Origin of the sequence: Rhizobium sp. Nf11,1 (assembly GCF_050587665.1) — a bacterium.
GTDB lineage: Bacteria > Pseudomonadota > Alphaproteobacteria > Rhizobiales > Rhizobiaceae > Rhizobium.
In genome coordinates this window covers 1-56,634 of sequence record NZ_JBOBHU010000015.1, presented here as the reverse complement: position 1 = coordinate 56,634, position 56,634 = coordinate 1, and the positions used below count along the sequence as shown (strand labels likewise).

General features: G+C 61.4%; 52 protein-coding genes and 1 pseudogene (1 of these 53 only partly in view). 24 read left to right on the top strand and 29 right to left on the bottom strand.

The features are described from left to right. Window positions 1-203, bottom strand: partial view of an FxsA family protein gene (locus tag ACQ7C1_RS21445; RefSeq protein ID WP_430959703.1) — the 5' end (the start) only. Its footprint begins 304 nt before the window's first position; 203 of the gene's 507 nt are visible here — the first part of the coding sequence; it begins with the start codon at window positions 201-203; the stop codon falls past the left edge of the window. A gap of 132 nt (window positions 204-335) precedes the next feature. Here ACQ7C1_RS21445 and ACQ7C1_RS21440 point away from each other — a divergent pair, with 132 nt between their 5' ends. The 5 genes from ACQ7C1_RS21440 to gyrB all read left to right on the top strand — a co-directional run bounded on the left by ACQ7C1_RS21440 (window position 336) and on the right by gyrB (window position 5,668). Continuing rightward, the gene (locus ACQ7C1_RS21440) at window positions 336-1,040 is read left to right on the top strand and encodes a Tim44/TimA family putative adaptor protein (RefSeq protein WP_430959702.1); all 705 of its coding nucleotides are present in this window, start codon (window positions 336-338) and stop codon (window positions 1,038-1,040) included. After that, window positions 1,033-2,154 (top strand): murein transglycosylase A, encoded by a 1,122-nt coding sequence (gene mltA / locus ACQ7C1_RS21435; protein WP_430959701.1) that lies wholly within the window; start codon window positions 1,033-1,035, stop codon window positions 2,152-2,154. Before ACQ7C1_RS21440 ends, mltA begins: the two co-directional genes overlap by 8 nt. Beyond that, window positions 2,154-2,723: a Smr/MutS family protein gene (locus ACQ7C1_RS21430; RefSeq protein ID WP_430959700.1), complete on the top strand. Its 570-nt coding sequence runs from the start codon at window positions 2,154-2,156 to the stop codon at window positions 2,721-2,723. Before mltA ends, ACQ7C1_RS21430 begins: the two co-directional genes overlap by 1 nt. Next, window positions 2,720-3,097, top strand: coding sequence for a helix-turn-helix domain-containing protein (locus ACQ7C1_RS21425; RefSeq protein WP_221114434.1), 378 nt, complete (start codon window positions 2,720-2,722; stop codon window positions 3,095-3,097). Before ACQ7C1_RS21430 ends, ACQ7C1_RS21425 begins: the two co-directional genes overlap by 4 nt. A gap of 135 nt (window positions 3,098-3,232) precedes the next feature. Beyond that, entirely contained in the window at window positions 3,233-5,668 is a 2,436-nt protein-coding gene (gene gyrB / locus ACQ7C1_RS21420; RefSeq protein WP_221114433.1) for a DNA topoisomerase (ATP-hydrolyzing) subunit B, read from the top strand. Between the two features lie 64 nt (window positions 5,669-5,732). Here the strand turns inward: gyrB and ACQ7C1_RS21415 are convergent, their stop codons facing one another. Both ACQ7C1_RS21415 and ACQ7C1_RS21410 read right to left on the bottom strand, forming a co-directional pair. Continuing rightward, entirely contained in the window at window positions 5,733-6,332 is a 600-nt protein-coding gene (locus ACQ7C1_RS21415; protein WP_430959699.1) for a nitroreductase family protein, read from the bottom strand. A gap of 36 nt (window positions 6,333-6,368) precedes the next feature. Next, window positions 6,369-6,653, bottom strand: a complete 285-nt coding sequence (locus ACQ7C1_RS21410) for a DUF2218 domain-containing protein (protein WP_430959748.1) — start codon at window positions 6,651-6,653, stop codon at window positions 6,369-6,371. A 134-nt stretch (window positions 6,654-6,787) separates the two neighbouring features. Here ACQ7C1_RS21410 and ACQ7C1_RS21405 point away from each other — a divergent pair. From ACQ7C1_RS21405 to ACQ7C1_RS21360, 10 genes and pseudogenes are all read left to right on the top strand, one after another. Next, a pseudogene (locus ACQ7C1_RS21405) lies at window positions 6,788-7,145 on the top strand (glutathione S-transferase family protein); the annotation flags it as partial. Between the two features lie 95 nt (window positions 7,146-7,240). Next, window positions 7,241-8,083 carry a fumarylacetoacetate hydrolase family protein gene (locus tag ACQ7C1_RS21400; RefSeq protein WP_221114431.1) on the top strand — a complete coding sequence of 281 codons (843 nt, stop codon included), beginning with the start codon at window positions 7,241-7,243 and terminating at the stop codon, window positions 8,081-8,083. A 204-nt stretch (window positions 8,084-8,287) separates the two neighbouring features. Further along, the gene (locus ACQ7C1_RS21395; RefSeq protein WP_285193296.1) at window positions 8,288-9,565 is read left to right on the top strand and encodes a polyhydroxyalkanoate depolymerase; all 1,278 of its coding nucleotides are present in this window, start codon (window positions 8,288-8,290) and stop codon (window positions 9,563-9,565) included. A 144-nt stretch (window positions 9,566-9,709) separates the two neighbouring features. Beyond that, window positions 9,710-10,144: a DUF2852 domain-containing protein gene (locus ACQ7C1_RS21390; protein WP_430959698.1), complete on the top strand. Its 435-nt coding sequence runs from the start codon at window positions 9,710-9,712 to the stop codon at window positions 10,142-10,144. Window positions 10,145-10,352: 208 nt separating this feature from the next. After that, entirely contained in the window at window positions 10,353-11,111 is a 759-nt protein-coding gene (locus ACQ7C1_RS21385) for a M48 family metallopeptidase (protein ID WP_085776434.1), read from the top strand. Between the two features lie 75 nt (window positions 11,112-11,186). Beyond that, complete coding sequence (locus ACQ7C1_RS21380; RefSeq protein ID WP_221114430.1) at window positions 11,187-11,855, top strand: phosphoribosylanthranilate isomerase; 669 nt, start codon at window positions 11,187-11,189, stop codon at window positions 11,853-11,855. Between the two features lie 2 nt (window positions 11,856-11,857). Further along, on the top strand, window positions 11,858-13,078 hold the full coding sequence (trpB, locus tag ACQ7C1_RS21375; protein ID WP_097601320.1) for a tryptophan synthase subunit beta: 1,221 nt from the start codon (window positions 11,858-11,860) through the stop codon (window positions 13,076-13,078). A gap of 3 nt (window positions 13,079-13,081) precedes the next feature. After that, window positions 13,082-13,921, top strand: a complete 840-nt coding sequence (trpA, locus tag ACQ7C1_RS21370; protein ID WP_085776437.1) for a tryptophan synthase subunit alpha — start codon at window positions 13,082-13,084, stop codon at window positions 13,919-13,921. Window positions 13,922-13,960: 39 nt separating this feature from the next. Continuing rightward, window positions 13,961-14,866 (top strand): acetyl-CoA carboxylase, carboxyltransferase subunit beta, encoded by a 906-nt coding sequence (gene accD / locus ACQ7C1_RS21365; protein WP_183705815.1) that lies wholly within the window; start codon window positions 13,961-13,963, stop codon window positions 14,864-14,866. Between the two features lie 85 nt (window positions 14,867-14,951). Next, on the top strand, window positions 14,952-16,247 hold the full coding sequence (locus tag ACQ7C1_RS21360) for a bifunctional folylpolyglutamate synthase/dihydrofolate synthase (RefSeq protein ID WP_430959697.1): 1,296 nt from the start codon (window positions 14,952-14,954) through the stop codon (window positions 16,245-16,247). Between the two features lie 62 nt (window positions 16,248-16,309). Here ACQ7C1_RS21360 and trxA read toward each other — a convergent pair whose 3' ends face one another. From trxA to ACQ7C1_RS21300, 12 genes are all read right to left on the bottom strand, one after another. Beyond that, window positions 16,310-16,630, bottom strand: a complete 321-nt coding sequence (gene trxA / locus ACQ7C1_RS21355) for a thioredoxin (RefSeq protein WP_004672616.1) — start codon at window positions 16,628-16,630, stop codon at window positions 16,310-16,312. Window positions 16,631-16,705: 75 nt separating this feature from the next. Next, window positions 16,706-20,257, bottom strand: coding sequence for a double-strand break repair helicase AddA (gene addA / locus ACQ7C1_RS21350; RefSeq protein WP_430959696.1), 3,552 nt, complete (start codon window positions 20,255-20,257; stop codon window positions 16,706-16,708). Beyond that, a complete protein-coding gene (addB, locus tag ACQ7C1_RS21345; protein ID WP_430959695.1) occupies window positions 20,250-23,441 on the bottom strand; it encodes a double-strand break repair protein AddB in 3,192 nt (1,063 codons plus the stop codon). Before addB ends, addA begins: the two co-directional genes overlap by 8 nt. A 4-nt stretch (window positions 23,442-23,445) precedes the next feature. Continuing rightward, a complete protein-coding gene (locus tag ACQ7C1_RS21340) occupies window positions 23,446-24,177 on the bottom strand; it encodes a nucleotidyltransferase family protein (protein WP_430959694.1) in 732 nt (243 codons plus the stop codon). Window positions 24,178-24,190: 13 nt separating this feature from the next. Next, window positions 24,191-25,705: a tRNA (adenosine(37)-N6)-threonylcarbamoyltransferase complex ATPase subunit type 1 TsaE gene (gene tsaE / locus ACQ7C1_RS21335; protein WP_430959693.1), complete on the bottom strand. Its 1,515-nt coding sequence runs from the start codon at window positions 25,703-25,705 to the stop codon at window positions 24,191-24,193. Beyond that, on the bottom strand, window positions 25,702-28,287 hold the full coding sequence (locus ACQ7C1_RS21330; protein ID WP_097601327.1) for a PAS domain-containing sensor histidine kinase: 2,586 nt from the start codon (window positions 28,285-28,287) through the stop codon (window positions 25,702-25,704). The genes tsaE and ACQ7C1_RS21330 overlap by 4 nt, the downstream gene beginning before the upstream one ends. 203 nt (window positions 28,288-28,490) lie before the next feature. Continuing rightward, complete coding sequence (ahcY, locus tag ACQ7C1_RS21325; protein WP_011423435.1) at window positions 28,491-29,891, bottom strand: adenosylhomocysteinase; 1,401 nt, start codon at window positions 29,889-29,891, stop codon at window positions 28,491-28,493. Window positions 29,892-30,035: 144 nt separating this feature from the next. After that, on the bottom strand, window positions 30,036-30,311 hold the full coding sequence (locus ACQ7C1_RS21320; RefSeq protein ID WP_011423436.1) for an HPr family phosphocarrier protein: 276 nt from the start codon (window positions 30,309-30,311) through the stop codon (window positions 30,036-30,038). Window positions 30,312-30,320: 9 nt separating this feature from the next. After that, window positions 30,321-30,722, bottom strand: a complete 402-nt coding sequence (locus ACQ7C1_RS21315; RefSeq protein ID WP_011423437.1) for a PTS sugar transporter subunit IIA — start codon at window positions 30,720-30,722, stop codon at window positions 30,321-30,323. A gap of 150 nt (window positions 30,723-30,872) precedes the next feature. After that, window positions 30,873-31,322: an HPr kinase/phosphorylase gene (locus tag ACQ7C1_RS21310; RefSeq protein ID WP_430959692.1), complete on the bottom strand. Its 450-nt coding sequence runs from the start codon at window positions 31,320-31,322 to the stop codon at window positions 30,873-30,875. Beyond that, a complete protein-coding gene (locus tag ACQ7C1_RS21305; protein WP_097601329.1) occupies window positions 31,319-33,109 on the bottom strand; it encodes a sensor histidine kinase in 1,791 nt (596 codons plus the stop codon). Before ACQ7C1_RS21305 ends, ACQ7C1_RS21310 begins: the two co-directional genes overlap by 4 nt. A 76-nt stretch (window positions 33,110-33,185) precedes the next feature. Then, window positions 33,186-33,923 carry a response regulator transcription factor gene (locus tag ACQ7C1_RS21300; protein ID WP_210282952.1) on the bottom strand — a complete coding sequence of 246 codons (738 nt, stop codon included), beginning with the start codon at window positions 33,921-33,923 and terminating at the stop codon, window positions 33,186-33,188. Between the two features lie 339 nt (window positions 33,924-34,262). Here ACQ7C1_RS21300 and ACQ7C1_RS21295 point away from each other — a divergent pair, with 339 nt between their 5' ends. The 3 genes from ACQ7C1_RS21295 (at window position 34,263) to ACQ7C1_RS21285 (ending at window position 37,097) form a co-directional block, all read left to right on the top strand. Next, window positions 34,263-35,873, top strand: a complete 1,611-nt coding sequence (locus ACQ7C1_RS21295; RefSeq protein WP_430959691.1) for a phosphoenolpyruvate carboxykinase — start codon at window positions 34,263-34,265, stop codon at window positions 35,871-35,873. A gap of 173 nt (window positions 35,874-36,046) precedes the next feature. Then, entirely contained in the window at window positions 36,047-36,484 is a 438-nt protein-coding gene (gene arfB / locus ACQ7C1_RS21290) for an alternative ribosome rescue aminoacyl-tRNA hydrolase ArfB (protein WP_430959690.1), read from the top strand. A gap of 1 nt (window position 36,485) precedes the next feature. Beyond that, window positions 36,486-37,097 carry an alpha-ketoglutarate-dependent dioxygenase AlkB family protein gene (locus ACQ7C1_RS21285; RefSeq protein WP_183705802.1) on the top strand — a complete coding sequence of 204 codons (612 nt, stop codon included), beginning with the start codon at window positions 36,486-36,488 and terminating at the stop codon, window positions 37,095-37,097. 10 nt (window positions 37,098-37,107) lie between these two features. Here ACQ7C1_RS21285 and coaA read toward each other — a convergent pair whose 3' ends face one another. The 9 genes from coaA to hisB are packed head-to-tail and all read right to left on the bottom strand — an operon-like array spanning window position 37,108 to window position 42,535. After that, complete coding sequence (coaA, locus tag ACQ7C1_RS21280; RefSeq protein WP_085776451.1) at window positions 37,108-38,103, bottom strand: type I pantothenate kinase; 996 nt, start codon at window positions 38,101-38,103, stop codon at window positions 37,108-37,110. Beyond that, window positions 38,100-38,423, bottom strand: coding sequence for a phosphoribosyl-ATP diphosphatase (locus ACQ7C1_RS21275; protein ID WP_128403852.1), 324 nt, complete (start codon window positions 38,421-38,423; stop codon window positions 38,100-38,102). The genes coaA and ACQ7C1_RS21275 overlap by 4 nt, the downstream gene beginning before the upstream one ends. A 16-nt stretch (window positions 38,424-38,439) precedes the next feature. Continuing rightward, window positions 38,440-39,228: an imidazole glycerol phosphate synthase subunit HisF gene (hisF, locus tag ACQ7C1_RS21270; protein ID WP_183705800.1), complete on the bottom strand. Its 789-nt coding sequence runs from the start codon at window positions 39,226-39,228 to the stop codon at window positions 38,440-38,442. Then, entirely contained in the window at window positions 39,228-39,974 is a 747-nt protein-coding gene (gene hisA / locus ACQ7C1_RS21265) for a 1-(5-phosphoribosyl)-5-[(5-phosphoribosylamino)methylideneamino]imidazole-4-carboxamide isomerase (protein ID WP_430959689.1), read from the bottom strand. The genes hisF and hisA overlap by 1 nt, the downstream gene beginning before the upstream one ends. 6 nt (window positions 39,975-39,980) lie before the next feature. Further along, window positions 39,981-40,538, bottom strand: coding sequence for a hypothetical protein (locus ACQ7C1_RS21260; protein WP_085776455.1), 558 nt, complete (start codon window positions 40,536-40,538; stop codon window positions 39,981-39,983). Next, a complete protein-coding gene (locus ACQ7C1_RS21255) occupies window positions 40,535-40,717 on the bottom strand; it encodes a hypothetical protein (RefSeq protein ID WP_183705795.1) in 183 nt (60 codons plus the stop codon). The genes ACQ7C1_RS21260 and ACQ7C1_RS21255 overlap by 4 nt, the downstream gene beginning before the upstream one ends. A 52-nt stretch (window positions 40,718-40,769) precedes the next feature. After that, window positions 40,770-41,420 carry an imidazole glycerol phosphate synthase subunit HisH gene (gene hisH, locus ACQ7C1_RS21250; RefSeq protein WP_097601337.1) on the bottom strand — a complete coding sequence of 217 codons (651 nt, stop codon included), beginning with the start codon at window positions 41,418-41,420 and terminating at the stop codon, window positions 40,770-40,772. Window positions 41,421-41,422: 2 nt separating this feature from the next. Continuing rightward, on the bottom strand, window positions 41,423-41,905 hold the full coding sequence (locus ACQ7C1_RS21245) for a DUF2628 domain-containing protein (protein ID WP_183705794.1): 483 nt from the start codon (window positions 41,903-41,905) through the stop codon (window positions 41,423-41,425). Window positions 41,906-41,926: 21 nt separating this feature from the next. Continuing rightward, the gene (gene hisB, locus ACQ7C1_RS21240) at window positions 41,927-42,535 is read right to left on the bottom strand and encodes an imidazoleglycerol-phosphate dehydratase HisB (protein ID WP_097601349.1); all 609 of its coding nucleotides are present in this window, start codon (window positions 42,533-42,535) and stop codon (window positions 41,927-41,929) included. A 177-nt stretch (window positions 42,536-42,712) separates the two neighbouring features. On the opposite strand from hisB, the gene hslV reads away from it, so the two are divergent. The 5 genes from hslV (at window position 42,713) to ACQ7C1_RS21215 (ending at window position 49,506) form a co-directional block, all read left to right on the top strand. After that, window positions 42,713-43,240, top strand: a complete 528-nt coding sequence (gene hslV, locus ACQ7C1_RS21235; protein WP_064800163.1) for an ATP-dependent protease subunit HslV — start codon at window positions 42,713-42,715, stop codon at window positions 43,238-43,240. A gap of 104 nt (window positions 43,241-43,344) precedes the next feature. Further along, window positions 43,345-44,652, top strand: a complete 1,308-nt coding sequence (hslU, locus tag ACQ7C1_RS21230; protein WP_064708200.1) for an ATP-dependent protease ATPase subunit HslU — start codon at window positions 43,345-43,347, stop codon at window positions 44,650-44,652. A gap of 188 nt (window positions 44,653-44,840) precedes the next feature. Then, complete coding sequence (locus ACQ7C1_RS21225; protein ID WP_430959687.1) at window positions 44,841-45,788, top strand: DUF1402 family protein; 948 nt, start codon at window positions 44,841-44,843, stop codon at window positions 45,786-45,788. A gap of 48 nt (window positions 45,789-45,836) precedes the next feature. Next, on the top strand, window positions 45,837-47,249 hold the full coding sequence (locus ACQ7C1_RS21220; RefSeq protein WP_430959686.1) for a cytochrome P450: 1,413 nt from the start codon (window positions 45,837-45,839) through the stop codon (window positions 47,247-47,249). Between the two features lie 85 nt (window positions 47,250-47,334). Continuing rightward, window positions 47,335-49,506, top strand: coding sequence for a malate synthase G (locus ACQ7C1_RS21215; RefSeq protein WP_430959685.1), 2,172 nt, complete (start codon window positions 47,335-47,337; stop codon window positions 49,504-49,506). Window positions 49,507-49,575: 69 nt separating this feature from the next. On the opposite strand, the gene ACQ7C1_RS21210 is transcribed toward ACQ7C1_RS21215, so the two are convergent. Continuing rightward, window positions 49,576-50,259, bottom strand: a complete 684-nt coding sequence (locus ACQ7C1_RS21210; RefSeq protein WP_011423457.1) for a L,D-transpeptidase — start codon at window positions 50,257-50,259, stop codon at window positions 49,576-49,578. A 179-nt stretch (window positions 50,260-50,438) separates the two neighbouring features. Here ACQ7C1_RS21210 and ACQ7C1_RS21205 point away from each other — a divergent pair, with 179 nt between their 5' ends. Next, on the top strand, window positions 50,439-50,933 hold the full coding sequence (locus tag ACQ7C1_RS21205; protein ID WP_011423458.1) for an MmcB family DNA repair protein: 495 nt from the start codon (window positions 50,439-50,441) through the stop codon (window positions 50,931-50,933). A gap of 12 nt (window positions 50,934-50,945) precedes the next feature. Here ACQ7C1_RS21205 and ACQ7C1_RS21200 read toward each other — a convergent pair whose 3' ends face one another. The 4 genes from ACQ7C1_RS21200 to ACQ7C1_RS21185 all read right to left on the bottom strand — a co-directional run bounded on the left by ACQ7C1_RS21200 (window position 50,946) and on the right by ACQ7C1_RS21185 (window position 56,352). Beyond that, on the bottom strand, window positions 50,946-51,524 hold the full coding sequence (locus ACQ7C1_RS21200) for an ActR/PrrA/RegA family redox response regulator transcription factor (RefSeq protein WP_097601342.1): 579 nt from the start codon (window positions 51,522-51,524) through the stop codon (window positions 50,946-50,948). Window positions 51,525-51,592: 68 nt separating this feature from the next. Further along, complete coding sequence (locus ACQ7C1_RS21195) at window positions 51,593-52,921, bottom strand: ActS/PrrB/RegB family redox-sensitive histidine kinase (protein WP_430959684.1); 1,329 nt, start codon at window positions 52,919-52,921, stop codon at window positions 51,593-51,595. Window positions 52,922-52,942: 21 nt separating this feature from the next. Further along, a complete protein-coding gene (gene hrpB / locus ACQ7C1_RS21190) occupies window positions 52,943-55,408 on the bottom strand; it encodes an ATP-dependent helicase HrpB (RefSeq protein ID WP_430959683.1) in 2,466 nt (821 codons plus the stop codon). Further along, the gene (locus ACQ7C1_RS21185) at window positions 55,405-56,352 is read right to left on the bottom strand and encodes an ornithine cyclodeaminase family protein (RefSeq protein WP_430959682.1); all 948 of its coding nucleotides are present in this window, start codon (window positions 56,350-56,352) and stop codon (window positions 55,405-55,407) included. Before ACQ7C1_RS21185 ends, hrpB begins: the two co-directional genes overlap by 4 nt. Window positions 56,353-56,634: the final 282 nt, after the last annotated feature.

Below are 56,634 nucleotides of genomic sequence, written 5' to 3'. Positions count from 1 at the left end.
ATCACGCCGTTCCGCCCTTCGCTCGACATCCGGCGCAGGATGCCGATCCCCTGCCGGCGCAGCAGGACCACGCCGAAGATGAAGCTCGCCATGACGAGCGCAAGCGTCAGCGCCAGGCCGATTGCGCGACCGACAATGACGAAGCCGGCAATTTCGCCAAGCGGCAGCAACAGAATGAAAGCCGGCAGAATTGAAAAACGCATGGTCGTCATGTCCCGGCTTTTGCCGGTCTCCTCGTGGCGCCGGCGAAGATGCCAGCCATCATTTGAATCATCTGTATAGGCGGACTATATGGGAGTACAAATCAGAGATGTTAACGGCGGTTGCGACAGGATATGAGTTCGAACGACTTCATCACATTATTCTTCCTGGTGGCGGCGGTGCTGATCTTCTTTCAGCTCCGCTCCGTGCTCGGGCGCCGCACAGGAAATGAGAAGCCGCCCCGCGATCTCTATAGGCCAAGGGATGCTGCTCCGGCTGAGGCTGCCGACGCCGGCAAGGTCGTGACGCTGCCGCGCCGTGATGCGACGGCCGAGGACGACGATCGCTTCTCTGCCATCGACGCCTTTGCCGCGCCGGGGACCCCGCTCAACGAATCGCTGCGCGCCCTGAATAAGGCCGATTCCTCCTTCAGCCCGAAGGAGTTTCTGAACGGCGCCCGCATGGCCTACGAAATGATCGTCATGGCCTATGCCGATGGCGACCGCAAAACCCTCAAGAACCTTTTGTCCCGTGAGGTTTATGACGGATTCGAGGCGGCGATTGCCGAGCGCGAAGCCCGCGGCGAAAAGGTCAAGTCCACCTTCGTCGGCATCGACAAGGCCGAAATCACCCATGCCGAGACGAAGGGCAGCGAAGCGCAGATCACCGTGCGCATTGTCAGCCAGCTGATCTCGGCGACTTACGACAAGGCTGACGTCCTGATTGAGGGCGACGCCGAAAACGTCGCCGAGGTCAACGACCTCTGGACCTTCGCCCGCGACACCCGCTCGCGTGATCCGAACTGGAAACTTGTGGCGACCGAATCGGAACATGAGTGATCAGGCATCGGACTTCGTCCTGCAGGCCATCAGCTTCGATAATTTGGAAGGCTGGAAGGATGATGATCCCTCCGGCCTTTTTGAAGTGATGCGGCGCTGCCGCCGGCAGATCACCGACGTAAAGCCCTACCGTACTGGCTCGCTCGGCCTGAGCGCCGAGGACCTGCTTCCACTTCTGATGGACGCTGAAAATTTTTCGCCGTCGTCGCCGGCAGCGGCGCGCGCCTATTTCGAGACGCGTTGCCGGCCATTTCTGATCCGCCGCAAGGACGGCAAGTCCGGTTTCGTCACCGCCTTTTACGAGCCGGAGGTCGAGGTATCGGATCGGCAAAACGAGCTCTTCCGTTTTCCCTTCTACAGCCGCCCGAACGATCTGATCGATCTCGATGACAGCAATCGCCCGGCCGAACTGGATGGATCCTATGTTTTCGGCCGCTTGCATGATGATGGCCGCATTGGCGTTTATCCGGATCGCCGCGAGATCGATCAAGGCTTTCTCGCCGGTCGCGGCCTGGAAATCGCCTGGGCGAAATCGAAGGTCGATGTCTTCTTCGTGCATGTGCAGGGTGCCGCGCGCCTGCGTTATCGAGACGGGCGTATCGGCCGCATCACTTACGCGGCAAAGGCAGGGCATCCCTTCTCGGCGATCGGCAAGCTCTTGATCGACCGCGGTGAGATCGACCGCGCCGAGATTTCCATGCAGTCGATCCGCGCCTGGCTGGCCCGCAATCCCGAGCGGGTGGACGAGGTGCTATGGCACAACCGATCCTATATTTTCTTCCGGGAAGCGGCGGTTGCCGATCCTGAAGCGGGTCCGATTGCCGCCGCCAAGGTGCCGCTTCTCGCCGGGCGCTCGCTCGCGGTCGACCGGCTGATCCATACCTTCGGTTTCCCCATTTTCATCCGCGCCGACAGCCTCACCCATCTTGATCGCGGCCGCCCGTTCCGTCGGCTGATGCTGGCGCTCGACACCGGCTCGGCGATCGTCGGGCCGGCGCGCGGCGATATCTTCACCGGTTCGGGGGACTTGGCCGGAGAGCGCGCCGGCACCGTCCGCAACGATGCCGATTTCGTCATCCTCATTCCCAAAGCCGCCGCCGGACGTTTCGACTGATGGCCAGGGATCGCAAGCTCAGCGCCGATGAGAGGATCCTGTGGGGCAAGGTGGCGCGCAGCACGCGGCCGATGCCCGGAAAAGCGAACGAGTTGACCGAGCTTGACGCCTTTCTGGCCGAAGCGGAAGCGGCGGCAGAACGGCAGACAGCCGAAAAGCAGACCTCCGTTGCGCCGACGGCAGCACGGCCGGCCCCACCGTCGACGCCGAGACAGCCGGCGAAGGTGCACCATCCGCTGGAAAGACCGGTGAAGCGCAAAATCGCCAAAGGCCGGCTGGCGCTCGAGGCGCGCATCGACCTGCATGGCCTGGTGCAGAGCGAGGCCCATGTCATCCTGCTCGATTTTTTAATCCGCGCCCATGAACGCGGCATGCGCCATGTGCTTGTTATCACCGGCAAGGGCAGCTCGCTGGGGAGCGAAGGTGCCTTGAAAAGAGCGGTTCCCCTGTGGTTCTCGAAGCCGGAATTCCGCTACCTGATTTCCTCCTATGAGCCAGCCGCACAGCATCATGGCGGTGAGGGAGCGCTCTATATCCGGCTGTCGCGGCGGCATGGGGAAAAGCCATGACACCCTTTGGAGAGGCGGTTCGCAGGCTGAGGGCGCGAAAGGGCGTCTCGCAGAAGGAGATGGCGCAAGCACTGAACGTCTCCCCCGCCTATCTCTCGGCGCTCGAACATGGCAAGCGCGGCCTGCCGACATTCGACCTGCTGCAGCGCATCGCCGGCTACTTCAACATCATCTGGGACGAAGCCGAGGAACTGTTCCTGCTTGCCCGTTCCTCTGACCCGCGCGTTGTCATCGACACGTCGGGCCTGCCGCAGGAATACACCGAATTGGCCAACCGGCTGGCCCGGCGGATCCGCGACCTTGACAGCTCCGAGATCGCCCGGTTATCGGCTGTTCTCGAAAATGGCGGCAAAGGTGACGGAAAAGCGTCATAATCCCCTGTTTTATGGCTTGTTCAGGGGACTTGCCATTGGGAACCGGGCTCAAAAAACCTATATACGAGAGTGAAGAAAGCCGGTGATTCGCAAGGCGCGCCGCCGCTTTACGACAACAGGGAAAATCTCGACAGAATGAGCGATACATCCGCGACGGAAAACGGCGTAAGCACCGAATATGGCGCAGATTCCATCAAGGTCCTGAAGGGCCTCGATGCCGTGCGCAAGCGCCCCGGCATGTATATCGGCGATACCGACGACGGCTCCGGCCTGCATCACATGGTCTATGAGGTCGTCGACAACGCGATCGACGAAGCGCTGGCCGGTCATGCCGACATCGTCACCGTCACCCTCAATCCGGATGGATCGGTAACGGTCACCGATAACGGCCGCGGCATCCCGACGGACATTCATAGCGGCGAAGGCGTGTCGGCCGCCGAAGTCATCATGACGCAGCTGCATGCCGGCGGCAAATTCGACCAGAATTCCTACAAGGTCTCAGGCGGTCTGCATGGCGTCGGCGTTTCCGTCGTCAACGCCCTCTCTGTCTGGCTGAAGCTGAAGATCCGACGCCATGGCAAGATCCATGAAATGAGCTTCACCCATGGCGTGGCCGACGCACCGCTGAAGGTCACGGGCGATGCCCCCGATTCGACCGGCACGGAAGTCAGCTTTATGCCGAGCAGCGAAACCTTCACCATGACCGAATTCGATTACGGTACGCTGGAGCACCGCCTGCGCGAACTCGCCTTCCTGAATTCGGGCGTGCGCATCCTTTTGAGCGACAAGCGTCATTCCGATATCAAGCAGGAAGAAATGCGCTATGACGGCGGCCTCGAGGCCTTCGTCTCCTATCTCGACCGCGCCAAGAAGCCGCTCGTCGACAAACCGGTCGCCATCCGCGGCGAGAAGGACGGCATCACCGTCGAAGTGGCGATGTGGTGGAACGACAGCTATCACGAGAACGTGCTCTGCTTCACCAATAACATTCCCCAGCGTGACGGCGGCACCCATATGGCCGGCTTCCGCGCGGCCTTGACCCGTCAGGTGGTTTCCTATGCCGACAATTCCGGCATCACCAAAAAGGAAAAAGTGACGCTGCAGGGCGAAGACTGCCGCGAAGGCCTGACCGCGGTGCTGTCGGTCAAGGTGCCCGATCCGAAATTCTCGTCGCAGACGAAGGACAAGCTCGTTTCCTCGGAAGTCCGTCCTGTCGTCGAAAGCCTCGTTAATGAGGCGCTGAACACCTGGTTCGAGGAGCATCCGAGCGAAGCCAAGATCCTTGTCGGCAAGGTCGTCGAGGCGGCAGCCGCGCGCGAAGCGGCCCGCAAGGCCCGTGAATTGACCCGCCGCAAGGGTGCGCTCGATATTGCCTCACTACCGGGCAAGCTCGCCGACTGCTCCGAACGCGATCCGGCCAAATCCGAAGTCTTCCTGGTCGAGGGCGATTCCGCCGGCGGGTCGGCCAAGCAGGGCCGGTCGCGCGAAAACCAGGCGATCCTGCCGCTGCGCGGCAAGATCCTGAATGTGGAACGGGCCCGTTTCGACAAGATGCTGTCGAGCCAGGAAATCGGCACGCTGATCACCGCGCTCGGCACCGGCATCGGCAAGGACGAGTTCAACGCCGAAAAGCTGCGATATCACAAGATCATCATCATGACGGACGCCGATGTCGACGGCGCCCACATCCGCACCCTGCTGCTCACCTTCTTCTTCCGGCAGATGCCGGAACTGATCGAGCGCGGCCATCTCTACATCGCTCAGCCGCCGCTCTATAAGGTCGCGCGCGGCAAGTCGGTGCAGTATCTGAAGGATGAGAAGGCGCTCGAGGAATATCTCATCGCCCAGGGTCTGGAGGATGCCGCGTTGAGACTCGGCAGCGGCGAGGTCCGCACCGGACAGGACCTGCGCGAAGTCATCCTCGATGCGCTGCGTATGCGCGCCCTGCTCGACAATCTCCATTCGCGCTACAATCGCGCCGTCGTCGAACAGGCGGCGATCGCCGGCGCGCTCAATGCCGAGTTCGTCAGCGATCAGGCAAGAGCGCAGGCATTGGCGAGCGAGGTCGCAAGCCGTCTCGACATCATTGCCGAAGAGACCGAACGCGGCTGGCAGGGTGACCTGGCGAGCGATGGCGGCCTGCGCCTCGAGCGTATGGTTCGTGGTGTCAAGGAAGTGGTGGTGCTCGACATGGCGCTGATCGGCTCCTCCGATGCCCGCCACATCGACCAGCTGACCGCGCGTCTCAAGGAAATCTATCAGACGCCGCCGTCGCTGCACCGGCGCGAAGGCGACATTGAGATTTCAGGGCCGCGCGCCCTGCTCGATGCGATCTTTGCCAGCGGCCGCAAGGGTCTGACCATGCAGCGCTACAAGGGTCTCGGTGAGATGAATGCCGAACAGCTCTGGGAAACGACGCTCGATCCGAATGTCCGTTCGCTGCTGCAGGTCAAGGTTGCCGATGCCACCGATGCCGACGGCCTCTTCGCTCGCCTGATGGGGGATGAAGTCGAGCCCCGGCGTGAATTCATCCAGGACAACGCGCTCAGCGTCGCCAATCTCGACATCTGATCGAAATGTCTTCAATAAAAGCCCCGCCGTCGCAAGACGGCGGGGCTTTTGCTTGTTCTGTCGCTCAGTTGGCTAGGAAATGGCCGTTGAAGGCAAGGTCGGAGAGCGGCTTGCGCTGGCTCGGGAATTCGCGCGCCTGATTGCGTTCGGAAAGAACGCTCTTGTCGGCCAGACGACCGACGGCAACGCCCGCTTCGATCCGGTAACCCTCGGGGATATCGAAGGTTTTTCTGATTTCATCATGTTTGATGCCGCCCATGCCATGGGCATAGAAGCCGGAAAGGCGCGCTTGCAGCGCCAGGTATCCCCAGGCTGCACCGGCGTCGAAGGAATGGGTGTAGCTCGGCTTTTCCTCGCCGGATCCGGCAACGCCGGTGAAGCTGCGTGAGACAACGAAGATCAATGCCGATGCGTTCTTCGCCCATTCCTGATTGGCGTCGACGAGCAGTGTGACGAATTTCTCCCAGTGCTCCGAGCCCTTGAGGGCATAGATGAAGCGCCAGGGCTGCTGGTTGGAAGAGGAGGGCGCCCAATGGGCGGCTTCGAGCAGGCTGAGCAGCTGTGCCTCATCGATGACTTCGCCGGTAAAGGCGCGGGGCGACCAGCGGTCGAGAAACATCGGATCGATCGGATATTGGGATTCGCGGTTATTGCTCTGCGTCATGCTTGTTCCAGGGTTGGGGCATAAAAATCGTTAAGGTCAATCGGTCCAGACGATGTCGAGTTCCTCGCGGAAGGCGAAACGCTTCAGATGGTCGTCGATCACCCCCTGCATCCTTGCCTGCTGGTCGGGATCGGCAACGGAAAGCGTCATGGTGAGCGCCGCATCGTCGGCGGCGAATATCACCTCGGCGCTTTCGCTGAACGGCACCCGGCCCTTATGCGGATCGAAATCGACGCTGAACTTGTGGCTCCAATGTTTGCAGAGCTGCTGCAGGTAGCGGCTCGCATGTCCGGTGCGCACGACGGCCTTGGAGAGATGCATGTCGAACTCCATCTCATGTTGGACTGAGGCCAAAGTCATATTTCCTGCTTCGCCGTCTTGGCAAGCGCAGCGTCGTCGCAGCTGGGTGAACGGACAGTCTCCATGAGGATCGGCCTTGAGCGCGCGCCAAACCGAAAAAACCAATCGATCTCTGTCCCGTCGACAGACGGGTTGAAAATCGATGCTTTCAACGACCGCGTCTATCCCGCGGCCCTATCGCGCCGGTTTTGCCAGCAAGCAGATCGCCGATGAGAAAGCCTTCGCCGATTTCTTCGATTGGATCGAGCCGCAATTCGAAAACTGGTCTTACCTCTTCGCGGAATACCGGCTTTCGGACTATGCCAATCTGCGCACCTTCTGCCGGCGCATCCTGGATTGGCCGGGCATCGCACGGTGAATCTCGACCATATCAAGCGCGGCTACCACTCGGTCGAAATTCTGAACCCGACGAAAATCGTTCCTGCCGGTCCGGATCTCTCCGAAATTTTCTAGAAACACCGTACCGCTTCCGGGCAAAGCCGTAATGACACCGATGAATAATTCGTTCATAGGTGGCTGCAAATCCGTTTACGATGAGGAGGCATTCCATGAAGCTGATGCGTGTTGGCGAAGCAGGTCGGGAAAAACCGGCGCTTCTCGATGCCGATGGCAAGATTCGCGATCTCTCGGCGCATGTCGCCGACATCGGCGGCGAGGCAATCTCGCCGGCCGGCCTTGCAAGGATCGCGGCGCTCGATCCGAAGAGCCTTCCGGAACTTGCCCCCGGCCGTATCGGCGCCTGCGTCGCCGGCACGGGCAAATTCATCTGCATCGGCCTCAATTTCTCCGACCATGCCGCCGAAACCGGCGCCACCGTACCGCCCGAGCCGGTGATCTTCATGAAGGCGACCTCGGCGATCGTTGGCCCGAACGACACCGTCCTCATCCCGCGCGGTTCCGAAAAGACCGACTGGGAAGTCGAGCTCGGCGTCGTCATCGGCAAGACGGCGAAATATGTCAGCGAAGCCGAGGCGCTCGACTATGTCGCCGGTTATTGTGTGTCGCACGATGTTTCCGAACGCGCCTTCCAGACCGAGCGCGCCGGCCAATGGACCAAAGGCAAGTCCTGCGACACCTTCGGCCCGATCGGCCCTTGGCTGGTCACCAAGGATGAAATCGCCGATCCGCAGAATCTCGGTATGTGGCTAAAGGTCAACGGCCAGACGATGCAGAATGGTTCCTCCAAGACCATGGTCTATGGCGTCGCGCACATCGTTTCCTATCTCAGCCAATTCATGTCGCTGCATCCTGGCGACGTCATCTCGACGGGGACGCCGCCCGGCGTCGGAATGGGCATGAAGCCGCCGCGCTTCCTCAGGAATGGCGATGTCGTCGAGCTCGGCATCGAAGGGCTCGGCAGCCAGAAGCAGAGCTTTGTTGCGGATCGTTAACGACGCTACCTCAGCTGAACCTTAAACTTTCGGTTCTATGGTGATGCCAGAGATCAACTCTCTGGCATTTCCTGTGCAGGTCTGGGACGTCCATGTTGCTGTGCAACAAAAACCTGTTAGTCTGCGTTACGTGCCAGCGTGCGGAAAGAGCTCGACGTCTATCACCCGACGTCATCTTTTCGATAGAGAAAGGCAGCGCCTTCTATGTTCTATCAGCTTTATGAATTGAATCATGCCGCCATGGCGCCGTTTCGCGCCGCGGCTGACATCATGCGGTTTGCCTATGCCAATCCGCTGAACCCGTTCGCCCAGACGCCGTTCGGCCGCACGATGGCGGCAAGCCTCGAAATGTTCGAGCGCACGACGCGCCGCTACGGGAAACCGGAGTTCGGACTGAAGCAGACGGTGATCGGCGATCAGACGGTTTCCGTTCGTGAAGAGATCGTCTGGTCGCGGTCCTTCTGCAACCTCCTTCATTTCTCGCGCAACGTCCCGCCTGGCCGCGCCAGCGATCCGCGCATCCTGATCGTTGCGCCGATGTCCGGCCACTATGCGACGCTGCTGCGCGGTACCGTCGAGGCATTGCTGCCGAGCGCCGATGTCTACATCACCGACTGGATCGACGCCCGCATGGTGCCGATGACGGAAGGCAGCTTCGATTTCGACGATTACGTCGACTACGTCATCGACATGCTGCATTTCCTCGGTCACGACACGCATGTGATCGCCGTCTGTCAGCCGTCGGTGCCGGTGCTGGTCGCAGCCGCGGTGATGGAGGAAGCCCAGGATCCGCTGTCGCCGTCATCGATGACGCTGATGGGCGGCCCGATCGACACGCGCATCAATCCGACGGCGGTCAACAAGCTCGCCCAGGAGCGGTCGCTGCAGTGGTTTTCCGACAATGTCATCATGAACGTGCCCTGGCCGCAGCCGGGCTTCATGCGGCCTGTCTATCCCGGTTTCCTGCAGTTGTCGGGCTTCATGTCGATGAACCTCGACCGGCACCTCGTCGCCCACAAGGAGTTCTTCATGCATCTCGTGAAGAACGACGGCGAACCGGAAAAACATCGCGATTTCTATGACGAATATCTCGCCGTCATGGATCTGACCGCCGAGTTCTACCTGCAGACGGTCGAACAGGTCTTCATGAAGCATTCGCTGCCGAAGGGCGAATTGATGCACCGAGGCAAGCGGGTCGATCCGGCGGCGATCCGCAAGGTCGCGCTCCTGACCGTCGAGGGCGAGAATGACGACATTTCAGGCGTCGGCCAGACCAGGGCGGCGCAGACCATCTGCGTCAACATCCCCGAAGACATGCGCATGCATTATCTCCAGCCCGATGTTGGCCACTACGGCGTTTTCAACGGCTCGCGATTCCGTCGCGAGATCGCGCCGCGCATCGTCAATTTTGTCCGCCAGCATTCCCGCACCGCCGTCAAGCCGCGGGTGCCGCGCGTCATCAAGGGCGGTCGCACCGCCTGATTTAGCGACAGCTGAATTAGGGAAGTGGATTCAAGGCCTTGTTCGATTTCGCAGGCAATCGTCTTGAAGGCGGTTCTTGCGGTAACCACATCGATTTCCAGCGTTCGGCATCTTGCCGGCCGCGGAAAGCGAGGATACCGCACGATGAACCAGTCAGCATTGCTTCGACCGGATTGGACTCCGGCTACCATTGCCCTGATGATTCTCGGCTTCATGGTTTTCTGGCCTCTGGGTCTGGCCATACTAGCCTACATCATTTTCGGCGATCGTCTGCGCGGCTTCAAGCGCGACGTCAATCAGGCGACCGACGGCTTCTTTGCCTCCTGCCGCCGTTCGCATGGCCGCCACCGCCCGCATTTTTCGACCGGCAACGTCGCATTCGACGACTGGCGTAAGGCCGAGCTCGACCGGATCGAGGAAGAGCGCCGCAAGCTCGACGAAATGCGCGAGGAATTCGACGAGTATCTGCGTGAACTCCGCCGCGCTAAGGACCAGGAAGAGTTCGACCGCTTCATGCGTGACCGCAAAAACGCCAAGCGCGACGATAACGGCCCGGTCGCGGAGTTCCAGACGCCGTGAAGGCCGAAGCATGTTTCGCAAAAAGTGTGCAGCGGTTTTGCGGCAAAGACATGCGTAAACGAAGACCTAAAGCGCGACGAGCGAGTCTGAACGATCGGGACACGCTTTAGGCGATGAATGATGACCGGCATCTCACGATGCCGGTTTTTCCATGTCTGCCTGCCCGCAAATCGTTTAGATTTGCCGGCGAATCGTATAGAAAATCACCATGTTTCCGCTTCTGAAGACACGGCCAAAGGCGCGAAAGCCGGCTCCGCCCGAAACGCGGACGCTCGACGTCGCCGGCCGGCTCATGCCGCTGACCATCAAGCAGCACGATCAGGCAACCCGTATCACGCTTCGCATCGAGCCAGGTGGGCGGGCTCTGAGGATGACGGTGCCAAGAGGCCTTGCGGCGCGTGAGGTCAACGCTTTCCTCGATCGGCACCAGGGATGGCTGCTCACCAAGCTCGCCAAGTTTTCGATCGATACCGGCTTAAGCGACGGCGGGAAGATCCTCCTGCGCGGCGTTTCCCATCGCATCGAGCACACAGGCAGTCTGCGCGGCTTGACGGAGGCGGTCGCTGTGGATGGCAGCCCTGTGTTGCGCGTCAGCGGCCTGCCCGAGCATGTCGGACGGCGCATTTCGGCCTTCCTCAAGAAGGAGGCGCGCGCCGATCTCGAGAGGCTGGCGACGATGCATGCGGCAACGATCCGGGCACCGATCCGCTCGATCTCGATGAAAGATACCCGCAGCCGCTGGGGCTCTTGCTCGTCGGAGGGAAATTTGAGTTTCTCCTGGCGTATCGTCATGGCGCCGCCCTCGGTGATCGATTATCTGGCCGCTCACGAAGTCGCCCATCTCAAGGAGATGAACCACGGCCCCCGCTTCTGGGCACTTTGCAAGAAGCTTTGCCCCGGCATGGAGGAAGCGAAATTGTGGCTGAAGCGGCACGGCAGCCAGCTGCACGCCATCGATTTCGATTAGACCCACGCCCCGCTAAATACAGCTTTCCATGCAAATTGGCTCGACTCTTGCAGCATTTCGTGTCACTTCGCTGCCATGAAACCCGATATCAAGATCTGTGGCTTGAAGACGCCCGAAGCGATCGATCGCGCGTTGAAACGCGGCGCGACCCATATTGGTTTTATCTTCTTCGAAAAGAGCCCGCGTTACGTCGAGCCGGATGTGGCGGCAAAGCTTGCCGAACCGGCGCGTGGCAAGGCGAAGATCGTCGCCGTCGTCGTCGATCCCACAAATGACGATCTGGACGAAATCGTGTCGCTGCTGAAGCCTGACATGCTGCAGCTCCATGGCAACGAGAGTCCCGAACATGTGCTGACCATCAAGGCGCTCTATGGTCTGCCTGTGATGAAAGTCTTTTCCGTGCGTACGGCCGACGATCTCAAGCGCGTCGAAGCCTATATCGGCATCGCCGACCGTTTCCTCTTCGATGCGAAAGCGCCGAAGGGTTCGGAACTGCCTGGCGGCAATGGGATTTCCTTCGACTGGAGCCTTCTCGGCTGGCTCGACGGCAGCATCGACTACATGCTGTCCGGCGGGCTGAACAAGGACAATGTCGCGGATGCGCTTGTGAAGACAAAGGCACGTGGTATCGACGTTTCCTCGGGTGTCGAAACCGAGCCCGGCGTCAAGAGCGTCGCGTTGATCGATGAATTTTTCGATGTGGTCGAAGAGGCGGATAAGTCCGTCGTGGCCTCAGGGAGTTGAGAGTGAACGAAACGCCTAAACCGAATTCCTTCCGTTCCGGGCCCGATGAAGATGGCCGCTTCGGCATCTATGGCGGCCGTTTCGTTGCCGAAACGCTGATGCCTTTGATCCTCGATCTGCAGGATGAATGGAACAAGGCGAAGAACGATCCGGCCTTTCAGGCGGAACTGAAGCATCTTGGCGCCCATTATATCGGCCGCCCGAGCCCGCTTTATTTCGCTGAACGGCTGACGGCCGAACTCGGCGGCGCGAAGATCTATTTCAAGCGCGAGGAGCTGAACCACACCGGTTCGCACAAGATCAACAACTGCATCGGCCAGATCCTGCTCGCCAAGCGCATGGGCAAGACGCGGATCATCGCCGAAACCGGCGCCGGCCAGCATGGCGTCGCTTCGGCAACCGTTGCCGCCCGCTTCGGCCTTCCCTGCGTCGTCTATATGGGCGCCACCGACGTCGAGCGCCAGGCGCCGAACGTTTTCCGCATGAAGCTGCTCGGCGCCGAAGTGAAGCCGGTTACGGCAGGCAGCGGCACCCTGAAGGATGCGATGAACGAGGCGCTGCGCGACTGGGTCACCAATGTCGAGGATACCTATTACCTGATCGGCACGGCGGCCGGCCCGCATCCTTATCCGGAGATGGTCCGCGACTTCCAGTCGGTGATCGGCGCCGAAGCGAAAGAGCAGATGCTGGCAGCCGAAGGCCGTCTGCCGGATCTCGTCATTGCTGCCGTCGGCGGCGGCTCGAACGCCATCGGCATCTTCCATCCCTTCCTGGATGATTCCTCCGTGAAGATCGTCGGCGTCGAAGCCGGCGGCAAGGGCCTGCAGGGCGACGAACATTGCGCCTCGATCACCGCCGGAACGCCCGGCGTGCTGCACGGCAACCGCACCTACCTGCTGCAGGATGGCGATGGCCAGATCAAGGAAGGTCATTCGATTTCGGCCGGTCTCGACTATCCCGGCATCGGTCCCGAACATTCCTGGTTGAGCGATATCGGCCGCGTCGACTATGTGCCGATCATGGACCACGAAGCGCTCGAGGCCTTCCAGACCCTGACCCGCCTCGAAGGCATCATCCCGGCGCTCGAGGCCGCGCATGCGATTGCCGAAGTCATCAAGCGCGCGCCGAAGATGGGCAAGGATGAGATCATCCTGATGAATCTCTCCGGCCGCGGCGACAAGGATATCTTCACCGTCGGCAAGATTCTGGGAATGGGACTGTAAGACATGACCGCACGCATGGACAAACGCTTTGCCGCGCTGAAGGCCGAGGGCCGTCCGGCGCTTGTGACCTATTTCATGGGCGGCGATCCTGACTACGACACCTCTCTCGGTATCATGAAGGCACTGCCGGAAGCGGGGTCCGACATTATCGAGCTCGGCATGCCTTTCTCCGATCCGATGGCCGACGGCCCGGCGATCCAGCTGGCCGGTCAGCGGGCGCTGAAAGGCGGCCAGACGCTGAAGAAGACGCTGCAGCTGGCGGCCGACTTCCGCAAGACCAACGATGCGACGCCGATCGTCATGATGGGCTATTACAATCCGATCTACATCTACGGCGTCGAGACGTTCCTGGATGATGCGCTTGCCGCCGGTATCGACGGCCTGATCGTCGTCGACCTGCCGCCCGAGATGGATGACGAACTCTGCATTCCGGCGATCCGCAAGGGCATCAACTTCATCCGCCTGGCGACGCCGACCACGGACGAGAAGCGCCTGCCCGCGGTGCTGAAAAACACCTCCGGCTTCGTCTATTACGTCTCGATGAACGGCATCACCGGCTCGGCGCTGCCCGATCCGTCGCTGGTTTCTGGCGCCGTCCAGCGCATCAAGCAGCATACGGAGCTGCCCGTCTGCGTCGGCTTCGGCGTCAAGACGGCGGAACATGCCAAGGTCATCGGCGGCTCTGCCGACGGCGTTGTCGTGGGCACCGCGATTGTCAATCAGGTCGCAACCAGTTTGACGAAAGACGGAAAGGCGACGGCCGACACCGTTCAGGCGGTCGCAACGCTGGTGCGCGGCCTTTCCTCGGGAACACGTTCGGCGCGCCTTGTTGCTGCCGAATAGTTTTCCCACATTGGCACCAATCAGTTAGGAGATTTCGAGTTGAACTGGATCACCAACTACGTTCGCCCGCGGATCAATTCCATGCTGGGCCGCCGCGAAGTTCCCGAGAACCTGTGGATCAAGTGCCCGGAAACGGGCGAAATGGTCTTCCACAAGGATCTGGAATCCAACAAATGGGTCATTCCCGCATCCGGTTATCACATGAAGATGCCGGCCAAGGCGCGCCTTGCCGACCTTTTCGACAATGGCGAATATGAATCGCTGCCGCAGCCGAAGGTCGCCCAGGATCCGTTGAAGTTCCGCGATTCCAAAAAATATATCGATCGGCTCCGCGACAGCCGGGTGAAGACCGAACAGGAGGATACCATCCTTGCCGGCCTCGGAAAGGTGCACGGTCTGAAACTCGTTGCCGTTGTGCATGAATTCAACTTCATTGGCGGTTCGCTCGGCATTGCCGCCGGCGAGGCGATCGTCAAGGCTTTCGAACGCGCGACGTCCGAGAAGTGCCCGCTGGTGATGTTTCCCGCCTCCGGCGGCGCGCGCATGCAGGAAGGCATTCTGTCGCTGATGCAGCTGCCGCGCACAACCGTTGCCGTCGACCTGCTGAAGGAATCCGGCCAGCCCTATATCGTTGTGCTGACCAACCCGACCACAGGCGGTGTGACGGCCTCCTACGCCATGCTCGGCGATATTCATCTGGCAGAGCCCGGCGCCGAAATAGGCTTTGCCGGTAAGCGCGTGATCGAGCAGACGCTGCGCGAGAAGCTGCCTGAGGGTTTCCAGACCTCCGAATATCTATTGGAACATGGTATGGTCGATATGGTCGTCAAACGTCACGATATTCCGGAGACACTGGCGCGTCTGCTGAAGATCCTGACGAAGAAGCCCGTTTCGGCGGCCAACGACATGAATGGCGGCGCGATCGCTCTGGCGGCGAGCGCCTGATAACCGACACACAGGCGGGGGTGCCGAATTGATACCAAGAGGCCAAACCGCGGTGAGTGAGGCAGCGCAAGAGATAGAAAAACTCATGGGATTGCATCCCAAGGGGTTCGATCTGTCTCTCGATCGCATCACCCGTCTTCTTGATCAACTCGGCAACCCGCACCGGAAACTGCCACCTGTGATCCATGTCGCCGGCACCAACGGCAAGGGCTCGGTCACCGCCTTCTGCCGCGCCTTGCTCGAGGCCGGCGGCTACAGCGCCCATGTCCATACCTCGCCCCATCTCGTCAATTGGCACGAGCGCTATCGCATCGGTGTCAAGGGCGGGCGCGGGCAGCTCGTCGATGACGCCGTCTTCGCCGATGCTGTGCGACGCGTGGCGGATGCCAATGCCGGGCAGCATATCACCGTCTTCGAAATCCTGACGGCGGTCACCTTCATTCTGTTTTCCGAACATCCGGCCGATGCCGCGATCATCGAAGTCGGTCTCGGCGGCCGTTTCGACGCGACCAATGTTATTTCCGATCCGGCCGTCTCGGTGATTATGCCAATCTCGCTGGATCACCAGCCCTATCTCGGCGACAGGGTTGAGCTGATCGCGGCCGAAAAAGCCGGCATCATGAAGCCGGGACTGCCTGTCGTCATCGGCCACCAGGAATATGATGCGGCACTCGACGTGCTGATGTCGACGGCGGAGCGGCTGCATTGCCCGAGCGCCGTCTTCGGTCAGGATTTCATGGCGCATGAGGAATATGGGCGGCTCGTCTATCAGGACGAGTTCGGCCTTGCCGACCTGCCGCTGCCGCGCCTTCCCGGCCGCCATCAGTATGCCAACGCCGCCGCGGCCATCCGCGCCGTCAAGGCCGCGGGTTTCATTGTCACCGAGACGATGATGGAAAAGGCGATGAATTTCGTGGAGTGGCCGGGCCGGCTGCAGCGCCTCAGCGAAGGCCGGCTGATGCAATATGCGCCGGCCGGTGCCGAGATCTGGGTCGATGGCGGGCATAATCCCGGCGCCGGCGAAGTGATCGCCGAAGCCATGGCCAATTTCGAGGAGCGCCAGCCGCGGCCGCTTTTCCTGATCATCGGCATGATCAACACCAAGGACCCGATCGGTTATTTCAAGGCTTTCACAGGCCTGGTCGAGAAGGTGTTCTGCGTGCCGATCCGCGGCAGCGACGCGATGATCGACCCTGTGATATTGTCGAACGCCGCCTATGATGCCGGTTTGATCGCCGAACCGATGTCGACGGTCGGCGAGGCGCTGGAAGCGATAAAATCGGCCCTCGACCCAGCGGCACTGCCGCCCCGCATCCTCATCGGCGGCTCTCTCTATCTCGTCGGGGATGTGCTTGCCGACCACGGCACGCCCCCGAAATAAGCAGACGAAAAAAGCCCGGCCGAAGCCGGGCTTTTCCATGCGATATATGAAGACGATATCGATTAGGCGGCGTTCGAAATCCAGTTCGAAAGCGCTGTCTTCGGCTTGGCGCCGACGGAGATATCAGCGACTTCGCCGCCCTTGAAGATCGCGAGCGTCGGAATGGAGCGCACGCCGAACTGGGCGGCGAGTTCCGGGTTTTCATCGATATTGAGCTTGGCGACCTTGACCTTGCCTTCCATCTCGACGGAGATTTCCTCGAGGCTCGGAGCAATCATCTTGCACGGACCGCACCATTCAGCCCAGAAATCGACGACGACGGGTTCTGCGGATTCCAGAACTTCCGACTGGAAGTTATTGATATCGACTTTCACGGTAGCCATAGGCTGCTCCTTTGACCGAAGAAGATGTTGAACCACATGTGATGGTGCGGCGCCAAATTTTCAATGTCCGGTATTTCACTTTGTCTTGAGTCCTGCAAGCGCCAAACCGAGTGCCTCTTCGCTCAAAGTGTAGAGCGACGCATTCTCGGTGTAGACGAGCATGCAGTCGATGCGTTTGCCGGGATAGAGCGGCGCCAGGATCTCACGATAAATCGCGAGCTGAGCCTTATGTGCGAAAGGGATCGCCTCTTCGGTCGAAGGTGGCACCCGATTGGTCTTGTAGTCAAGAATCACGACGCGATCGGCAAGCACGGCGAGCCGATCGATACGGCCGGAGACCGCATAGCGCCTGTCTGCGAGCGTCAATGTTCCCATGATCGAAACTTCCGGCTGGGCCTCTACTCCGAGAACCGGCTGCAGACCTTCTTCGTCCATTAGTCTCAGAACCGAATCGACGAGCCGGCGGCGTTCCGCTTCAGGCCAGAACCGCGCCGCCCGCTCGGCATAGCGGCTTGCGGCATCCGGCCGTTTGACCGGGGGAATGTCGGGAAGCGCCTGCAGCATGCGATGGATCAACCTGCCCTTTTCCAGGGAACGATCGCTGCGCTCCTTCTCGCCGAACAGCGGCGAAGCGACAAACAAGCTGCCCTCGTCTTCGTCGACGATCGTCCCGGCGCCGGATGGGCTGAGGGGGCGGGGCAGCTCAGCCTGCGGCGGCAGTGGCCGCAATAGGCCTTCCGGCAACGCCTCCTGGCTGTCGCGCGCCTCATGGCGGTCGATACGCTCGAAGCGCCGCTCCACCCGCGGCACCCGCCATCGGATGCCCGGCCATTCCCCGTCTGGGCCGGAGAAGGTGGCCGCCTCCACGTGCGGATGGCCTTCGCTGAGCGCGGCTGAGATCATCATGTGCCAGGTATCGTTGTTGACACGAACGCCACGATAGCCGCAAACAACAAGCCGGTCGGCAGCCCGTGTCATGGCGACGTAAAGCAGCCGGCGATACTCCTCTTCCGCCAGCATCTGGATCCGTGCTGCATCGTTTTGCGTCAGCGAATTGGCGAGGTCGGAGACGGGAACCCAGGCCGGCAGCGGCGGCTCGTCGGCGTCCGTTTCGATCAGGCGAAGCTTCGGCAGATGTGTATGCGTGAACGGCTTGGAGCCGCCGTCGACGAGGAAGACGATTGGTGCTTCAAGACCCTTGGAGGCATGCACGGTCATGATCCTGACCTCGTTGCGCCCCTTGTCCTGCTCACGCTTAACCTCCGGCGCTTCGAGCTCTAGCGTTGAGATGAAGGATTGCAGCCCGGGAAGGCCGGAACTCTCGTGGTCGAGCGTAAAGGTCAGGAACTCGTCGAGAATATCGCTGACCTCGGTGCCGAGACGGGCAAGGAATTGCCGCCGACCGCCATCGCTGCCCAGCACGCGCGCATAGAAATCATGGACCGACAGATGCCGCGACTGCTGCAGAAACAGCTCCAGCCTTTCGACGGCAGCACGGAATCGTTCAGTACCATCGGCCGCAAACCTCTTGAGATGGCTCCAGACGCTCTCGTTGTCGCCCCGAAGGCCGGCGATTGCAAAGATATCGTCCTCCGAAAAATCGAAAAGCGGGCTCTTCAGCACGGCAGCGAGCGAAAGGTCGTCTTCCGGCAGAAGCAGGAACCGGCCGAGCGCCAGCAGATCCTGCACCGCGATATGGCTGGTCAGCGTCAGTCGGTCGGCGCCGGCGACGGGAATGTCGCCACGGCGCTTCAAGGCGCGGGTCAAGGCATTGACGAAGGCGTCGCGCTTGCGCACCAGAACGAGGATATCGCCGGCTTCGATCAGCCGCTCCGTGCCTTTGTCGACGATCGTTTCACGGCCGACGAGCGTGCCGATCGCATGGGCGATCCGCCGCGCGAGGATTGCGGCCGGCGCGCTTTCCGGCGTCGCATCGAAGGGCGCCGTCCAATCCTCTTCCTTCACCACCACCTCAGGCGCGACCATCTCCCAGAGGTCGACGGCGCCGGGATGTCCGATGCGGCTGGATCGATGTACGACCGGTTCGCCGACAGCGCTGAGACCCCGCGCATTGTCCGCCGTCCGGAAGATCTGGTCGACGGCTTCGAGCACGTCGGCGGTCGAGCGGAAGGAGAGCGGCAGCCGCACGGAGGAAAAGCTCTGCCCGCTGTCGGCGACCCGCCGCCGTGTCCGGTCGCTCTCTTCGGAAAAACGCTCGGGTCGCGCTCCTTGGAAGGAGTAGATCGACTGTTTCTCGTCGCCGACGGCAAAGAGCGTGCGCACGACCGGCCGGGCGCTCTCGCCGGAAAAGAAATCCTCGGCGAGCGACTGGATGACGCTCCATTGGATCGGGCTGGTATCCTGGGCCTCGTCGACGAGGATATGATCGATACCCCGGTCCAGCTTGTAATGGACCCAGGGACCGACGCCACTCTTCGTCAGCAGGTCGGCGGTGCGTGTGATCAGGTCTTCGAAATCGAGTTGGCTGCGCTGCTTCTTCAGTTCCTCGTAATCGTGGTTCAGCCGACCGGCGAGCACCAGCGCCGCCCTCGTGGCGCCGAACATCCGCATCAGCTTCAACCGGTCACGGCTTGCGGCGACATGCGCGCGGGCGGCGGCTATGGCGCTCGTCAATTCCGGCGCTTCCGCAAGCATGGCTTTGACCAGGAACTGCGAGTCCGTTTTCGGCTCGCCTTTTGCCGTCAAAAAGATCTTCTCCAGCATCTCGGCGCGCTTGGCATCATCGCGCTCCCGGCCGGCGAGCCTGAGGCCATAAGCAACCTCCTGCGCCTTGGCGCCGCCCTTCTGGTCGGCAAGCGCCAAATAAAGCTCCAGCATGCCGCCTGAAAGCTCCGGCAACGGCCAATATTGCGCCGCGATCCGGCTTTCAGTATCGCCCACGGCAAGGCCGAGCCTGTCGCGCAGAGCCGTCTCCACGCCGCCCTGTCGCTCGGCAGCCGCCGTGAAGCGGCGAATGGCATTGCGGTTGGCGATGATGTCGGCGAGCAGGTTCTCCAGCCCGGATTCATCGCCGAGATTGAGCACATAGGCGAAAGCCTCGGCAAGAGCGCTGCCTTCCTCCGGCGCCGTTGCCGTCAGCAGCGCCCGGCGTACATCGGAAAGCAGTGCCGCCGCCGCGCGATCGTCGAGGACCGAGAAATGCCCGGCAACATTGGCCTCCAGTGGGAATTGGTGCAGCAGCGCTTCGCAAAAGGCATGGATCGTCTGGATCTTCAATCCGCCCGGTGTTTCCAGTGCCTTCGCAAACAGCCGGCGCGCCTCGGCAAGCTTTAAGGCATCCGGCGCCGTACCCTCGATCTGCGTGATGCGCCGGCTGAGATTTTCGTCGTCAAGCACCACCCAGTCTGCCAGCCGTTCGAAGACGCGGTTCGACATTTCGGAGGCCGCGGCCTTGGTATAAGTCAGGCAGAGAATGGCGGAAGGCCGTGCGCCGGCGAGAAGGAGACGAATGACACGCTGGGTCAGGACATGCGTCTTGCCGGAACCGGCATTGGCCGAGACCCAGGCCGAGCGCTCGGGATCGGAGGCGATTGCCTGTTGAATCGTGGTCCAGCCGATCCAGGCGCCGGGATCGTCGTCAATCGGAAGTGCAGTCTGGTCACTCATCGCCGCCGCCTTCCTCGGTCTCGGCCGTCGACCATTCGGAGACGCGGGCGAGATGATCATAGTCGCCGCCGAAATCAAACTGCTGCGCCGGAATGAGCCGCGAGGTAAAGCCTTTTTCGCCGGACTGCAGCAAACTGACGAACTTGATCAGCTGGTCGACCGAGTCCGCGGCAAGGTCCATCGCCGATTTTGCCTTGTCGCTGCGGGCCGAGTTTTCGTTGTTCACCGTATCGACCTGGAACCGGCGTCCCGGACGCAGACGGACATAGAGCAGATCCTGCGGGATGAGACTGCCGGCATCGCGGAAGGCGCCGGCGCTCAACGCGGCCGCTTCGAGCGCGAGCTGCGGATCGAGAAGCGCGCGTGCCTGTGCCGGTGAGGGGTTGTAGCCGGTCTTGTAGTCGATGATATCGGCCGCCCCCGGTCCCGTAACATCGATCCGGTCGGCAACGCCGTTCAGCCGGACATCGATCGCCTCCAGCTCCACGCCGCCGCGCACTTCCGTCAGTGTCCTGCGGATGGCGGGACGTCGTCCGGCCTCCCATTCGAGGAAGGCGCCGGCCACGTCGCGAAAGCGCGGCCGCCACACGGCATCGATATGTGGCGGCAGCTTCTCCATGTCGAAAAGCTCGGTGAGAATCTGCTCCATCGCCGCTGCCGCCTCCGGCGTGCCGGCGACATGGGCTTCGCGGATGAACCGGTCGATGATCTTGTGGTAGAGCGTTCCGCGTTCGGCCGCTCCCGGATCCCGGTTGAACGCGTCGACCGGATCGAGCCGCAGGATGCGGCGGGCATAGATCGCATAGGGATCGCGGCGCAGCCGGCCGACCTCGCTGAAGGAATAGGACTTCGGCTGCAGCGCCAGAGGCGGTTTCGGCGAGGGTCGCTGCGCCGGTGCCTGAACCTCTCCCCGATCGATGAGGCCGGCCCATTGCAGATAGCGGTTACCGCGCCCTCTCAATGCCGCTTCGAATGTCTCTCCGCCGAGCGCCAGCAGCCGCTGCAGCCAGCGCGAGGCGACGGTCGGCGTCGAACCTTGGCGCAGCGCTCTCGAATAGATCAGGTGGCGAGTGCCGTTCGCCATCTCGAAATCATGCGCCAGCTGGCCGATGCGCCGCTCCGGCGGTTCGAGCCCGATCTCCGTCTTCATCATGCGCGGAATGAAGGGATTGTTTGCGCTCTGCCCTGGCCAGGAGCCTTCGTTCAAGCCGCCGAGGATCAGCGTGTCGACGCTCTGTAGGCGGGCTTCGAGCGTGCCGAAGATGAAGAGGCGGGGATGGCTGAGTGCCCGGGGTTTCACCGCATGGCCGGCGGCAAGTGCGGCCATGATGTCGATCCATTGCGGCCCGTCGGCCTCCATCTGGCCATCCGTGTCGATCACTTCGCTGAGAAGCGAGGCAAGGGCGTCTCCTGCCTCGTGCGACCAGAGATCGGCAAGATTGCCGTGCGGATCTGCCGCGACCGCTTCGAGCGAACGGCCGGTCCGCTCCGCCCATTCGGACAGCGTGAAACGCGCCGTCTTGCCGCGTTCTTCCGGCCGGTGCCGGACCAGCGCGGAAGCCAGAGGCTCGGTTGCGCGGGCAACCCGGCGGGCAAGCTCGGATGCGGCATTGGCCGCCTCGGCTGGCAGCGTTTTTCGCCATTGCGGCGTGTGTCGGTCCAGAGCCTGCTCGCCGAGCTGATGGGCCAGGAGCGACTCGAGCGCACTGATATCCACCTCCGCCACGCCGCCGCGCAGTGCCAGCAGCTCAAGCGCCTCGGTCGCAGAAATCAGGGCCCCACGTTCGAGGCCGAAGCGGGCCAGCGGATGTTTGAGCAGCGAGACGATCGCCACCGGATCGCCCGGGCGCAGCGCCGCGTCCAGCAGTAATTGCAGCAGGGTGCCCTGCGGCGTGGCCGAAAGCGGCGTGCCGGCCGAATCGTCGGCGAGGATGCCGAAGCGGGAAAGTTCGGCCATCACCCGACGGGCGAGATTGCGGTCGGGCGTAATCAGCGCTGCCCGGCTTTCGCCGTCCTGGCCCGGCCTTTCCAGTGCAAGCCTGAGCGCGATGGCAATTGCGGTTGCTTCCTCGCGTTCATTGGCGGCTTCGATCAGCGAAACATCGGCGAAGGCCGAAGTCAGCGCTCCCTCGGGCAACGCGCTCTTCCAGGCCCCCCAGTCGCTGGTCGCCTCTGCCGGCGAGAGCGCGCGCGATAGGATTTCGGCGCGCCGATCGAGATCGGTCTCCGGCCTCTCAAGCAGGCTGATGTCGGCTCGTGTCAGCCTCAGCCTCTTCAGCAGCGAGGACAGGCCATATTGCGGATGGCTCCGGCTGGCCGGATTGGCATGCTGGCCCGGTGCCGGTTCCGGCGCGACCATTTGCCAATGCCTATCGGGCATGGAGAGATCGAGGCCGGGAAGGACGATCACGCCTTCGGGCAGATTGGCAACGGCGGCGATGAGATCGGCCGTGGCAGGGACCGAACCCGTCGAACCGGCGATGATAATCGGCCCGGCCGGCTTCGCCGCAGAAATCCTGGCTGCCTCGGCCCGCAGAATGGCGTTCCTGTGCCGCGCCGGCGAGGACCTGTCGAGCTCGGAAAGCCGCTCCGGCCAGAAGGCGCTGGCGATCTGCAGGAACTCCGCCGTCAGCTGCCACCAGGCGGCGTAGTCACCGGTGTCGAGTTTCGACAGTTCCCAGTCAAGATCCTCGGTTTCGATGGAATCGATCAGCTCCGCAAGGTTGCGGGCGAGCCAGATAGCATCCGCCGGGCTGGCCGGCGCAACCAACGGCGAGTCCGAATGGATATGACGGACGATCTCCGGCAGTTTGTTTCGCCAGGCAAGGATCAGGCGCGCCAGTTCCAGCAACCGGGCGGTATTCGACAGCGGCTGGGCGAGATCGATGGTCGCCGGCAGCGCCTCTTCGAAATATCCGCTGTCGTCATCGGTTTCACCGAGCGGACGAATGACCGGCAGGATCGCCGAGCGGCCACCGAGCAGGTCAACGAATTCCGAACGGAGCACACGCACGGCGCGCCGAGTCGGCAGGTAGATCGTCACCCTGGCGAGCGACAGCGGATCACCGGGCTCATGCCGAAAGAGCGGCGTCAGGCGTCCGTCGCAAAGCGTCGTTGCCAGCGTTTTCAGGAAGGGGAGGCCCGCCGGGATCGTCAGGATGCGTGGCTGGTGCCGGTCCGCCATGAGCTCACGCGAACGCCCGCAGTCGGCGGATCGTTTCCTCCGCTTCGCCGATTGCCTCTGGCGTTCCCACTGTCAGCCAATGGCCTTCGAGCATAATGCCGAACAGCCGGCGGCGCGCGATCGCCTTGTCGAAATAGATGTTGAGGTTGAAGGCATCCTTCGGCGCATCGTCAAATAGCGCCGGATTCATGGCGATCGCCCCGGCGTAGACGACCGGATTTGACGGATCGTCGCGATACCGTGTCAGCCGGCCATCTGCGGCGAGGCTGAAATCGTTCTTGCCGTTGTGACCGGTCGTATCCTCGATCCCAACGCAAAGCAGCGCCATGTCCATCTGCTTTCCATCGAAGAATCCGGCTAAGCGTTGCAGGTTTGTCGGCCGTCCCGGCTGTTCCCCGATCCAGAAGAGATCGGCATTCATGACGAAGATATTGTCTCGGTCCAGCAGCGTCAGGCCCTTCGCCAGCCCTCCACCGGAATTCATCAGACCGTCCCGCTCATCCGATATGACGATGTCGAGGCCGCGATAGTTGCCGAGATGGTCGAACATCTGCTCGGCATGATGATGAACGTTGACGACGGCCCGCTCGACACCGGCCGAAACCAGCGCGTCCAGCGCATAGTCGATCATCGCCTTGCCGCCGATCTTTACCAGCGGCTTCGGAATCGTGTCGGTGATCGGGCGCATGCGGGTCCCGAGACCCGCGGCCAGTACCATGGCTTGTCTGATGGTCATCTTGATCCGGAACTTATGATTCGCTCTGGCCTATTCCAGCCCTTGCGCACCAATCGCGCAAGGGGGCAAGCGCCTCATGCTCGAGCGCGACGTTGAGATAGGTGAGCGTGCGCGGCATATGTTTGAGGTAACCGGGCTTGCCGTCCCGCTGCAGCAGCCGCACCCAGAGACCGGCGAGCTTGCAGTTGCGCTGCGCCGACATGATCGCCCACGCTTTCAGGAATCCGGCTTCGTCGAAGCCGCCCTGCGCGTGGCGAAGCGCCAGATAATCGTCCATCAGCTGCCGGAAAAGCGGCGGTTCGATCGTCACGCGCGCATCCTGGACGATCGAGGCAAGATCATAGGCTGTGGGCCCGATCATGGCGTCCTGAAAATCGATGAGACCGATTTTTTTGATGCCCGGCTCCTGCGGCCGCCAAATGATGTTCGGCGAGTGGAAATCGCGCAGCAGCAGGTTCTTTTCGGCCGTGGCAAGTTCATCGATCAGGGCGTCCCAGGTCGCCAGATATTCCTTGCGCTCTGCCTCCGAGGGGGCGGTGCCGCGCTTCCAGGCAATGTGCCAGTCGAGCAGAAGCTGCACTTCCATTTTCATCGCCGTGCGATCGAAGTCCGGTATGTGATGCCTATGGGTGGCGGAAACCGGTATATCCTGCGGAAATTGCATGGAATGAAGATGGGCAAGACAGGCGACGCTTTGCCGGTAACGCTCGACGATCGGCCGCCCCTCGTCATCGAGCACGCCTTCGGTGCCGAGATCCTCGATCAAGAGGATGCCCTTGTCATAATCGACCTTATAAATCTCCGGCGCCGCAAATCCCCGTTCGCGCAGCGCATCGGCAATCGCAACGAAGGGATAGGCGTTCTGTGCCAGATGTGCGACCTTGGGATAGGGCTTGCCGTCGTGGACCGGCGGTCCCTCGGGATGCGGCTGCCAGTCCATCAGGATGAGACGGCCCTTGATGCTCTCACAATAGATCGCCTCGTAGGCACGCAGCGATGCATCGCCAGTCAGGAAGCGACGTTTGGCATCGGAACAGCCTGCGTCTTCGAGGAAATTGCGGATCGCCAGGACGCGCCGGATGCGCAAAGCCTGTGCGCCGGCGGCGCTGATCGTCGCCCGGCGGCCGTTGCCTTCATGGGTCAGCGTCAACGTGATGCATTCCTCAGGCAACTCGCTCGCTGCCATCTCCGGCCATTCGACGAGGCATATGCCGTTCTGCAGGGCCTCGTCGAATCCGAGCTCCGTCAATTCACCGGGATCGCCGAGCCGGTAGAGATCGAAGTGCGAAACCGGGATACGCAGGTCGTAGGATTGCACCAGTGTGAAGGTCGGGCTCGGGACTTCGAGCCCATCGTCATCGGCAATGGCACGCAGGATCGCACGGGCAAGCGAGGATTTGCCGGCGCCGAGATCGCCCGACAGGGCAAGACAATCGCCGGCCTTCAAGGCCAATGCCAGGTCTTCGCCGAGGCGAACCGTGGCCGCTTCGTCCTTCAGGAACAGCGAGATCGTATCGTCAGTCGTCATTCGGCGGCGGCGGAATGCGGTATGTTGACCGAGGGGATTCGGCAGACGACCGTCGTGCCCTTGCCCGGCTCGCTGTCGATCGTCACGTCGCCATGATGCAGGCTGACGAAGCTGTCGACGATCGACAAGCCGAGGCCGGCGCCGCCGCGTTTGCCGCTTTTAGCCCCGGTCGCGAACCGGTCGAAGACCGTCGCGATCATGTCGGGCGAAATACCGGGGCCGCGATCGCGGACGGAGAACACGAAATCCGTGCCTTCGCGATGGCATTCCAGCGAGATCGAGGTACCCTCCGGCGAGAAATTCGCCGCATTGGCAAGAAGCTTCAGAAGGATCTGCTTCAGCCGCTGCGGATCGGCGATGATCGAGCCGAGATACGCAGGCGCGGTGATTTCGAGCGCGACGCCGCTTTCGTGCAGCCGGTCGGCGATCTGCATCGAGACGTCGTCCAGCAGGTCGTTGAGATCGATCTCGGCATAGTTCAGACGCATGATGCCGGCATCGACCGTCGCAAGATCGAGAATGTCGTTGACGAGGGTCAGCAGAACCGAGGACGAAGTCGAGATGTGGTCGATATATTCGGCCTGCCGTTCATTCAGCGGCCCAACGCCCTGCGTGCGCAGCAGATCGGTAAAGCCGATGATATTGGTCAGCGGTGAGCGAAGTTCATAGGAAACATGCTGGACGAAGTCGTTTTTCAATTCGTCGGCTTTGCGCAGCGCCTCGTTCTTCTCGGTCAATGCCCGCTCGGCCCGCACGCTGTCCGTCATGTTGACGAAGGTCAGCATGGTCTGCGCGTTCGGCAGCGGGATGACGGCGTAATCGAGCACGAGGCCGGAGAAGAGTTCCAGCGTCCCCTGGCTCGAGCGACGTTCGTCATCGAAGCTGGTGATCAGTTCCGCAAAGGTCTTCCAGCCGTCCGGCCGGTCATAGGACGGTGCGCACGCCTCGCCCAGCGCGCGGATATGGGTTCCGGGCTTGGCTTCGGTTTCGGTAATTCCCCAGAGCGCCCGGAAGGCCGGATTCGACAGGCGGATACGTCCATCGGGCCCGAATACCGCGACACCTTCGGAAAGGTGATCGATCGTTTCACCCTGTACCTTGACCAGCGTGTTGTAGCGGGTTTCGAGATCGACCTGTTCGGTCAGATTTTCGAAAACCCAGGTGGCGCCGCCCTGGGGATGGGCGGTCGCAAAGACGCGCAGCGTCTGGCCGTTCGGCAGGTGCCAGAGATCCGATTGCGTATCGAGCGTGCGATAGACCGAAAGGGCCGCTTCCTTCCAGCTTTTCCAGTTGAGCTGGTCCGGCAGTTTCTTGGCCGCCCGCAGCCGCTCGAGCAGCTCGCTATTGTCGGGCCGGCTTTCAAGGAAGGCGATATCCAGTTCCCAGAGGGCGACGAAGGCCTGGTTGTAGAACTGCAGCCTCCGCTCGCCGTCGAAGATGGCGACGGGTGTCGCGAGATGATCGAGCGTTTCGGCGTGGCTCTTCAGGGTCCGCTCCAGCTCGGCGCGGACCGCTTCGATGTCGGATACGTCGACAGCAATGCCGGCCGAGCCGCCGGGAACCTTGACGTCGACGACGTCGAAGAAGGTCCGGTTGCCGCGCACGACCGTCGAGATCGTGTCATGGAAAGGTGATTCCGGCGTCGCCGTCGCGCGAATGCGTTCGCGTGCCACGGTCGTCAGCATCTCGCGGCCTTCGTTGATCGCCTGCTGCGGCGAGCGCGCCTCGACCGCATCGCCATAAGCCTGATTGACCCAGGTCAGGCGGCCCGCCGGGTCGCGCTGCCAGGCCGGCATGTCGATCGCGTCGAGCATGGTCTGGAAGGCCGAGATCGAGGTCATCAACCGGTCGCGCTCGATCCTGAGTTCGGCAAGCTCGGCGCGCAGATTGTTGAGTGCCACGAAGCGGACGAAGGCGCGTCCGCCGGAAACCCGGCCCTGCGCCTCGAGGATTTCATCGCGGATGGTCTCGACCACCATGTCGAAACTCTGCGCTCCGTCGCGCAGCCGGTCGATTGCCTTTTCCAGCTCCGAGGCGGAGTGTGACTTCAGCCAGAGGCCGAAGGCCAGGAATTCGCCATCCTGCGGTGCGCCAGTCTCGGGCGGAAGCTGCCCAAGCAGTTCCGGGCGCGCATTGCCGTCCCAGATGACGATGCGCCGGTTCTTGTCGGCGATCAGCGCCTGATATTGCGAAATGCGTTGCTGGGCATCCGAGAGCGCCGAGCGGATGTCCCGGCTCTCGTTTTCCAGATTGCCGCGCTGGCGCACGAGCCAGAGAGTGGAAAGCAGGGCCGCCGATATGACGCCGATGACGACGGAAACGCCAACGACCTGCGAGGAGGTGAAAAGGTGAGCCGAGGCCGCCGCCTGCTGCTCGCTTTGTGCGAGAACCGGCCGCGCCAGCGCGGCAAGCGCCGTGCCGGCCGCGCAAGTTTTCAAGAAGCGCGCCAATGATCCATGCTTTTGCTTTGCGGCCTCGTGTGCCGTTGCAGATTTATATCCCTGGCCTGCCATGAACGGACGGCGATGCTTACAAGCATCATCATCCGCCTGACCGGGCAGGCTGTTTTTCACTTCCGACATCCGCGGTATGTCTCCGTCCTTCAATGTGCCGCATTACGACAAGACATCCCATTTTCGGAGCGGTCGGACGGAGTCCGGCGTCCCGAATCAAGTCTTAAAACAATACTTCGGAAGGGAATCGGCGGGAAGGGAGCGGCCAAAAAATAAGCCGCGGCATTTGTCAATGCCGCGGCTTCTACATCTTGTGGATATCGACGACCCTATCAATATCTGTAGTGGTCGGACTTGAACGGGCCCTGCGGCTTCACGCCGATATAGGCAGCCTGCTCTTCGCTGAGTTGGGTCAGCTTCACGCCGAGCTTGTCGAGATGAAGGCGTGCTACCTTTTCGTCGAGATGCTTCGGCAGGATGTAGACCTTGTTCTCGTACTGGCCGGGCTTGGTGAAGAGTTCAATCTGCGCCAGCGTCTGGTTGGTGAAGGAAGCCGACATCACGAAGGACGGATGGCCGGTCGCATTGCCGAGGTTGAGCAGACGCCCTTCGGAGAGAAGGATGATGCGGTTGCCCTTGGGGAACTCGATCAGGTCGACCTGCGGCTTGACGTTGGTCCACTTGAGGTTACGCAGCGCGGCGACTTCGATTTCGTTGTCGAAATGGCCGATATTGCCGACGATCGCCATATCTTTCATCTGTCGCATGTGATCGATGCGGATGACGTCCTTGTTGCCCGTCGTGGTGATGAAGATGTCGGCAGAGGAAACGACGTCTTCCAGAAGTACGACTTCGTAACCGTCCATGGCGGCCTGCAGGGCGCAGATCGGATCGGCTTCGGTCACCTTTACACGGGCGCCGGCGCCGGAGAGTGAGGCAGCGGAACCCTTGCCGACGTCGCCGTAACCGCAGACGACGGCGACCTTGCCGGCCATCATCACGTCGGTGCCGCGGCGGATGCCGTCAACCAGCGATTCCTTGCAGCCGTACTTGTTGTCGAACTTCGACTTGGTGACGGAGTCGTTGACGTTGATCGCCGGGAAGGGCAGCAGGCCCTTCTGGCTGAGCTGGTAAAGGCGGTTGACGCCGGTCGTCGTTTCCTCGGTGACGCCCTTGATCGCGTCACGCTGCTTGGTGAACCAGCCCGGAGAAGCGGCGAGGCGCTTCTTGATCTGGGCGAAGAGGATTTCTTCTTCTTCCGAATGCGGGTTCGAGAGCACGTCCTCACCGGCTTCGGCGCGGGCGCCGAGCAGGATGTACATGGTGGCGTCGCCACCGTCATCGAGGATCATGTTGGAAAGGCCACCATCGGCCCACTGGAAGATCTTGTCGGTATAGACCCAATAGTCCTCGAGCGACTCGCCCTTGATAGCGAAGACCGGAACGCCGGCGGCGGCGATCGCGGCTGCAGCATGGTCCTGGGTCGAGAAGATGTTGCAGGAAGCCCAGCGGACTTCGGCGCCGAGCGCAACCAGGGTTTCGATCAACACGGCTGTCTGGATGGTCATGTGCAGCGAACCGGTGATGCGCGCGCCCTTCAGCGGCTTTGCCTCGCCGAACTCGGCGCGGCAGGACATCAGCCCCGGCATTTCGGTTTCGGCGATCGTAATTTCCTTGCGGCCGAAATCCGCAAGCCCGATATCGGCGACGACATAATCTTTTTCAGTGCTCATAGAGGTCTCCAGGCTGAAAAACGTCTCAAAAATTGGCGCAGGCGCAAGCAAGCGCACGGCATATCCGCCGTTTAGCAGGCTTCGCCTGGGATAGCAATAAGGATATAAAGAAGTCTTTATATGTTTATATGAGCTCGGCCGAACTCACATTTCTTCGCCGAACTTGTTCTGGATCAGCTGATCCAGCGCCTCCAGGGCTTCCTGAGCCTGGCTGCCGCTTGCCGAGACGACGACGCTGGAGCCGGGGCTTGCCGCGAGCATCATGAGACCCATGATCGAGGTGCCGCCGACCGTCATTCCGTCCTTGGAAACGGTGATGGCTGCATCGAAATTCTCGACCATCTGCACGAATTTAGCGGAAGCGCGAGCGTGAAGGCCGCGCTTGTTGATGATAAGGAGTTCCCGGGAAAGCGATGTCATGAAGCGCCGTTATTTTCCGCTGAGCACGCGGCTCGCGACATTGATATATTTCCGCCCGGCTTCGGAAGCCTCCACCAGCGCCTTCTCCATATTGTTCTCGCCGCGTACGCCGGCGAGCTTGATCAGCATCGGCAGGTTCATGCCGGCAATGACTTCGGTATGGCCGCTGCTCATGACCGAGATGGCGAGATTGGAAGGCGTGCCGCCGAACATGTCGGTCAGGATAACGACGCCATGACCGTCATCAGCGCCGGAAACGGCTTGCAGAATGTCCTGCCGTCTCTGGTCCATATCGTCTTCGGGGCCAATACAGACCGTCTCGATAAATTTCTGAGGACCGACGACGTGCTCGACAGCATGACGAAACTCTTCAGCCAGCTTGCCATGAGTGACAAGCACAAGTCCGATCATGATATTACTGCTCCCATATACGCAAACGGTGGCTGAGATATCGCAATGCAGCAATTTCGTCCACCGGTGGCGGCACATCTTGGCTATGAAAAGCCGAAGTGCAAGATAAAAATGCAAATATATAAGGCGGATTGATCAATCCGGAAGCCTTCAGCATCCGATGTCAGGCGCTTTCGCCATCAGGATCGCCAGCGGCGAGGCAACATTTGTGAGCAGCCGCAATGCGGGAAGCGAAAAACCCGGGGCGAGACTGACGATTTCGCCCTCCGCAGGGACGCGGTTTTCACCGGAAGCGCTGCCGGGAAGCACGGCATAGTGCATGGTTGCCGGGGACACGTGATCCTGCCGGACGACGCCAGTGCCGCGAAGTTCGATCAACCCGGCGATCGACGGCGGACAGGTGGCAATCACCGTGCCGGTCTCTCCCGACAGAAGCACCTGATCATCGGCGACCAGCGCCGTGAACAGCCCAAGGCGGCGCGCCTCGGTCATGCAGGTGAAAGCCAGCATCGATTTCCCCCAGCCCGAGGGACCGCTGAACAGCAGCCCCGTTCTGCCGACGACGATCGCCGTGGCATGGATGTTGGCGGCCGCCGTCATGCGGCTGGATCGAGGGGCAGGGCGAGGATAAAGCGCGCGCCGAGCACCTGCCCGGTTTCGGCGTCGGTAATGTTCTCTGCTCTGAGCGACCCGCCATGCGCCTCGGCGATCTGGCGGCTGATCGACAGGCCGAGCCCCGAATTCTGTCCGAAGCCTTCGGATTCCGGTCGGTCGGTATAGAAGCGCTCGAAGATGCGATCGATATTTTCCGCCTGGATGCCGGGACCGTTGTCTTCGATCGTGGTGACACAGCGCGACCGTGTCCGCATCAGCCGCACGATGATCTTCCCGTCTTTTTCAGGGACGAAGGAGCGGGCGTTCTCGATCAGATTGGTGACGATCTGGCCGATGCGCAGGTCGTGACCGTTGACGACGAAGCGCGTCTTGATGTTCGGCTTGCGCTCGACGACATAGTCGATCTGCACTTGCTTTTTGCTGCCCCTGATCTGGCGCGACACGTCGATCAGGTCGCGCAGCAGCACCTCCATGTCGATGGAGGCGGCGTCGACGCGTGCGAGTTCGGCATCGAGCCGCGAGGCGTCGGAAATGTCGCTGATCAGGCGATCGAGGCGGCGGACATCGTGCTGAATGACGTCAAGCAGCCGTTTCTTGGAATCCTCCGACCTGGCGAGCGGCAGCGTTTCGACGGCGCTGCGCAGCGAGGTCAGCGGGTTCTTGAGCTCGTGGCTGACATCGGCGGCAAAGCTCTCGATGGCGTCGATGCGGTCATAAAGCGCTGTCGTCATCTCGCGTAATGCGATGGAGAGGTTGCCGATTTCGTCCTGGCGAGCGGAAAAGTCGGGAATTTGCTCACGTGTCTTGGCGCCGCGGCGAACGCGGATGGCGGCTGCCGAAAGACGACGCAGCGGATTGGCGATCGTCGATGAGAGCACCAGCGACAGCAGTACGTTGACGAGCGTGGCCACGCCGAAGACGCGCATGATGGCCAGTCGTTCGGCATGGACGATATTGTCGATGTCACCGGCCTGCGTCGACAACAGCAGCACGCCGAGCACGGCGCGGAAGCGCTGGATCGGAACGGCGACGGAAACGATGAGTTCGCCTTTCTCGGTGGTGCGCACGACCGCGCCGCGCACACCGGTCAGCGCGTTCATGACCTCCGGATAGATCGAGCCGTCGCCGCCCGGGGCTTCTTTGTAGAGCGGCAGATTGCCCGGCTGCAGCGCCTTGTTGAACAGCGTCGCGAACCAATCGCTCCAGGTCTGCTTCTCTTCCTCGACCGGCGGCAGGTCGAAGCGCAGCACCTGACCGCGCGAATAGAGGTGACGCGAATCGAGCAGCAGATTGGCGTCGGCATCGAAGATGCGCGCGCGTGTGCGCGTAGGCGAGATCAGCCGACGCAAGACGGGAGCGACCTTCTCGGGGTCGATCGGAAATTCCAGGTCCTCGTCGTTCGGCACTGGGGTGATGCTCTGGCCGGCCTGTAGTTCGAGCAGCTTTTGCGGATCGATGGTGATCGAGTTCGTATCGACCGACGCGGAAGCCGAAACGGCGCCGGCGATGATTTCACCCTGCGTCAACAGGCTTTCGGCGCGGGCGTCGATCAAGCCTTCGCGAAACTGGTTGAGATAGAGAATGCCGCCGACGAGCACCACCAGCGCGACGAGATTGAAGAACAGGATGCGCCGCGTCAGGCTCGAAAACACCGCATTGCCGAAGATGCGGCGGATCAGAGTAAAGGGATGCGACCAACGGCGGCCTCGGACGCGACGGGTGCTCACGCCCTCCGCGTCGTCCAAATCCCTTTCCTGCACCAACTGTGCCAATGATAGGCCCTTTCGAAAGGTTGGGCCCGATAAACTGGCCGGCAACCTTCAATATTTCCAGCTGTGCCGCTCGGGCTCAAGCTGCTTCGCGGAAGCGGTATCCCACTCCGTAGAGCGTTTCAATCATATCAAAGTCGGTATCGACCATCTTGAATTTCTTGCGCAGCCGCTTGATGTGGCTGTCGATCGTCCGGTCGTCGACATAGACCTGTTCATCATAGGCCGCATCCATCAGCGCGTCGCGGCTTTTCACGACACCGGGGCGCTGCGCCAGCGAATGCAGGATCAGGAACTCCGTCACCGTCAGCGTCACGGCCTCGCCCTTCCAGGTGCAGGTATGGCGCTCCTGGTCCATGACCAGCTGTCCGCGCTCGAGCGAGCGGGCCTGCTGCACCGCTCCGGCTTTCGGCGCAGCGCCGGGGCTTGTGCCGCCGGCGGCCGCGGCTTCGCGGCTGGAGGCGCGACGCAGGACGGCGCGGACGCGCTCCACCAGCAGACGCTGCGAAAACGGCTTGGTGATGAAATCGTCCGCGCCCATCTTCAGGCCGAACAACTCGTCGATCTCCTCATCCTTGGAGGTGAGGAAGATGACCGGAATATCCGATTTCTGCCGCAGGCGGCGCAGCAGCTCCATGCCGTCCATTCGCGGCATCTTGATGTCGAAGATCGCCAGCTGCGGCGGTCGCGCCAGAAGGCCGTCGAGCGCCGAAGCACCGTCCGTATAGGTCTCGACCTTATATCCTTCGGCCTCCAGTGCGATCGACACCGAGGTGAGGATGTTGCGGTCGTCGTCAACGAGCGCGATTGTCGGCATGGTGTTGGTCTCCGTCATCAGTGCGCAATCTCCCGGATTTTCGTCGTCCCCAGGCGGTCTCAATGACCGGATGCGCTTATGGAGGATAAAGGTGGAACAAATTGTGGCAAAGATAAAGGGGAAGATTGTCGCTAAATTTGGCGGCACTCGTAAGTTGTGGCCGGAAATCTTTCAACGTTGTCTCTTCAAACGATTTAAAAAGACTGAAACAAATTTAAATCGATTAATTAATTGATATTACTATATTTTCTTGATTTTTGTCTCTTGTCTTTTAAAATTTCTCCCCGTATTTTCCCGGTTAGTTTTAACGGCAACGAGCCTGAGCAAAGGGAACTAGCCATGGAAAAGTTCGGAGTTCATAACCCGGCAACGGAGCTTGCAACGGTTGGATTGGGCGGCGCAGCCAGCGTCCGCTATAACTTTTCCGCCGCAGCGCTCTATGAAGAAGCGATCCGCCGGGGTGAAGCCGAACTGACCGCTCAGGGCGCGCTTCGGGCCCTCACCGGTCAGCATACGGGCCGTTCGCCGCGCGACAAATTCATCGTTTGCGACGCCAATACCGATGGTCAAATCTGGTGGGACAACAACAAGCCGCTCTCGCCGGAGCATTTTGCCCTGCTGCGCGACGACATGCTGGCGCATGCAGCCGGCAAAGAGCTGTTCGCTCAGGATCTTGTTGGCGGTGCCGAGCAAGGCCATGCCCTGCCGACCCGTGTCATCACCGAATTCGCCTGGCATTCGCTGTTCATCCGCAATCTGCTGATCCGCCCCGAGGCGGCGGCGCTGCCGACCTTCGTGCCGAAGCTGACGATCATCGATCTGCCGAGCTTCAAGGCCGATCCGGCCCGCCACGGCTGCCGTTCGGAAACGGTGATCGCCTGCGATCTCACCAACGGTCTCGTTCTCATCGGCGGCACCTCCTATGCCGGCGAAATGAAGAAGTCGGTCTTCACCGTGCTCAACTACCTGCTGCCGGCCAAGGGTGTCATGCCGATGCACTGCTCGGCCAACGTCGGCCCGGACGGTGACGCGGCGGTCTTCTTCGGTCTTTCCGGCACCGGCAAAACGACGCTTTCGGCCGATCCGGCCCGCACGCTGATCGGTGACGACGAACATGGCTGGAGCGAAAACGGCATCTTCAACTTCGAAGGCGGCTGCTACGCCAAGACCATCCGCCTCTCGGCCGAGGCCGAGCCGGAAATCTACGCAACGACGCAGCGCTTCGGCACTGTGCTCGAAAACGTCGTCCTCAACGAAAATCGCGAGCCCGATTTCGATGACGGTTCGCTGACTGAAAACACCCGTTGCGCCTACCCGATGCATTTCATTCCGAATGCCTCGGAAACCGGCCGGGCCGGGCATCCGAAGACGATCATCATGCTGACCGCCGATGCCTTCGGCGTTATGCCGCCGATCGCGCGGCTGACGCCCGATCAGGCGATGTATCACTTCCTCTCCGGCTACACCGCCAAGGTGGCCGGCACCGAAAAAGGTGTCGTCGAGCCGGAAGCGACCTTCTCCACCTGTTTCGGCGCGCCCTTCATGCCGCGTCATCCGGCCGAATACGGCAACCTGCTCAAGGAGCTGATCAGCCGCCACGGCGTCGAGTGCTGGCTCGTTAACACCGGCTGGACAGGCGGCGCCTACGGCACCGGCAAGCGCATGCCGATCAAGGCGACGCGAGCTCTTCTCGCTGCCGCGCTCAGCGGCAAACTCGGAAAGGTCGAATTCCGCACGGACACGAATTTCGGCTTTGCCGTGCCGGTTTCCGTCGATGGCGTCGACGGCGGCATTCTCGATCCGCGCTCGACCTGGGCCGATAAGGCAGCCTATGACGCGCAGGCCGAAAAGCTGGTCTCGATGTTCATCGCCAACTTCGCGAAGTTCGAGAACCACGTCGATGGCGGCGTCCGCGATGCGGCTCCAGGTGTGAAGGTCGCAGCCGAATAAGAAGCGCAGCCAGTGTGCAGCGGTTTTGCCAGGCAAAGCGCGAAGCGCTTTTGCCGGGAATTGCGCTAAACAGAATCTCTGATTCACGTGAAACCCGGCATCGCAGGATTGCCGGGTTTTCTCTTTAACGGCCGATATTTTCAATTGGCGGCCGATATGAGATAGAACGCCGCATGGCCAGCGACGCACTCTATATCGACGACAGGATCACCATCGCGGGATGGGAACTGACTGAACAGTTCGTCCTCGCGGGCGGTCCCGGCGGGCAGAACGTTAACAAGGTTTCGACCGCGGTCCAGCTGTTCTTCAACATCTGGAATTCGCCTTCCCTCAATGATCGCGTCAAAGCCAATGCGATCAAGCTCGCCGGCCGACGCATGTCGAAGGAGGGCGTGCTGATGATCGAGGCGAGCCGCTTTCGCAGCCAGGACCGCAACCGCGAGGATGCGCGCGAGCGGCTGAAGGAACTGATTCTGGAGGCGGCCAAGCCGCCGCCGCCGCCGCGCAAGAAGACCAAGCCGACCAAGGGTTCGGTCGAACGCCGCCTGAAGGAAAAATCCGGCCGCTCGGAAGTCAAGAAAATGCGGGGCCGCCCCGGCGGCGGCGAATGACATGCCCGAGCTTCTGAACGGCATCCGCCATCTGCCCCGCTATCTCGACCGGGCGCGCCAGGCGGAATTGGTCGAGGTGATCCGTGCCGTCGTCGCTGAAGCGCCGCTCTATGTGCCCGCGATGCCCGGCACCGGCAAACCGATGTCGGTCAGGATGACCAATTGCGGGCCGCTCGGATGGGTGACGGACAAGGAGCGCGGCTATCGCTATCAGCCGACGCACCCGGCAACCGGCCGGCCCTGGCCTGAGATGCCGGCGCCTTTGCTCGATATCTGGAATGAGGTTTCCGGCTGTGAGAAGCCACCGGAGGCCTGCCTCGTCAATTTCTATTCCGACGACGCCCGCATGGGCCTGCATCAGGACAAGGACGAGCAGGATCTGCAGGCGCCGGTCGTCTCGATCTCGCTCGGCAACAGCTGCCTCTTCCGCATCGGCGGCCTCAACCGCAATGATCGCACGCTGTCCTTCAAGCTTGCGAGCGGTGATTTGGTCGTGCTGGGCGGCGAGGGGAGGCTTTGTTATCATGGCGTCGACCGCATCTACCCCGCGACATCGACGCTGTTGAGAAACGGCGGCCGCATCAATCTGACGCTGCGCCGCGTTCGTCCGTGAAATTTGATCGCTATAGTTTTCTGAGCGCGACCTGTTCGATCAGATGATCCTTGCCCTTTTTCAGGATGAGATCGGCGCGCGGCCGCGTCGGCAGGATGTTCTGGCGCAGGTTCTTCAGGTTGATGTTCGCCCAGAGATCTTCGGCGATTTCGAGCGCTTCCCCATCGGTGATCGAGGCGTAGCGATGGAAATAGGAGTTCGGATCGCGGAAGGCGGTTTCCCGCAGCCGCATGAAGCGCGTCACGTACCAGTTGTGGATCTGGTCTTCCGCGGCATCGATATAGATCGAGAAGTCGAAGAAGTCGGACACCATCGGCACGATCTTGCCGTCGGCTGGCAGGTTGCGCGATTGCAGCACGTTGATGCCTTCGAAGATCAGAATGTCGGGCCGGTCGACGATCTTGTATTCGTCCGGCAGCACGTCATAGACGAGATGCGAATAACACGGCGCCTTCACATCGGGCCGCCCGGCCTTGATCGCCGAGAGGAAGCGCAGGATCGCGCCAGTATCGTAGCTTTCCGGGAAACCCTTGCGTTGCATCAGCTTTTCCCGCTGCAGCACCGCATTCGGGTGGAGGAAGCCGTCTGTCGTGATGAGATCGACCTTCGGGCTGGAAGGCCAGCGGCCCAGGAGCTCCTTCAGGATACGGGCTGTGGTCGATTTTCCCACAGCGACCGAGCCGGCGATGCCAATGACGAAAGGCGTCTTCGTTACATCCGACATGCTGAGGAAGCGGTTGCGTTGGTCGAACAGCATCTGCGAAGATTCGACATGCGACGAGAGCAGGCGCGACAGCGAGAGGTAGATGCGCCGGACCTCGTCGAGATCGATCGGGTCGCCCATTGAGCGCAGCCGCTTGACCTCGTCACCGGTGAGCGTCAGCGGCGTGTCGGCGCGGAATTTCGCCCATTGCTCGGAAGAGAAGAAATGGTAGGGCGAATAGGATTCAGACTGGAAGTGATCCAATATCTCCGGCACCCCAATAATCTCAGTCGCGATACTCATGAACTCTGCCGGCTGGCCTTTTCCTTGAGACCGGACTGCGCGGTTCTGCGCTCGAGTTCGGCCATGACATTCTCTAGCGGTATTTCAGCAATCTTCAATACGACCAATAGGTGATAGAGCACATCGGCCGCCTCATAGGTCAGATTGTCGCGATCGCCCGTCACCGCCGCCATCACCGCTTCGATTGCCTCTTCGCCGAGCTTCTTCGCCGCTTTAGGCTGGCCGGCGGCCACGAGTTTGGCTGTCCAGGACTGCTCCGGTGAGGCTTTCGATCGCTCTTCGACGATGCGTTCGAGGTCGGAAAGGGAAAATCCGCTCATTGTTCGTTCTCAGGCTTCAGTCGAGACGCATGTCGATGCCGCACTTCGACATATAGTGTTTTGCCTCGCCAACGGTATAGGTGCCGAAGTGGAAGATCGATGCGGCCAGCACGGCATTGGCATGGCCCTCCTTCACCCCGGCGACGAGATCGTCGAGGTCGCCGACGCCGCCGGATGCGATGATCGGCACACGCACCGCATCGGCGATCGTCCGCGTCAGCTCAAGGTCGTAGCCGACCTTGGTGCCGTCACGGTCCATGGAGGTGACCAGCAGTTCGCCGGCCCCGCGCGCCACCATCTTCTGCGCGAATTCGATGGCATCGATGCCGGTCGCGTTGCGGCCGCCATGCGTATAGATTTCCCAGGCGCTGAGATTGTCGCCGCCGACCGCTTGCGTGCGCCTGCGCTTGGCGTCGATCGAGACGACAATGCACTGGTCGCCGAACTTATCGGCCGCCTCGGCGACGAAATCGGGATTGCTGACAGCTGCCGAGTTGATCGACACCTTGTCGGCGCCGCACAGCAGGAGCTTGCGGATGTCGGCAATGGTTCTGACCCCGCCGCCGACGGTCAGCGGCATGAAACATTGCTCGGCCGTGCGCGCCACGACATCGAAAATCGTCTCGCGATTGTCCGAGGATGCGGTGATGTCGAGGAAGCAGAGCTCGTCGGCGCCGGCCGCGTCATAGGCCTTTGCCGCTTCGACCGGATCGCCGGCATCGACGAGATTGAGAAAATTGACGCCCTTGACGACACGGCCGTCCTTGACGTCGAGGCAGGGAATGACACGAGCCTTGAGGGTCATTAGGCAGTCTCCTTGGCCTTGTGGGCCTTGATCAGCGCCAGCGCTTCCTGGGGGTCGATGCGGCCGTCGTAAAGCGCCCGGCCTGAAATCGCCCCTTCCAGCTTCTGCGCGTCGGGCTGGAGCATGCGCTTGATATCTTCGATAGAAGCAAGGCCGCCCGAAGCGATAACAGGAATGGAGACGGCATCGGCGAGTTCCAGTGTCGAGCTCCAGTTGATGCCGGCCAGAATGCCGTCGCGGTCGATATCGGTGTAGATGATCGCCGCAACGCCGGCGCCCTCGAATTTCCGGGCAAGCTCGATGATGCCGAGTTCGGAAGCTTCAGCCCAACCCTCGACGGCCACCTTGCCGCCCTTGGCATCGATACCGACAGCGACGCCGCCCGGAAATTTCCGGCAGGCCTCGATGACCAGCGCCGGATTTCTGACGGCGACGGTGCCGAGGATGACCCGCCGCAACCCGCGCGACAGCCAGGCTTCGATGTGGTCGAGGGTGCGGATGCCGCCGCCGAGCTGCACCGGATTTTTTGTCGCCTTCAGGATCGCCTGGACGGCGTCGCCATTGGCCGAATGTCCCGCGAAGGCGCCATCGAGATCGACCACGTGCAGCCATTCGAAACCCTGGTCTTCGAAGGACTTCGCCTGGGCGGCCGGATCGGTATTGTAAACCGTCGCCTGTTGCATGTCGCCGAGCTTCAGGCGAACGCATTGGCCGCCCTTCAGATCGATCGCGGGAAAAAGGATCATGTCGTCTTACGTCCGTAGAGTGATCGCTGCCATCAGCGCATTCCACGCATCTACGATATCCGAGCGGAAAAAGACAGCGGCAATGGCGGCCGCGCTCAAAAGCAGCAGAAGCAGAAGGATGGCGATGAAGCCCGCACGCACCTGCCGCCAGAAACCGAGGCGCTTCTTCACCGATTTCTCGATCTCCCGCACCCGCCGCAGGGCGTCGCTGTTGACGGCGGCGAGCCGGATCTCAGGCTCCATCGCTTCCACATAGGTCTCGGCATAGCTCGAAAGAATCTGCGAGGCGCGATCGCGCAGCGTATTGCGCAGGTCAGTGGAGAGATAATTGCTGGAAACTGCGGCAAGCTCGGCCTCATTGGGCGAACGGCCGGCATTCCGCTTTCGATAGCTGACGACGAAATCGCGCTTCTGCCGCTCGTAAAGGGCGTAGGCAAGCAGGCCGATCAGATCGTCTTCGCCTTCAATATAGAATTCCAGCACGGCTTCGGTGATATCGCCGGCATTGATCCCATTGGCGCGCAGCTGCGAATTCTCGTTGCCGGCAAGAAATTCATGAATCATCGGTCCGGCCTTTCTTTCAATGCCTTGGCCGCATTGGAAAGCGCTTTTCTATGGAGGGCTTCGTCGACACGGCGAATGATCGTCCCGTCGGGAAGCCGGATGTCCGAGAAGGGAGGCAGACCCTCTCTGGAGGGTCTCAGCATATAGAACACCTTGCCTGATTTCCGCGAAGCCGGCATCGAGCGCACTCCTGTTCCGCTCTTTTCATAAAGAGGAAATAAGGCGGAGGTATTACGGGTTCCAGCGCAGGAAATTGGCGATCAGGGCGAGGCCGAGCTTCTGGCTCTTTTCCGGGTGAAACTGGGCCCCCACCATGTTGTCGCGCCCGACGAGGGCGGTCATCGGCCTGCCATAATCGACGGTCGCAATGACATCCTCGGCATTTTCGGCGGCAAGATGGTAGGAATGGACGAAATAGGCATGCAGCCCCTGCGGCCCGGTGGGAATGCCGTCGAAGAGCGGATGCTCGCGCTTCAGGTCGAGCGTGTTCCAGCCGATCTGCGGAATCTTCAAGGCGGGATCGTCAGGCGTCATCTCGATGACGTCGCCTGGGATCCAGCCGAAGCCGTGTGTCACGGTCTTCTCCAGACCGCGCGACGACATCAGTTGCATGCCGACGCAGATGCCGAGGAAAGGCCGCGCCTTGTTCTCGACAGCCTCGATCAGCACTTCGTTCATGCCGGGCACGGCGTCCAGTCCGCGCCGGCAATCGGCGTATGCGCCGACGCCGGGCAGCACAATGCGATCGGCCGCAGCAACCTCCTCCGCCTTATCGGTGAGATCGATATGGGCATTGATGCCCGCCTCGCGCGCGGCACGTTCGAAAGCCTTGGTCGCCGAACGAAGGTTGCCGGAACCGTAGTCGATAATCGCGACGCGCATCGTCAGCGTCCTCCATCAAAACCAAAGAGATCAAGCGATGTCGCTTGGCCGCGCAGGCTGTTTGCACCGGGCTTGTTCTGCCAATCCGGTGCGACCGTATCGTCACTGCTCACAGGGACTGTCTTGTCCGCAAAATAGACCTGCTCGGCAATATCGAGCTTATCGGCTGCAATGAGGGCGTCCTCGTTCCAGCCCTTGGCGGCAAGATGGCGGATGCGAAAGTTCTGGCCTTCGAGACCGACCACTATATTCACGCCCAGCATGATCGCCGCGCCCGCCGGTCCCAGACCGGGTTCGTCCATCAGTGCGCCGCCGATTCCCTGCAGGATAAACGCCGCGGCCGCATGCAGCCATAGCCGGTGCACCAGAAGCCAAACCCATGGAAACATGAAGCCGAGCCAGGTGAAGCCGTCGCGAATAGTGCGCACCTCATCGGTCGCTGGGTTCGCGCCGGGCGGTGTCAGGAAAATATAGCTGGAGGTCATTGTCGCCGCTCCCTGAGGGGCTCAGACGAGCGTGCCCTTCGTCGAGGGAACACGGCCCGCCTGTCTCGGATCGATCTCTGTCGCCGTGCGCAATGCGCGCGCGACCGCCTTGAAACATGTCTCGGCAATATGGTGGTTGTTGGCGCCATAATGATTGAGAATATGCAAGGTGATGCCGGCGTTCTGGGCGAGCGCCTGGAAAAATTCGCGCACGAGTTCCGTGTCAAAGGTGCCGATCTTCGGTGCGCTGAAGGCGACATTCCAGACGAGGAACGGCCGGCCGGAAAGATCGACCGCCGCTTTGGTCATCGTCTCGTCCATAGCGAGATCGATCGAAGCGTAGCGTGTAATGCCCCGGCGGTCGCCGAGCGCCTTCGAGATCGCCTGGCCGATCGCAATACCGGTATCCTCGACCGTGTGATGATCATCGATATGCAGGTCACCCTTGGCTTCGATTTCCATGTCGATGAGCGAATGCCGCGAAAGTTGATCGAGCATATGGTCGAAGAAGCCGACGCCGGTCGAAATCTTCGATTTGCCGGTGCCGTCGAGATTAACGGAAACGGAAATCGACGTCTCGTTGGTCTTGCGGGCAACGCTGCCGGTACGGCTTGCTGCGGTCTCGGCCATCTGGCCCTCCATCGGAATAAGGCCGTTCCTTATCAGGCGCATCGGCAAATATCCAGAAGCCGGGCAGGAGAAAAGCCCGCCCATTTGCAATCGGCTCCGGCCGGCTTACATAGGGTTCAACAAGGACCGGTTTGCGGTCTCATGTAAAGGCCCGCCTCATGGGCAGACAGGTGTTTTATGACAACAATCATTACAGTTCGAAAAGGCGGCAAGGTGGTGATGGCGGGCGATGGCCAGGTGAGCCTCGGCCAGACCGTGATGAAGGGCAATGCCCGCAAGGTCCGGCGCATCGGCAAGGGCGAGGTCATCGCCGGTTTCGCCGGCGCCACGGCCGACGCCTTCACCCTGCTCGAAAGGCTTGAAAAGAAGCTGGAACAATATCCCGGTCAGCTGATGCGCGCCGCCGTCGAGCTCGCCAAGGACTGGCGCACCGACAAATACCTGCGTAATCTCGAAGCCATGATGCTCGTCGCCGACAAGTCGATCACCTTGGCAATCACCGGCAATGGCGATGTTCTGGAGCCCGAACATGGCACGACGGCGATCGGTTCTGGCGGCAATTTTGCCTTCGCCGCCGCTCGTGCACTGATGGATACCGACAAATCGGCCGAAGAGATCGCCCGGCGCGCCCTCGATATCGCCGCCGACATCTGCGTCTACACCAACCACAATATCGTGGTCGAATTGCTGGACGTCGAAAGCTGAATTCCGGCCTTCCGGCTGCTGCCGCGGCTGACCCGTCGCGGCGCGACAACGATGAATTTCGGCCGGGCGTTGATGGCTCCGGACCGCCAGGAGAATGATACGCAATGACGACCTTTTCCCCCCGCGAGATCGTTTCCGAACTCGATCGCTACATCATCGGCCAGCATGATGCCAAACGCGCCGTCGCGATTGCGCTGCGCAACCGCTGGCGTCGCCAGCAGCTCGACCCGAGCCTGCGCGACGAAGTCATGCCGAAAAACATCCTGATGATCGGTCCGACCGGTGTCGGTAAAACGGAGATTTCCCGCCGCCTGGCAAAACTCGCCGGCGCGCCCTTCATCAAGGTCGAAGCCACGAAGTTCACCGAAGTCGGCTATGTCGGCCGTGATGTCGAGCAGATCATCCGCGATCTGGTCGAGGTCGGTATCGGCCTGGTGCGCGAGAAGAAGCGGGCCGAGGTGCAGGCCAAGGCGCATGTCAGCGCCGAGGAGCGGGTGCTCGATGCGCTGGTCGGCACCACCGCTTCGCCCGCCACCCGCGAAAGTTTCCGCAAGAAGCTCAGAGACGGTGAGCTCGACGACAAGGAAATCGATATCGAGGTGGCCGATGCCGGCTCCGGCATGGGCGGCTTCGAAATACCCGGCATGCCGGGCGCCAATATCGGCGTGCTCAACCTGTCGGAAATGTTCGGCAAGGCAATGGGCGGACGCACTAAGAAGGTGCGCACGACTGTCAAGGCTTCTTATACCGATCTGATTCGCGATGAATCCGACAAGCTGATCGACAATGAGGTGATCCAGCGCGAGGCCGTCCGCTCTACCGAAAATGACGGCATCGTCTTCCTCGACGAGATCGACAAGATCGCCGCCCGCGACGGCGGCATGGGTGCCGGCGTTTCACGCGAAGGTGTCCAGCGCGACCTGCTGCCGCTCGTCGAAGGCACGACGGTCTCGACCAAATACGGGCCTGTGAAGACGGACCATATCCTCTTCATCGCCTCTGGCGCCTTCCATGTCTCCAAACCCTCGGATCTCTTGCCGGAGCTGCAGGGCCGCCTGCCGATCCGCGTCGAGCTGCGCCCGCTGAACAAGGAGGATTTCCGCCGGATCCTGACGGAGACCGAAGCGAGCCTCATCCGCCAGTACCGGGCGCTGATGGAAACCGAAAATCTGAACCTCGACTTCACCGAGGACGCGATCGACGCGCTGGCTGATGTCGCCGTGCATTTGAACTCCTCGGTCGAGAATATCGGCGCGCGCCGTCTGCAGACGGTGATGGAGCGGGTTCTGGACGATATTTCCTACAATGCGCCGGATCGGGCAGGGGCAGCCATCACGATCGATGCAGCCTATGTGCGCGAACATGTCGGCGATCTCGCGCAGAATACCGACCTGTCACGCTTCATTCTGTGATATCGGCGCACCGGCTCGTGGCTTTACCGATGTGAATGCCGCATTCCGTTGACCTCGACTATCGACAGCGGGCCTTTTCCTTTTTAGTGAAGGCCCGTTTTGTTTTCCGCTACGGCTTTATTCGGCCAAGATTCTGGTCCAGTCAGCCGCATCGCGAACAGGACGATGAACGGACGGGATAGCGGATCGTGCGACGCCTTTTGACAAGCCTTTTGATTGCCGTTGCCCTGGTGAATTCGGCGCCGGCCTTCGCCATGCAGACGGTGCCGGCCGGCAATCGCCACGCTGAGCAGCCCGATATTCCCGGCGCGTCCGTCCGCCGCACCAAGGGCACCAAGAGCAGCTTCGATCTGAAATATGAGAAGGTCCACGAGCTTCTTGCGACCGATCGCGAGCTGATGGCCAAGATCCGCAAGGTCTCCAGCGCTTACGGCATCAATCCCATCCATGTCGTCGGCGCGATCGTTGGCGAACATACCTATAACGTCGACGCTTACGACAGGCTGCAGGCCTATTATGTCAAAGCCGCTTCCTATGCCGGGGAAAGTTTCCGCTTCGCCTATGACGGCGAAAACGTCGACGATTTCGTGGCGCGGCCGCAATTTGCGCAGTGCAAGGGCAAGAGTGATTCCTACACGCTCTGGTCCTGCCGGGAAGATGTCTGGGAAAGCGATTTCCGCGGCAAGACCGTGGGTGGCGAGAGCTTCCCCAACAACCGCTTCAGTGCGGTCTTCTTTCAGCCTTTCTATGCCGGCCAGACCTTCGGCCTCGGCCAGGTCAATCCGCTGACGGCGTTGATGCTCTCCGATCTCGTCAGCCGCGTCTCCGGCTATCCGAAGCTGAACGAGAAGAATGCCGGCGACGTCTATAAGGCGATAATGGATCCAGATATCTCGCTCGCCTTCGTCGCGGCCTCGATCCGCCGGTCGATCGACGATTACAAGGAGATTGCCGGCATGGATATCTCGGGCAATCCCGGCCTGACGGCGACGCTTTACAATGTCGGCAACTCCCGTCAGCGCGCGGCGGCGCTCGCCGCGAGAAACCGCTCTTCCGGTGCGACCGTTTGGCCTGAAGAGAATTATTACGGCTGGCTGATCAACGACAAGCTGGACGAACTCAAGGGCCTGCTCTAGCTTCAAGCTTGCCGGGAAGGCGTCGCTCTTCCCCGAAAGGCTTTGACGATGGACATGCGTCCGGATCCCTTCGTTCCGCCGGCACCGCTGCCGCGCACCGTGCCGCCGAGCCGGCTGGATATCATCCGAATCATCCTGCGCAACCCGCTCGAACTCTGGGGCGAGCCCTCCTATACGCTACCCTGGATCAAAACGAGTTTCTTCGGGCAACACACGCTCATCGTCAACGATCCCGGCTTGATCAAGCACGTGCTGGTCGACAATGCCGCCAATTACCGTATGTCCGACATTCGCCAGCTGGTGCTGCGGCCAATCTTGCGTGACGGGTTGTTGACGGCGGAAGGCCAGGTCTGGAAGCGATCGCGAAAGGCGGTCGCGCCAGTCTTCACGCCGCGCCACGCCAAGGGCTTTGCCGGCCAGATGCTGCGGCAATCGGAAGATTTCGTCCGCAAATACGAGAACGGCGAGGCGGCTGGTCAAATTTTCGACATTGCCGCCGACATGACCGATTTGACCTTTGCTATCCTTGCCGAAACGCTCTTCTCCGGCGAAATCATCTCGTCGAGCGGCCATTTCGCCGACGACGTCAACCAGCTTCTCCACCGGATGGGCCGCGTCGACCCGATGGACCTGCTGCGCGCGCCCTCCTGGGTGCCACGCCTGACCCGTATCGGCGGTCAGAAGGTGCTGGAAAAATTCAGGGCTATCGTCCGCGATACCATGGATGTGCGTCTGGCGAAGATGAAGGCCGATCGCGCCGCCGCACCGGAGGATTTTCTGACGCTGCTCCTGGAACAGGCAGGTCCGGACGGCCTGACCAAGGAGGAGATCGAGGACAATATCCTGACTTTCATCGGAGCCGGCCATGAGACGACGGCGCGTGCGCTTGCCTGGACACTTTATTGTGTGGCCAACAGCCCGCATATTCGTGAGGCGATGGAGACGGAGATCGATGCCGTCTTGGCGACTGGAGCCGAACCAGTGGAATGGCTGGATCTGATGCCGGTGACGCGGGCGGCCTTCGAAGAAGCCCTCAGACTTTACCCGCCGGCTCCTTCGATCAATCGCGCCGCCATAGCCGATGACCTCTGGATGAATGCCAAGGGCGAAAAGGTCGAAATACCGGCGGATATTACCGTGCTGATCATGCCGTGGACGCTGCATCGCCACGAACTTTATTGGGAAAAGCCGCGCGCCTATATGCCGGAGCGCTTCCTGCCGGAAAACCGCGGCAGCATCGGCCGGTTTCAGTTTCTGCCGTTCGGCGCCGGCCCGCGCGTCTGCATCGGCGCGACCTTCGCGTTGCAGGAGGCGGTGATCGCACTGGCCGTGATGATGCGCCGTTTCCGTTTCGATCAGACGGCAACCACCAATCCTTGGCCGGTGCAGAAGCTGACGACTCAGCCGCAGAACGGGCTTCCCATGCGCGTGACGTCGCGCATAATTTCCGGAACGGCATAAATCTTTCGAACTATTGCGGAATTGACTGTGAATGAAAGCCGGGCAAAGTGGCAGCATTCACAGGCGCTGCCAGGGAGAATATCGCATGAGCCGCATTGATAAGAACGGTCTTGCCATCGAAACCGTCCTTCACGATTTCCTGACGCAGGAGGTTCTGCCGGGTCTGGCGATCGATGTGGACAGGTTCTTTGCCGATTTTTCGGCGATCGTTCACGATCTCGCCCCGCGCAATCGCGCACTGCTGGCCAAACGCGACGAGCTGCAGACGAAGATTGATGACTGGTATCGCCAGCATGGTGCCCCGTCGGATATGGACGACTATCAATCCTTTCTCCGCAGCATCGGCTACCTCCTGCCGGAAGGATCGGACTTCCAGGTCTCGACCGAAAACGTCGATCCCGAGATCGCCTCGATTGCCGGTCCGCAGCTCGTCGTTCCCGTGATGAATGCCCGCTACGCTTTGAACGCCGCCAACGCTCGCTGGGGCTCGCTCTATGATGCGCTCTATGGCACCGACGCCATTCCCGAGAGCGACGGCGCCGAGAAGGGTAAGGGGTATAATCCGAAGCGCGGCGAAAAGGTCATCGCCTGGGTGCGAGATTTCCTCGATACGGCGACGCCGCTGCAGGACGGCAGCTGGAACGATGTCGGCAGCTTCGCCGTCAAGGAAGGAATGCTCGTCGTCAGATCGGTGGACGGCGAGCAGACAATGCTCAGAGACGGCCGGCATTTTGCCGGCTATCGCGGCGATGTCACCACGCCGAGCCATATTCTCCTGAAGAACAACGGCATTCATATCGAAATCGTCATCGACCCGACGACGGCGATCGGTAAGGCCGATCCGGCCCATATTTCCGATGTCTGGCTGGAATCGGCGATTACCACGATCATGGACTGCGAGGATTCGATTGCAGCCGTCGACGCCGAAGACAAGGTGATCGTCTATCGCAACTGGCTCGGCCTGATGAAGGGCGATCTGCAGGAAGAGGTGGCAAAGGGCGGAACGACCTTCATCCGCAAGCTCAACCCGGATCTGGACTATACCGGCCCGGACGGCGCTTCGTTCGAGGTGCATCGCCGTTCGTTGATGCTGGTGCGCAATGTTGGCCACCTGATGACCAATCCCGCGATCCTCGACAAGGACGGCAACGAAGTGCCCGAGGGCATCATGGATGCCATCATCACTGCTCTGATCGCGCTTTACGATATCGGTCCCGCCGGCCGGAAGAAGAATTCCCGCACCGGCTCCATGTATGTGGTGAAGCCGAAGATGCATGGGCCAGAAGAGGTCGCCTTCGCCGTCGAGATTTTCTCCCGGGTCGAAGACGCGCTCGGCATGGCGCGCAACACCATCAAGATGGGCATCATGGACGAGGAGCGGCGCACGACGGTCAATCTCAAGGAGTGCATTCGTGCCGCCCGCGAGCGCGTCGTCTTCATCAATACCGGTTTCCTCGACCGCACCGGCGACGAGATCCATACTTCGATGGAAGCCGGTCCGATGATTCGCAAGGGCGATATGCGCCAGGCAGCGTGGATATCGGCCTATGAGAACTGGAACGTTGACATCGGTCTGGAATGCGGCCTTTCCGGCCACGCCCAGATCGGCAAAGGCATGTGGGCGATGCCGGATCTGATGGCGGCGATGCTGGAACAGAAGATCGCCCATCCGAAGGCCGGCGCCAACACCGCCTGGGTGCCGTCGCCGACGGCCGCAACCCTGCATGCCACCCATTATCACCGCGTCAACGTCGCCCGGGTTCAACAGGGGCTGAAGGACCGGGCTCGCGCCAAGCTTTCCGACATTCTCTCCGTGCCGGTTGCGGTGCGGCCGAACTGGACGCCGGAGGAAATCCAGCGAGAGCTCGATAACAATGCCCAGGGTATCCTCGGCTATGTGGTACGCTGGATCGATCAGGGTGTCGGCTGCTCGAAAGTGCCCGACATCAACAATATCGGCCTGATGGAGGATCGCGCGACCTTGCGCATTTCGGCCCAGCACATGGCGAATTGGCTGCATCACAAAGTCGTCACCGAAGCTCAGATCGTCGAAACGATGAAACGCATGGCTGCCATCGTCGATCGACAGAACGAATCCGATCCGGCCTACCGGCCGATGGCGGGCAATTTCGATGATTCGATCGCCTTCCAGGCCGCCCACGATCTCGTCCTGAAGGGCAGGGAGCAACCGAACGGCTATACCGAACCGGTGCTTCACCGCCGCCGCCTTGAGCTCAAGGCGAAACAATCGGTGTAACCGAGAATACGAAAAAGCCGCCGGAACGACAGTCCGGCGGCCCTTTTTATACCGAATTCGGTATCTACCCTACTGGATGACGATGACCTTGGAGGTCCCCTTGCCGGGGCGGACGCGGCTGTAGAGGTCGATGACGTCCTGGTTCATCAGGCGAATGCAGCCCGAGGAAGCGGCGGTGCCGATCGAAGCCCATTCCGGCGTGCCGTGCAGGCGGAACAGGGTGTCCTTGCCGTCGTCGTTGAAGAGATACATGGCGCGCGCGCCGAGCGGATTGCTGAGACCGGGGCCCATGCCCTCCTCGACGTATTTGGCGACGTCGGGGCGGCGTTCAGCCATTTCCTTCGGCGGGTGCCAGGTCGGCCATTCCTGTTTCCAGGCGACATAGGCAGTGCCGGCCCATGCGAAGCCCTGCTTGCCGACGCCGATGCCGTAGCGCATCGCCTTGCCGTTCGGCAGGATGTAATAGAGGAAGCGCTCGCGCGTATTGACGATGATGGTGCCTGGACGCTCGGTGGTCTGGTAGCTGACGACCTGGCGGCGGAACTGCGGCTTGACCCTGTCGATCGGGATCGCCGGCAGGGAGTATCCGGCGTCCTTCGTCACGCCATAGGCGTCGTTGAAGATTTGAGCTGTCTGTACCGTCGGGCCTGCGCCCTTGTCGTCGACGGATGCGCTTTCGGAATTGGTGGAGCAGCCGGCCAGTGCGAGTGTCGTCAGTAGGCCAAATACAGGGAATGCGTTGCGGATGCGCATAGATAACTCTTGAAGTTTTCGGGCGAGGAGAACAGTCTTTCGACCATCGTTGATTATGGTTTATTTTCGATTAACTTGCGCTTTGCAAGACTGCTTCGGCGCGAGGAATCCGTCTGCCGCGCAAATTAAAAGCGCATGGTTTTTTTGCAACAACACACCCGGCTCGGCGATGGTTATCCATGACGATTTTGAGCGTTTACAATAACAATCCGTTAATCGATGGCCGGCAATCGGACAGGGCCATGATGGTGCGGCGCGGAACGCAGATATTGCTGCACGAAATGCGCCATGCGGTGCTGCCGGAACTGCCGCTCGCCAGCGGCCGACGCGCCGATCTGATCACGCTTTCGGAAAAGGGCGAAGTTTGGATCATCGAAATCAAGACATCGATCGAGGATTTCCGGGTGGATCGCAAATGGCCGGAATACAGGCTGCATTGCGACCGCCTGTTCTTTGCGACTCATGAAGGTGTGCCGCTTGACATCTTTCCCGAGGAATGCGGGCTCTTCCTCTCGGATGGCTATGGCGCCCATATGATCCGCGAGGCGCCGGAACACCGCATGGCACCGGCCACGCGCAAATCCGTCACGCTCAGTTTCTCGCGCGCCGCTGCGCAAAGGCTGATGATGGCCGAATGGGCCAATGGAAAACCATTCACTGTGGATGATGTCTGACGAAGGTTTCGTCTATTTCGGGGCGCGTTTGGCAAGTATGCGCTGCAGCGTTCGCCGATGCATGTTGAGCCGACGTGCTGTTTCCGAGACATTGCGCTCGCACATCTCGTAGACCCGCTGGATGTGTTCCCAGCGCACCCGATCGGCCGACATCGGATTCTCCGGCAGCTCGGCCTTTTCCCCCGGCCGTTGCGTCAGCGCTGAAAAGACCTCGTCGGCGTCCGCGGGCTTGGCCAGATAATCGACGGCTCCGAGTTTTACGGCCGTCACCGCTGTTGCGATATTGCCGTAGCCGGTCAGCACGATGATCCGGGTATCGTCGCGCCGCTGCCGGATCGCTTCGATGACGTCGAGCCCGTTGCCGTCGCCGAGGCGAAGGTCGACTACCGCATATTTCGGCGGCCTGCCTTTCGATTTCGCAACGCCTTCCGCCACTGATTCGGCCGTCTCCACGTCGAAACCGCGCGTCTCCATCGCCCGTGCGAGACGGCGCAGGAAGGGCCCGTCGTCGTCAACGATCAGCAGGCTGGCGTCGGGCCCGATATGGTCTTCATCCGATGTGGCGAAATTTCCATGATTCTGTTCTGTCATCGTCTCGGGTCCCGGCGGTTGCGCCTGATCCTGGTCAACCGTTTCTCATTCTACTTATGCCCACAAACTCATTTTGTCGAATTTGCGTCGATCAGCATTCGCGGCCATTCGATGCGGATGCGCGCGCCGGCTCTTTCCGGCTCTCGGTTCTCGAAAACCAGCGATGCGCCCGAGCGCTCCAGCAGCGTCTTGGCGATGAAAAGTCCGAGCCCGAGGCCGCCGGCCGTATCTTCCTTCTGCCGCTTGGTCACATAGGGCTCGCCGATGCGCGTCAGGATGTCAGGCGAATAACCATTGCCGTCGTCTTCGATGACGATCAATACTTTGTCTTGATCGTGCTCGACGGTGACGGTCACTTTCTCCCTGGCATAATCGACGGCATTTTCGATGAGGTTTCCGAGACCGTACATGATGCCGGCATTGCGATCGGTGACCGGCTCGCTCTTGCGCGGGCTCTTCTCGATGAGCTCGAGCGTGATGCCGAATTCCCGGTGCGGTGCGACGACTTCTTCGATCATGGAGGAAAGCGGCAGCCGGCGCATATGCGCCTCGCCTTCGGAGGAGAGCGTCGTCAGCCGCCGCAGAATGTCGCGGCAGCGTTCGCTCTGGCTTCGCAGCAGCATGACATCCTCGCGAAAGCGATCATCATCCTTGAGCTCGCGCTCCATTTCCTTGGCGACGACACTGATCGTGGCAAGCGGCGTGCCGAGTTCATGAGCGGCGGCGGCAGCCAAGCCGTCAAGCTGCGAAAGATGCTTTTCCCGCTGCAGCACCAGTTCGGTCGCGGCGAGCGCATCGGCAAGCTGGCTCGCTTCCATCGAGACGCGATAGGCATAGAAGGCGGCGAAGGCCATGGTCGAGGCGATCGAGCACCAGACGCCGAACTGCATGACATTATGGACATTGATCTCGACGCCGTCGAACCAGGGCAGCGGGAAAGGCGAAAAGGCAAGCACTGTAATGCAGACCATCGCAAAGCCGATCAGTGCCGTGCTGTAGCGGATCGGCTGTGAGGCAAAGGAGATGATAACGGGCACGCAGACGAGTGCGGCGAAGGGATTGGCGAGGCCGCCGGTGATGAAGAGCAGCGCGCAAAGCTGAAGAAGGTCGAAGCCGAGCAAAGCGAAGGCGGCCGGCGGCTCCAGCCGGTGCGTCGGCGGATAGCGGATCGTCAGGTAGAAATTCACCCAGGCAAGCGCGGCGATCAGCGAAGAGCTGGCGATCAGCGGCAAGGGAAATTTCAGCCAGAAGGCCACGATGAACACCGTCAGCGCCTGGCCGCCGACGGCAAGCCAGCGCAGCCGCACCAGCGTCTGCAGCCGCAGCCTGCGGCTGCTGTGCCGGTCTTCCAGCGTATGGCTTTGCGTCTTGTCGATCATGCCGGGCTTGTCGATCATGCCGGGGCTCCTTGATGGCTCTCATGTACCACGTGGTTTTGCCCGTGTCGTCGGCAATGCCTCTTCCGGCCGCTCCGGCCAGGGATGGCGGGGATAGCGACCACGCATTTCGGCGCGTACGTCCTTCCACGAGCCCGCCCAGAAGCCGGGCAGGTCGCGTGTCGTCTGGATCGGCCGGTGCGCCGGCGACGTCAGCTCCAGGAGCAGCGGCAGGCGGCCTCCGGCGACCGCCGGGTGTTGCTTGAGACCGAACAGCTCCTGCACCCGGATCGTCAAGATGGGCTCCTCGCCCTCATACTGGATGGGATGTCTTTGACCGGTCGGCGCCTCGAAATGCGTCGGCGCTAGCCGGCTAAGATCGCGCTGCAGCTCGTGCGGCACCAGCGACATCAGCCCGTTCGAAAGCCCTGCCGCAGAAATCTCGGAGAGGCTTCGGGCGTCTTCCTGGAAGGGGGCGAACCATTCCTCCAGCCGGGAAAGCAGAGCATCGTCGCTGACATCGGGCCAGGGATCACCGATCGTCCGATGAAGGAAACCGATCCGTTCGCGAAGCTGTAGCGCCTCCTTCGAGAAGGTGAGCTGATCGAGCCCCAGTTCGCGCACGCCCTCCATCAGCGCCTGAGTGACGGCGGCCCCGGAAGGACGCGGCAAAGGCGTCTCTTCGAAGACGATCGCGCCGAGCCGGGTTGCCCGCCGCGCCCGCACCTGCCGGCTTTGCCGGTCGAAGAATGTCTGGTCATCGGTTCTGATCTCGCCAGGCAGTTCGGTTTCGATATCCGCACGCGTCACTTCGGCCGCCGCCAGAATCCGTCCCTGTGCCGCGCGCCCGGTGAGATCGGCGATGACGAGCATCTGGCTGCCGGCGAGCCTCTCGGTTTCCGGCAGTTCAGCTCCCCGCCCGTTCGCCATGACGAATCGCCCGCGCCCGCCGCGCTGAAGCGCGATTCGATCCGGGAAAGCATGCAGCAGCAGCTGACCCGCCAGTAGAGGTGCGGCTGCGGCGACGGTATCGAGGCCGGCGGCCAGCCGCCCCGCCAGCCGCCGCGAGGCGTCGGCTCTTTCGCCGCGCTCGGCCTTGAAGCGCCGCAGCCGATCCTCAAGGTCGATGCTCGGTCCGCCAAGCCCCTGTTCGGTCAGGAGCACGGCAATCATCGCAGCCTCCCGGGCATGACCCGATTCGCCTGATGAAACGACCATGGCGGCAAGCCGCGGCGGCAGAGCGAGATCGCGCATCATCTTGCCGCGGACGGTCAACGCGCCGTCCTTGTCGAGCGCTCCCAGTTGGCCGAGCAGCGCCCGCGCTTCCCTGAGCGTCGTTTCCGGCGGCTGATCGACGAAGGCAAGGGATTCCGGATCTTGAACGCCCCAATGGGCGAGATCGAGCACCAGGCCGGAAAGATCGCTGGAGAGGATCTGCGGCGGCGTGAAAGCCGGCAGTGCCGCCGTCTGCCCCTGATGCCAAAGCCGGATGGCGATGCCGGGCTCTGTTCGTCCCGCGCGGCCGGCACGCTGATCGGCGGAGGCCCGCGACACCCGCACCGTCTCGAGCCGCGTAATCCCGGTCGAGGCCTCGAAGACCGGCAGCCGCTGCAATCCGCTGTCGATCACGATCCTGACGCCGTCGATGGTGATCGAGGTTTCGGCGATCGCGGTGGCAAGGACGATCTTGCGCGTCCCCTTCGGCGCTGGCCGGATCGCTGCATCCTGCTCCTTCTGGCTGAGATTGCCATAGAGAGGCGCAATCAAAGTTTCAGGCCCGAATCGCCCCTGCAGGCGCTCCAAAGTGCGCGTGATTTCCGCCTGGCCGGGCAGGAAGGCGAGGATAGAGCCGTCCTCGTCGGCATGTGCCTCGATAATCGCCCGCGTGACGGCATTCTCGATGCGCTCGCCGCCGGGCCGGTCCTGATAGCGGATATCGATCGGAAAGCTGCGCCCCAGGCTTTCGATGACAGGCGGATGATTGAGCAGGGCGGCCACACGCTCCACGTCGAGCGTCGCCGACATGACCAGGATGCGCAAATCTTCGCGCAGCGCCGACTGCACGTCGAGCGCCAGCGCCAGCCCGAAATCGGCATCGAGCGACCGCTCATGGAATTCGTCGAAAAGCACGGTGGAGACGCCTGATAGCTCCGGATCGTCGAGGATCATCCGGGCGAAAACCCCTTCGGTCACCACTTCGACCCGGGTCGCCGCCGATATCCTGCTGTCGAGGCGCATGCGGTAGCCGATCGTCTCGCCCACCTGTTCGCCGATGAGCGAGGCCATCCGGCTTGCTGCGGCTCGCGCCGCCAGTCGCCGCGGTTCGAGCAGGATGATCTTGCCGTCGCCGCGCCAGGCCTGATCGAGCAGGTAGAGCGGCACCAGCGTCGTCTTGCCGGCGCCGGGCGGGGCGGAAAGAACGGCGCGTCGCTGCTCGGCCAGCGCCGCCGCGACGGCGGGCAGGACATGCGAAACCGGAAGCTCCGGCAATGATGCACTGATCGTCACTTGCGGCCCGCCACCGTCTCATAGGCAAGGATGGCGCCGGCGAGATCCTCGAGTGCTGCGCCGACCGACTTGAACAGCGTGATTTCCTCGGCACGGCTTCGCCCTCCATGGGCGCCGCTGACAAGGTCCGCAAGCTCCGATTGGATGTCGTTCATGTCAAGCAAGCCGCTTGTCAGCGGCTGAACGATGTCGCCGGCTTCGCTGGTGGCGCCGGCGCGGGTATCGACATGGACCGAAGCACGGCGAATGGCTTCGTCGTCGCTTTCGCGCATGCTCGGCTTGAAGGCGCCGACGAGATCAAGATGTGCGCCGGGCTTCAGCCATTCCCCTGATATCAGCGGTTCGCTGGAAAGTGTGGCGCAGGAAATGATGTCGGCCGTCCGTGCCGCCGCTTCCCTGTCGGCGACCGCCTCGGCATCGAGGCCCAGCGCCCGCGCTTCCGCCGCGATCTTCTCCGCCGCCTGCGCGTTGCGTCCCCAGATCCTGTATCTCTTGATGGGCCGGGTCGTGCCGTGGGCGAGCATCAGGTTGAGCGACAGCCTCCCGGTTCCGCAGACGAGCATTTCCTCCGCATTCGGGCGTGCGAGATAGCGGGCGGCGAGCGCCGATGCCGCCGCTGTCCGCCTGGCCGTCAGCTCGGCGCCGTCGATCACGGCCAGCATTTCCCCGGTCGCGCCTGAGGAAAGAAGATAGGTCCCCGAGATTGCCGGCAGGCTGCGCTGCGTATTGCCGGGAAAGACCGAAACAACCTTCACCCCGGCATAACGCCCGGGAACCCAGGCCGGCATCAGAAGCAGCGTTGCGCTCTCTTCCCCGGGCACGGCCATCTCGTGGTGATGACGCACCGGCATCACGCATTCGCTCGCAAACATGGCGGCGATCGCTTCGATCAGCTCGGGCCAGGGCAGGGCCGCGCGCGTCTGTTCTTCGTTGAGGACAAGCATTCTTCACTCCGCCGGATCGTTCTTCCAGCCAAATTAGCGAGGGGCGTACGTGAGACGCAAGCGCCCTGGAATTACAGCTGCAGGCTTCCCATATAGGTCATGACAGCGCCTTCGAAGCGATTTGTCCGAGATTCGGTTAAGACAGACCCTCAGAACTGCCCAATCGGGCGGCAATTTTGCGGGTTTTCAAAGACTGTAACAAAAAGCTAAGCCAAATCAGCCTGTTACAAAAATGTCAAAAAACTTTTGGAATGGCTGTTGACTTAGAAAAGGGGTTAGCTC

Bases quoted from the DNA above. Each gene is read 5' to 3' on its own strand.
- ACQ7C1_RS21440 (WP_430959702.1), top strand. From the start codon at position 336: ATGAGTTCGAACGACTTCATCACATTATTCTTCCTGGTGGCGGCGGTG.
- mltA (WP_430959701.1), top strand. From the start codon at position 1,033: ATGAGTGATCAGGCATCGGACTTCGTCCTGCAGGCCATCAGCTTCGAT.
- ACQ7C1_RS21430 (WP_430959700.1), top strand. From the start codon at position 2,154: ATGGCCAGGGATCGCAAGCTCAGCGCCGATGAGAGGATCCTGTGGGGC.
- ACQ7C1_RS21425 (WP_221114434.1), top strand. From the start codon at position 2,720: ATGACACCCTTTGGAGAGGCGGTTCGCAGGCTGAGGGCGCGAAAGGGC.
- gyrB (WP_221114433.1), top strand. From the start codon at position 3,233: ATGAGCGATACATCCGCGACGGAAAACGGCGTAAGCACCGAATATGGC.
- ACQ7C1_RS21415 (WP_430959699.1), bottom strand. From the start codon at position 6,332: ATGACGCAGAGCAATAACCGCGAATCCCAATATCCGATCGATCCGATG.
- ACQ7C1_RS21410 (WP_430959748.1), bottom strand. From the start codon at position 6,653: ATGCATCTCTCCAAGGCCGTCGTGCGCACCGGACATGCGAGCCGCTAC.
- ACQ7C1_RS21400 (WP_221114431.1), top strand. From the start codon at position 7,241: ATGAAGCTGATGCGTGTTGGCGAAGCAGGTCGGGAAAAACCGGCGCTT.
- ACQ7C1_RS21395 (WP_285193296.1), top strand. From the start codon at position 8,288: ATGTTCTATCAGCTTTATGAATTGAATCATGCCGCCATGGCGCCGTTT.
- ACQ7C1_RS21390 (WP_430959698.1), top strand. From the start codon at position 9,710: ATGAACCAGTCAGCATTGCTTCGACCGGATTGGACTCCGGCTACCATT.
- ACQ7C1_RS21385 (WP_085776434.1), top strand. From the start codon at position 10,353: ATGTTTCCGCTTCTGAAGACACGGCCAAAGGCGCGAAAGCCGGCTCCG.
- ACQ7C1_RS21380 (WP_221114430.1), top strand. From the start codon at position 11,187: ATGAAACCCGATATCAAGATCTGTGGCTTGAAGACGCCCGAAGCGATC.
- trpA (WP_085776437.1), top strand. From the start codon at position 13,082: ATGACCGCACGCATGGACAAACGCTTTGCCGCGCTGAAGGCCGAGGGC.
- ACQ7C1_RS21360 (WP_430959697.1), top strand. From the start codon at position 14,952: ATGGGATTGCATCCCAAGGGGTTCGATCTGTCTCTCGATCGCATCACC.
- trxA (WP_004672616.1), bottom strand. From the start codon at position 16,630: ATGGCTACCGTGAAAGTCGATATCAATAACTTCCAGTCGGAAGTTCTG.
- addA (WP_430959696.1), bottom strand. From the start codon at position 20,257: ATGAGTGACCAGACTGCACTTCCGATTGACGACGATCCCGGCGCCTGG.
- addB (WP_430959695.1), bottom strand. From the start codon at position 23,441: ATGGCGGACCGGCACCAGCCACGCATCCTGACGATCCCGGCGGGCCTC.
- ACQ7C1_RS21340 (WP_430959694.1), bottom strand. From the start codon at position 24,177: ATGACCATCAGACAAGCCATGGTACTGGCCGCGGGTCTCGGGACCCGC.
- tsaE (WP_430959693.1), bottom strand. From the start codon at position 25,705: ATGACGACTGACGATACGATCTCGCTGTTCCTGAAGGACGAAGCGGCC.
- ACQ7C1_RS21330 (WP_097601327.1), bottom strand. From the start codon at position 28,287: ATGTCGGAAGTGAAAAACAGCCTGCCCGGTCAGGCGGATGATGATGCT.
- ahcY (WP_011423435.1), bottom strand. From the start codon at position 29,891: ATGAGCACTGAAAAAGATTATGTCGTCGCCGATATCGGGCTTGCGGAT.
- ACQ7C1_RS21320 (WP_011423436.1), bottom strand. From the start codon at position 30,311: ATGACATCGCTTTCCCGGGAACTCCTTATCATCAACAAGCGCGGCCTT.
- ACQ7C1_RS21315 (WP_011423437.1), bottom strand. From the start codon at position 30,722: ATGATCGGACTTGTGCTTGTCACTCATGGCAAGCTGGCTGAAGAGTTT.
- ACQ7C1_RS21310 (WP_430959692.1), bottom strand. From the start codon at position 31,322: ATGACGGCGGCCGCCAACATCCATGCCACGGCGATCGTCGTCGGCAGA.
- ACQ7C1_RS21300 (WP_210282952.1), bottom strand. From the start codon at position 33,923: ATGCCGACAATCGCGCTCGTTGACGACGACCGCAACATCCTCACCTCG.
- ACQ7C1_RS21295 (WP_430959691.1), top strand. From the start codon at position 34,263: ATGGAAAAGTTCGGAGTTCATAACCCGGCAACGGAGCTTGCAACGGTT.
- arfB (WP_430959690.1), top strand. From the start codon at position 36,047: ATGGCCAGCGACGCACTCTATATCGACGACAGGATCACCATCGCGGGA.
- ACQ7C1_RS21285 (WP_183705802.1), top strand. From the start codon at position 36,486: ATGCCCGAGCTTCTGAACGGCATCCGCCATCTGCCCCGCTATCTCGAC.
- coaA (WP_085776451.1), bottom strand. From the start codon at position 38,103: ATGAGTATCGCGACTGAGATTATTGGGGTGCCGGAGATATTGGATCAC.
- ACQ7C1_RS21275 (WP_128403852.1), bottom strand. From the start codon at position 38,423: ATGAGCGGATTTTCCCTTTCCGACCTCGAACGCATCGTCGAAGAGCGA.
- hisF (WP_183705800.1), bottom strand. From the start codon at position 39,228: ATGACCCTCAAGGCTCGTGTCATTCCCTGCCTCGACGTCAAGGACGGC.
- hisA (WP_430959689.1), bottom strand. From the start codon at position 39,974: ATGATCCTTTTTCCCGCGATCGATCTGAAGGGCGGCCAATGCGTTCGC.
- ACQ7C1_RS21260 (WP_085776455.1), bottom strand. From the start codon at position 40,538: ATGATTCATGAATTTCTTGCCGGCAACGAGAATTCGCAGCTGCGCGCC.
- ACQ7C1_RS21255 (WP_183705795.1), bottom strand. From the start codon at position 40,717: ATGCCGGCTTCGCGGAAATCAGGCAAGGTGTTCTATATGCTGAGACCC.
- hisH (WP_097601337.1), bottom strand. From the start codon at position 41,420: ATGCGCGTCGCGATTATCGACTACGGTTCCGGCAACCTTCGTTCGGCG.
- ACQ7C1_RS21245 (WP_183705794.1), bottom strand. From the start codon at position 41,905: ATGACCTCCAGCTATATTTTCCTGACACCGCCCGGCGCGAACCCAGCG.
- hisB (WP_097601349.1), bottom strand. From the start codon at position 42,535: ATGGCCGAGACCGCAGCAAGCCGTACCGGCAGCGTTGCCCGCAAGACC.
- hslV (WP_064800163.1), top strand. From the start codon at position 42,713: ATGACAACAATCATTACAGTTCGAAAAGGCGGCAAGGTGGTGATGGCG.
- hslU (WP_064708200.1), top strand. From the start codon at position 43,345: ATGACGACCTTTTCCCCCCGCGAGATCGTTTCCGAACTCGATCGCTAC.
- ACQ7C1_RS21220 (WP_430959686.1), top strand. From the start codon at position 45,837: ATGGACATGCGTCCGGATCCCTTCGTTCCGCCGGCACCGCTGCCGCGC.
- ACQ7C1_RS21215 (WP_430959685.1), top strand. From the start codon at position 47,335: ATGAGCCGCATTGATAAGAACGGTCTTGCCATCGAAACCGTCCTTCAC.
- ACQ7C1_RS21210 (WP_011423457.1), bottom strand. From the start codon at position 50,259: ATGCGCATCCGCAACGCATTCCCTGTATTTGGCCTACTGACGACACTC.
- ACQ7C1_RS21205 (WP_011423458.1), top strand. From the start codon at position 50,439: ATGACGATTTTGAGCGTTTACAATAACAATCCGTTAATCGATGGCCGG.
- ACQ7C1_RS21200 (WP_097601342.1), bottom strand. From the start codon at position 51,524: ATGACAGAACAGAATCATGGAAATTTCGCCACATCGGATGAAGACCAT.
- ACQ7C1_RS21195 (WP_430959684.1), bottom strand. From the start codon at position 52,921: ATGATCGACAAGCCCGGCATGATCGACAAGACGCAAAGCCATACGCTG.
- ACQ7C1_RS21185 (WP_430959682.1), bottom strand. From the start codon at position 56,352: ATGCTTGTCCTCAACGAAGAACAGACGCGCGCGGCCCTGCCCTGGCCC.